The organism is Rhizobium sp. Leaf371 (assembly GCF_001424045.1).
Lineage (GTDB): Bacteria > Pseudomonadota > Alphaproteobacteria > Rhizobiales > Rhizobiaceae > Ferranicluibacter.
Genome location: NZ_LMQB01000025.1, coordinates 113718 through 171388 on the forward strand (window position 1 = coordinate 113718; position 57671 = coordinate 171388).

A 57671-nucleotide genomic window follows, 5' to 3' on the forward strand; every position below is an offset into this window, starting at 1 on the left:
CTGCTGGTCGAGCTTGATACCGGTCTCGGAGAAGGCCTGAACCGATCCGCCGAGCGTGTTCCACACGTTGAGGTCCGTCAGCACATCCGTGCCGGCCACGATGCCGTTGGCGCTCTTGGAGGCGACAACCGTCCAGAGACCGCCGTTTCCGCCGGCGTTCTGGGCGATGACGAGCGTGGTCTCGGCGGTCGGGGAGAAGGCTTCCGGCTTGATCTCGTCGCCCAGAATGGCGCGAAGGGGCGCGATGTTGAGCTTGGAAAGTTCGGAGACCGTCTTCTGACGGATCGCCATCAGCATCTCTGTCGAACGCTGCAGGGGTGCTGCGAGAAAACCGCCGGCCGTCTGCGAGAGATCCACCGCCGTGCCGACGACGCTCGTCGTCATCTGGCGCTGTATGTCGCTCTGGGGACCGAAGTTTTCGAGAGCGGCGAACTCGTAGGGCGAGGCTGCCGATCCCGCCATGTTGCGGATGTTGACGAAGTCGAGGTTCATGCGGCTGACCAGCTCGGAGGGCAGCGTGTCGTAGCCGCCGAACGCGATGAGGTTGGCCGTGTCCATGGTCGGCAGCAGCGAAGTGTACTGCATCGGCTTCACCTGGCCGGAGGAATAGGCCATCTTGGCGACGAAGGTCGCCGCCGCATCCATGCTCTGGACGTTATAGTTCGGCACGAGAAGCGTGGTCGCGGCACCCGTGTCGCCTTCGACCGGGGCGGGAAGACCCGAGGTCAGCGCGGCGATATCGGGATAGCGGCCGACGCGGGCATAGTTCGGGATATCCAGGTAGGAATTGCCGTCGATCGAGAGGCGGATTGTCGATGTCGCCTTGTCGACGGACTCGCAGGCCGCATCGAGCTTCGAGGGCAGCCGGGCTTCGACTTCCAGCGTATTCTGGCCCGGGCGCAGCGCCGTGAACGGGATCGGCAGGCGCTGGTCGCGGATCGCGCCGCCCAGCGGCGAGCTGAGCGGGATGTTGGCCACGACCTTGTCATTTGCCTTCACCGTCAGGACGGCTTCGGGGGACAGGCCGCCGACATAAAGCGCATTGAGGTGGAAGTTCATGCTCGAATAGGCGCCGGGGTAGAAATCCGACGGCATAGTGAAGTTGACCTTCGACTGGACGAACCGGCCGTCGAAGGGCTTTGCCGCAAAGCCGAGATCCGACAGGGTGACCTTCTGTCCGGGAACGAGGAGACGTCCCTTCATGTTGGTCAGGGCCGCAAGGCCCTCGGGCGTGCCGACGGGACGGTCGCGGATCGCCTGCTGCACGAACAGCTGGGTCTTTGCGTCCAGATCGGCGGTATCGAGACCGGCGATGATCAGGCGCTTGCGATCCGGCGTGGCGCCGGCAGCAACGATGGCCGTCTCGCCGGAGGCGAGAACCGGAGCGTCGTTTCCGAGCAGGGCCGTGACGTCCTTGGCCGCGCCGACATAGATGTCGATGCCGGCGCCGGTTCCCGGCGTCGAGCCGAACTCGACCTGGGGATGGTTGAAGTTGCCGGCGATCGTGAGCGCCTGGACCACGTTCAGGGCACGGTCGTAATCCGGCATCTGCGCGCCGCGGGGCAGAATGACGCGCAGGTTGGTCCGGCCTTCCCGCGTTCCGCCGAGCGGCATCAGGTCGATCATCGTGAGGGTGCCGGCCTCGGCCGAGGGGAAGACGAAGCCGCTCTGGGCAGGGTCGATCTTGGTCCACAACTCGTAGGTTGCCTCGACGCTGCAATCGACGCGGTGGCGGTGGCTGGCGGCAAGGGCAACCGCGTTATAGCCCGGCTGGATGACGCCTGCCGGAATGTCGAAGGTGACGCGGCGCGGGTCGCCGGCCACGAGGTTGGTGGTGCCGATTTCGCGGCCGTTGATCTGGATGGCGAGGTTCGACCGCTCCGGCGCAGCCGAGATGGCCGTCTGGAGCGTGAGAACCAGTTGCGAGGCGCTCGAGGCTTCGTCGGGGCGGGCAAAGAAGGAGAGCTTGCGGCTCGCGAACTCGCCGTCGAAGAAGAGATCGTAGGGGCTGGCGGCAATCTTGCGCAGCGAGCCGCCGACATTGGAGAGCTGCGCCGGCGCGGCTGCCGGCGATGCTGTGTTGAAGCGGAACGGCCCGGGGACCGCCGCCTGAGCCAGCGGCTGGGTCTGTGTCAGGGACTGGGCGAGCGCCGTGCTGGAGAGGCCGGCCAGAAGAATGGACGGCAGCAGCGCGAGGGCGAGGGTGGATGACTTGATCATGTTGGTTTCCTCTGGCTTTCCGGTCACGCGGCTTCGACGACGGGTTGCGGCTTTTCGACCGTCGGGCGACGGCGGCGGCTTGTTCGCTCGGCCGTCGATTTGGACGAAAGGCCGGCCGTGATGGCGAGGAACGGGCTGAAGATGGCCCAGCGGATGAGCGTCAGGAGGGCGACCGGGTAGGACCGGCGCTTCTGGCGACCGTCACGCAGAGCGCGGGGAAGGTCGAGATCGGCAAGCATGAGGCTGGCAATCGCCGGGAAGTGGCAGGCCTCGGCATCGAGTTCGACCACGAAGCTGCGGTGATCGCTGCCGGACGGCTTGCCGATGAAGACGGGAACCGAGGGAAGGATGACGTTCGCCGGGGGATCGATGAGAAGCAGACGGCCGTACTCTCCGGCACGCAGCGGTGTGGTTGCGTTCTTCTTCAGTTCGATGGTCGCCTTTTCCGAAGAGATCTGGCGAATGATGACGGGCACGGTCTGGTTGCCCACTTCAAGCTCGGCCGCTCTTGCCGAGGGGAGGCTGATGCCGTCGGCGTCGTTCGGCTGCTCGGTGACGATGCCGAGTGCAGCACCGGCGATGATGAGGTTCAGCAGGTTCCAGGCACCGGTGATGACGATGAGGTCACCCAGGGCCGGCTCCGTCTGGTAGCGGTAGATGGCGTAGGACAGGACCATTCCGAGACCGGCGAAGATGGCGAAGAACGGCCAGGCGAGGTTGGAAAGCTGGCGCTGGGTCAGCGATACGCCCTTGTCGGTGACGTTGAAGGTCGGCTTACGCGGGTTGAGGAAGACGCTGATGATCGCCCGGACCAGAAACACCGACTGCACATATTCGTACAGCTCGGAAATCCAGGGCCAACGCATCTTGCCGTAGAGGTAGTTGCGCAGGATTTCGGACGCGATGAGGTACGTGACGGTATAGGCCAGGAAGTCTTCGGCCGAGGCATTGAAGATCTTCAGGTTGAAGAGAATGAAGAGAATGGGTGCGACGAGGAAGGTGGCGCGAACGAAGGGGAAGAGCCAGAAGAAGCAGCTCGACATGTAGCTCAGGCGCTGGGGAAGCGTCAGGCCCTGCTTGAAGAGCGGGTTCTTCAGGATGAGGATCTGGATCATGCCCCGGCACCAGCGCGAACGCTGACCGATGAAGCTGGCGAAGGTTTCCGGCTGGAGGCCGGTGATGAGGGGCTTGTCGACGTAGACGCTGTTCCAGCCGCGGGAGTGCAGTTCGAGCGCCGTCTCGCAGTCTTCGGTGATCGTGATCCCCGAGAAGCCGCCCACTTCGTCCAGGGCTTCGCGGCGAAGGACCGCTGCAGAGCCGCAGAAGAAGGAGGCATTCCAGCGATCCAGGCCCTTCTGGATCATGGTGTAGAACATCTCGTTCTCGGCGGGCATATGCTTGTAGGTGCCGAGATTGCGCTCGACCGGATCGGGATTGGCGAAGAAGTGCGGCGTCTGGACCAGGAAGAGATCCGGATCGTCGCTGAAGTGACCAACGGTTTCCCGCAGGAAGGCGCGCTCCGGGGCATGGTCGGCGTCGAAGACGGCAATCAGCTCGCCGGACGTGCGTTCCATCCCGGCATTGAGGTTGCCGGCCTTGGCATGAACGTTCTGTGCCCGGGTCAGGTAGTGGACACCGAGATCGAGGCACAGCGTCCGCAGCGTGTTGCCACGGTCGATCGCCGCCTGGGAGGTTTCGAGATCGGTGCTATTACGCTTCTGGTCGGTGCCGCCGTCGTCGAGCAGGTAGACCGTGAACTTGTCGGAGGGGTAGTCCAGGCCGGTTGCTGCAGCCAGAGTCAGCGAAAGGATCTCGGCGCTCTCGTTGTAGGACGGTACGAACACATCGACGGTCGGCAGTTCCTCATCGGAAAGCTGGCGAGCGCGGGGACGCTCGACCGGATCGGCGACCACGAACACGCTGATGAAGAACATGAAAATGCAGAACATTTCGGCGACGTAAAGCAGGATGCCCGGGATGAACGACATCAGATCGTCGATCGGCGGCAGCGTGCTCGTCGTGCGCCAGTAAGCGTAGCGCAGGACAATGATACTTGCAGTCGCAAGAGCAATGTAACGCAATGGTCCTGATCTATTGAAGCGCGTAATCACGAAAAGAAACGCGATCGTAAGAGCGGAAACAAGTAATTGTACGTCAGGCCCGACCGGCTGCAAAACAAATGCAAATATTGCCGCCGCGGACGTGATCCAAATGAAGAGAGATAATATACGCATGACAATAACATCCTCTGGTTTACATATTAGTAAGTAGTTTAAGTAGAAAAACGGGTCAATATTTAAAATTCGACATAAAATATATGTACTGAGTCGATTCGTGAGCAAATAGCTCTTTAAATATGCATTTACCTTATCTCGTCTGCATTTTTGCGATTTTGAACCTATTTCAGGTTGATTAAAGTGAATAGATAATCTCACTGCGAGAAATCGAATGTTAGAGTGAGGTAAATAGTGATGGTTAAAATCCAAGCTTTTGGAGGATGAAATCCGCATTTCAAGGCGTCGGGGACAGGTCGGGTGGAGGCGATGCCGTCCGTGACGCAGCAACGGTCATTCGGCGACGGCGTTCAGACACCGAAAAGGGGGCCTCAATCGTCTGATCGTGCGCAGGCGGAGGGATGGATATTCATCAGAATGACGCGCTCTACATGGCGCGCCGCAGCGACGCCTGTCGCCAGCACGGCGGGTCGTTTGCCTCTTCATCGAGAGAGGAATTGCGCGCCTGCCGTGTCTTGACGCGGACGACGGATCAGCCGCCGACGCTCCGACATCCGGCAACGCAGGATGGAGCTCGACATGCATCGCAAGATCGGAAAGCCCGGCTTGGAAGAACGATCGTCCTCACCGCGCCGCGCTGCCGAGACCTCGCCTTCCCAGCCGCCCGCGTCTGCAGTCTCGATGACGGCACAGGTGCATACGGCGGCGGGATCGGGCGCAATCGGCCGCGCCGGAGGTTGTGCCGGGCGTTTCCGCCCGACAAGATTTTCAGCCTGAATTAATCAAAGCCGTGCAGTTTCCGGTCGTGGCATCAGCCATGGGCGATCATGATGTGGCGCACGGCGGTATAGTCTTCGAGCGCGTAGACCGAGAGGTCCTTGCCATAGCCCGACTGCTTCAGGCCGCCATGTGGCATTTCGTTGACCAGCGCGAAGTGCGTGTTGATCCAGGTGCAGCCATATTGCAGGCGAGCGGCCGCCTGCATCGCCCGCGTAATGTCCTTCGACCACACGGAGGAGGCGAGGCCGTAATCGCTGTCGTTCGCCCAGGTCACGGCTTCTTCGGATTCGGCAAAGCGCGTGACCGAGACGACCGGGCCAAAGACCTCGCGGCGAACGATTTCGTCGTCCTGCCGCGCGCCGGCGATCACGGTCGGCTGGAAAAAGAAGCCGTCGCCCGGCCCGCGCGCGCCGCCCGTCGTCACCTCCATGTGCCGCGCCTCGTTGGTGCGCTCGACGAAGCTTGAAACCCGGTCGCGCTGGCGGGCGGAGATCAGCGGACCGATCTCGTTCTCCGCATCGTTTTCAGAGCCGAAGGTGATGCTGGACACGGCGGAGGTGAGGTCGGCGACCAGCTTCTCGTAGATGCCGTCCTGCGCGTAGATGCGGCAGGCGGCCGTGCAATCCTGCCCTGCATTGTAGAAGCCGAAGGTGCGGATGCCGGCGACCACGGCGTCAAGGTCCGCATCGTCATACACGATGACCGGCGCCTTGCCGCCCAGTTCCAGATGCGTCCGCTTGACGGTCTTGGCCGCCGCAGTCAGCACCTTCTTGCCGGTGGCGATATCGCCGGTGATCGACACCATCGCGATCTTCGGGTGATTGATCAGGGCATTGCCGACGGTGTCGCCGCGCCCGAGGATGATGTTGACGACGCCTTCGGGCAGGATGTCGGCCAGAAGCCGGGCCATCTTCAGCGCGGTCAGCGGCGTCTGTTCGGAGGGCTTGAAGACGACGGTGTTGCCGCCGGCCAGCGCCGGGGCAAGCTTCCAGGCCATCATCATCAGCGGGTAGTTCCAGGGCGCGATGGAGCCGACGACGCCGATGGCGTCCCGCCGGATCATCGAGGTGTGGCCCGGAAGGTACTCACCGGCAACAGGGCCGTTGAGCATGCGGATGGCGCCGGCAAAGAACCGCCAGCAATCGACGATCGCGGGTATCTCGTCGTTGCGCACGGCGTGCAGCGGCTTGCCGCAGTTCAGCGCCTCGAGGCTCGCAAAACCGTCCGCATCGCGTTCGATCGCGTCCGCGATGCGCAGGAGATAGGTCGAGCGCTCGGCGGGTGTCGTGCGCGACCATGTCGTGAAGGCGCGCTCCGCCGCATCGACAGCGGCGTCGATCTGCGCATGCGATGCCTCGGCGAGCGACAGGATCTTCGCCCCGGTCTTCGGGTTCAAGATCTGCTCTTCCACCTCGGTGCCCGGCTCGAAGCGTGCGCCGATCAAAAGGTCCGTATCCATGGTCGATCTCCTGTTCAGGTTCGGGTCATTTGCCCGCGCCGGCGATCTGGTCGCCATCGCGGGTGAGGAAATAGGCGGCGAGGATCGGGAGGAGCGTCACGAGCACGACGACCATGGCGACCACATTGGTGACCGGCCGCTGGCGTGGGCGGATCAGTTCCTCCAGCATCCAGATCGGAAGCGTCGATTGCTGTCCGGCCGTAAACGTCGTGACGATCACCTCGTCGAACGACAAGGCGAAGGCGAGCATGCCCCCGGCCAGAAGCGCCGTCGCGATGTTCGGCAGGACGACATAGCGGAACGTCTGGAAGCCGTCGGCGCCGAGATCCATCGACGCTTCCACGAGCGAGCCCGACAGCCGGCGAAAGCGCGCGACGGCATTGTTGTAGACGACGACGATGCAGAAGGTGGCATGGCCGAGAACGATGGTGAAGAACGAGAACGGGATATCCGCCATCGAGAAAGCCGACCGCAGCGCGATGCCGGTGATGATGCCGGGCAGGGCGATCGGCAGGATAACGAGCAGCGAGACGGCTTCCCGACCGAAGAAGGCGGAACGGGAGACGGCCGCCGCGCAGAGCGTGCCGAGCACGAGCGCGATGGCGGTCGCCAGGCTCGCCACCTTCACCGACAGCGTCAGCGCCGCCCAGACATCCGGTCGGTTCCAGGTGACGGCGAACCATTCGAGCGTCAGCCCCGGCGGCGGAAACCGATAGCTCTTCTCCTCCGTGGTGAAGGCGTAGAGGAAGATCAGCAGGATCGGCAGGTGCAGGAAAAGGAGACCGAGGCAGGCGGAGATCTTGAGCGGCAGCGGCGCCCGGTCGAAACGGTCAGAGCGCATCGAAAGCTCCCATGCGGCGGGCGGCCCAAAGGTAAACGCCCATGATGACGATGGGCACCAGCGTGAAGGCGGCGGCAAGGGGTATGTTGCCGGCGGTGCCCTGCTGCGCATAGACCGCCTGGCCGATGAAGAGGCGCGAGGAGCCGATGATCTGCGGTATGATGTAGTCGCCGAGCGTGAGCGAGAAGGTGAAGATCGAGCCGGCGACGATGCCGGGCAAAGCCAGCGGCAGCAGCACATGGCGAAACGTCTGGCGCGGATGGGCGCCCAGGTCCGCCGAGGCCTCCACGAGGCTTCCGGACACCCGTTCGAGCGCTGCCTGGATCGGCAGGATCATGAAGGGCAGCCAGACATAGACGAAGACGAGGAAGGTGCCGGTATAGCTGACCGACAGCGAGTTGCCGCCGATGACCGGGATGGACAGCCAGGCATCGAGCAGCCAGAGCAGATGCAGCTTGGCGAACAGCCAGGTGAGGATGCCTTCCTTCGCAAGGATCAGCTTCCAGGCATAGATCTTCACGAGGTAGCTCGACCAGAGCGGCAGCATGACGCCGAGATAGAACACGGCTTTCCAGGCGCCTTTCGCGTAGCGCGCGGCGTAGTAGGCGACGGGAAAGGCAATGACGATCGACGCCAGCGTCACGCTCGCTGCCATCGCAACGGTGCGCAGGATGATGTCGAAATTGGCGTCCGAGAAGAGCTGCCGATAGGTGGCCAGCGTCGGCTCGTAGGTGACGAGGCCGGAAAAATCATCGATGGCGAAGAGGCTTTGCGCAAGAAAGATCGCGAGCGAGCCGAGATAGACGACCCCGAGCCAGAGCAGCGGCAGGCAGAGAAGCAGCGCGAGAAAAAGCGTCGGGTGCCGCCACAGCCTATCGGACAGGCGGCCAGGGCCGCGCCTGCCCGACACCGCGGCCGCATGCCTCTCCCCGCCCTGCGACACCAGCGCCATCAGGCATCCTCCATCACATGGAGGTCCCGTCTGTCGAAGGCGAGGCTCACGGGCTCGCCTGCCGCGGGGAGCGGCGTGCCCGCGGCAAGCGAGGCCACGATGCGCTCGCCGCCGCAATCGAGCGTCAGCCGGTTGACCGGGCCGAGAAAGCTGGCAGCGACCGGAACACCGACGAGGCCGAGCTGGCCTGCGGCCGGGGTCCCGATCACGATCGACTCCGGCCGCAGGCTGGCGGCAGGCGCGTCGAGGCCCAGATGCTCGCACTGGGCGCGGGAGAGCACGTTGGAGGAGCCGACGAAATCGGCAACGAAACGCGTCTTCGGCCGGCGGTAGATCTCCTCCGGCGTGCCCACCTGGCGCACCTTGCCCTCGTGGAACACGGCCACCCGGTCGGCCATCGACAGAGCTTCGCTCTGATCGTGGGTGACGAAGATGAAGGTGAGCCCGAGCGTCTTCTGCAGGCTTTTCAGCTCCTCCTGCATCTGCTCGCGCAACTTCAGGTCCAGCGCGCCCAAGGGCTCGTCGAGCAGCAGCACGCGCGGCCGGTTGACCAGCGCGCGAGCCAACGCCACGCGCTGGCGTTGGCCGCCGGAAAGCTGGCCGGGCTTGCGCGCGCCATAGCCGGGCAGCGCGACCATGGCCAGCGCCTCTTCCGCCGCCCGCCGCCGTTCGGTCTTGCCCATCCCCTTCACCATCAGCCCATAGGCGACGTTGTCGAGGATCGAGAGATGCGGAAACAGCGCGTAGTCCTGAAAGACGGTGTTGACGTTGCGCCGGTACGGCGGCACGCCTTCCGCGGTCTCGCCGAAGATCTCGATATGCCCGGAGGTCGGTTGCTCGAAGCCGGCGACCAGCCGCAGGCAGGTCGTCTTGCCGGAGCCGGAAGGGCCGAGCATGGCAAAGAACTCGCCTTCCGCAACCGCAAGATCAACGCCATCGACGGCGCGGACGCTGCCGAAATGGCGCGAGACGTTTTCAAAGAGGATGGCGTTCATAGGAAATCCTGTCGAAGCCAAGAGAGTGGCATGGACGTCAGACGCCGCCGCGACCTTCTCCTCGCAGGCGGGGAGAAGGACAGACGGTGCCGAAGCTTGCCCGGACGAAGCTTGCCTGCCCGAGCAGCTTGGGAAACGAACGACGTTTCAGGGACTGCGAATTACCGCCCGCCGATGACGCCGATATAGTCGGACACCCAGCGGTGATAGGGCACGCACTCGCTTTGGCTCGCGCATTTGGCGACCGGCGTCTTCCAGAATTTCACCTTCTCGAAGTTGTCGTAGCCGTTCGTCTTGCAGCCTTCGTCCGTCAACAGCGCATTGCCCTTGCAGGCTGCGCCGACCGAGGGGTTGGCGCCGAACCAGGCGGAGACGTTGCCCTGGACCTTGGGCGAGAGCGAGTGCTCCATCCACATATAGGCGCAGTTCGGATGGGCGCTTTCGGAGGAGAGCATCGTCGTATCGGCCCAGCCTGTCGTGCCCTCCTCAGGGAAGACGGCGGCGATCGGCTGCTTCTCTGCCGTCAGAAGGTTGACCTGGAACGGCCAGGAGCCGGAGGCGACGACACCTTCGTTCTTGAAATCGTCGATCTGGATCATGGCGTCGTGCCAGTAACGGCCGACCAGCGTGCGCTGGACGCGCAGGATATCGAGCGCGGCCTTGTACTGGTCTTCGTTGAGCTCGTAAGGGTCCTTGATGCCGAGTTCCGGCTTGTGCGCCATCAGATAGTTGGCGGCATCCGCCACATGGATCGGCCCGTCATAGGCCTGCACGCGACCCTTGTTGGACTTGCCGTCGGGCAGGGTCATCTCCTCGAAGACGACCTTCCAGCTCTTCGGCGCTTCGCCCTTGAAGGCGTCCGTATTGTACATGAGGACGTTCGGCCCCCAGACATAGGGCGTGCCGTAATGGACGCCCTTCACCGTATGCCAGGGAGCATCCTGCATCCGGGCGTCGAGCGTCTTCCAGCTGGGAATGAGATCGGTATTAACAGGCTGCACGCGCTTGCCGGCGACCAGCCGCAGCGACGCATCGCCCGATGCGGTCACGAGGTCGAAGCCGCCTTCGTTCAGCAGCGCGACCATCTCGTCGGATGTCGCCGCGGTTTTCACCGACACCTTGCAACCGCTCGATTTCTCGAAGTCGGTCACCCAGTCATAGGCTTTGTCGGTTTCGCCGCGCTCGATATAGCCGGCCCAGGCGACGATCGACAATTCGCCTTCGCCCTTGCCAAGCGTCTTCAAAGGCTCCTGGGCAAGGGCGGATGTGGCAAAGGCCAGCGACACGGCAAGGGTGGTGCAGGACTTCAGAATCTTGATCATCTGTGATCTCCCGGTTCGGCCGATGTTCGGCTCATTTGTTCCCGGTCGAAACGTGCCGCGCTTCTGCCGCATTCGCAAATTCATTAAACAGATAGGCGGTATCGGTTTTTCCGAAACCTAACCGCGACCGCGGCTGCTGCGCAGCGTTTCCACGACGCCGATGAAATCCCGCGCCGACTGCGGCAGGCTGGAGCCTTTCCGCCAGACCATGCCCACCTGCACGACGGGCAAGGCACCGGAGACGTCGCGGCTCTCGATCCTGTCGCCTTCCAGAGACCAGGGGCGGTAGACGAGGTCGGGCAAAAGCGCGATGCCCGCGCCGGTGGCCACCAGACTGCGCACGGCCTCCACCGAGCGCGTGCGGAACGCGACATGCGGACGCGCGCCGAGGGCGGCGAGCAGCTTGCCGGTGTTCTCCTCGATCTCGTCCACCGTCAGCATGATCAGCGGTTCCCGCGCGACATCCGAAATGGAGATGATATCGGCCGAGACCAGCCGATGGCCGAGCGGCAGCCAGAGCCTGTAGGGCGAGGTCTCGATGATCTCCGCCTGAAGCGCCATCCGGTCGCGCAGATTGGAGATGACCATGACGGCGACGTCGAGTTCGCCGCCGATCAGGAGGTGTTCGAGATAGGAGCCATTGTCCTCGATGGCGCTGACATCGACCGAGGGAAAGGCCCGCCGGTAGCGCGCCAGGAGATCCGACAGAACGTAGCCCGCCACCAGCGACGTCACGCCGAGATTGAGCTTGCCGGTCGCCGTTTCCGGGGTCTGGCTGAACGAACGGCGCGCATCCTGAACCCCGGCCAGGATCTTCGTTGCATGCCGCAGGAACTGGTGACCGTTATGAGTGATGTTGAGGCCGCGCGGATGCCGGTCGAAGAGGGCGACGCCGAGGTCGCTTTCAAGCTCCTTGATCGCCTCCGTAATCGAGGATTGCGAAATGGACAGGTTCTGCGCCGCCCGGGTGACGGAGCCCTGTTCGGCAACGGCGACGAAAAACTGAAGCTGGCGGAGCGTGAAGGCCATCTCGTGGTTATCGGGATGTCGCTCTCGAATGGCAAGTCCCGCGACCTTGTGCGGTCTATCGGCCGGGTTTTGTCCTCAAGGCGTGCGGTTTTTCCCGGCCAGCAGGTCCGCCAGCGTCACGGGTCGCAATCCTTGCGCATCGACCCCGACATCGAACTGCCGCGGCATGGGCTTCAGGCGCCCGTGCGAGTGGCCATGCAGATCGATGGACTTCTTGCCCATCTGGTTCCAGGTGCGGAAGGCGTAGTGACAGAGGATGAGATGATGGCCGTCGAGCCGCATCTCTGCATAGGCCTGCACGCTCGACCACCCCTTCGCCTGTATCGTCGTTTCCGGGTCGTTGTTGCCGATGATCAGATGTTTGCGGCCATGCAAGGCGGCGAGCATCTGCACGCAATCGCCGCGCTTCGAGATCACGTCGCCCAGATGCCAGACCTCGTCCTCTTCTCCGACGACCGCGTTCCAGTTGGCGATCAGCGCGGCATCGTGCTCGGCCATGGTCCGGAAAGGGCGGCGATCGATGCGCAGGACGCGCGGATCGCCGAAATGGGTGTCGCCGGTAAAGTAGATCATGGCCGGGAACTGGCGTCGGCGCGGGCGAGATCAAGCCTTGCCGCACCGTTGCCGGTCAGGGCGCGACAACGCCACATGAGCGTCCCGCTTGACGTCGCTCCGTCGTGCCACAGGTTCCGGCCCATGAAGGAACCGCGTTACACCAAATCCAGTCTCCCGCAGAAAGTCTGTGCCGCCTGCGGCCGGCCGTTTTCCTGGAGGAAGAAGTGGGCGCGCGATTGGGACACCGTCAAGACGTGTTCGGAGCGCTGCAAGGGCGATCTGCGGCGGAAGACGCCCCGAGGCGGATGATGTGGGAACCTGTGTTTTTATCGCGGTGCGATAGAAAATCTTAAGGTTGGTCAGGGCCACCGCTTCCGATCCCCGCGTTTTCCTTAGTGCCATCTTTAGGATTTGCAGCCACACTGGCGATCCTGCAACCACCGTCGAGATGAAAACGGATTTCCAGCGTGATTTCTGCCGAGAGCAAGCGGTCTGACAAAGAGGCTCCGGACATGCGGGCCTCGGACATGCAGGCACTCGACCGTGCGTGGCAGATGGGATGCACGGGACGATCGACCCTCGCGCTGGAGATCGCACACGGCGTTCACTCGGCATCGGTCCAGCGTGACGACCCCCACGTGCAGGCGCGCAGCGCTTACGAGATTTCGTGGTACTGCTTCCAGCTCGGCAAGTCCGAGATGGGTCTCGACTATGCCGAGCAGGCCGTCACGATCTGGCGTCATCTCGACCAACCCGCCTTCGAGGCGCAGGCGCTCAGCATTCAAGCCTGGCTGAACATGGAGCTTGGACAGCTGGAAGAGGCCGTCGCGCTGGCGGCGGAGGCACTGGATATCGCCGACCAGAGCGGCGATCTGCGCGCGCGCTCCCTCGCCATCAACGTCACCGGAGTCATCTTCTGGTTGTCCCGGCAGCCGCCTCTGGCAATCGATTACTGCGGCCGCGCGGTCGCGCTGGCGCAGGAAGCCGGCGACCGGAGTTTCGAGTGCTGGTGGCTCATCAATCTCGGCGGCGCGCAGTCGGAGGCGGCCTACATGGCGCTGGAGGCCGGAGACCGTGCGGCCTTCGACGCAGCCATCGGTCCGGCGATCGAGGTGACCCATCGCGCCAACGACCTCGCCCGCTCGCTCGGAGACACCTGGGCGGAGCGTCTCTGCCTCGGAAACCTTGCCGAATACTGCAATGCGGCCGAAGACTTCCTCAGCGCAGAACAATTTCTGGCCCGCTATCGCGATATTGCCAACGAAGACGATTTGCGGGGCGAGGGACACTATCTCGACATTCTCGGTCGGACGCTGATCTCGCTGAGGCGCTATGAAGAGGCACTGGTGCCGCTTCAGCATGCGCATGTGCTCGCCACAGGCAGTGGCAATGTCGAGACGCTGATGTTTGCCTGCCTCTATCTCTCCAGGGCGCACGAACACCTCGGAGCGTTCGAACCGGCGCTCGACTTTCACAAGCGCTATCACAGCCTGCACCAGCAGTTCACCGCCGAGCGGACCCAGCGCAATGCGCGGCTTGCCGACATTCGCTACGAGACGAAGAAGCTGCGAATGCTGCTCGACACGGAGGCTGGGCGGACGGCCGAGATCGCCCGCTCGTTTGCGGCGCTGCAGCAGCAGACCACGATGCTGACGGAGGCGGCGAATACCGACCCCCTGACCGGCCTCGGCAATCGCCGCCGACTGGAAGCGGCGATGGACGCGGTCGAAGCCTCCGGCGAAGGCTACATGCTGGCCGTGCTCGACGTCGATCACTTCAAGGCGATCAATGACAAGCTTTCGCACATCGTCGGTGATCGCGTGCTGATCGCACTCGGCGCGCTGATCAGAGGCGCGTTGCGGGCGCCGGATCTTGCGGTTCGTTTCGGTGGCGAAGAGTTTGTCTTGCTGATGACCGGCGTGACGGTCGGGCAGGCGAAGAAGACCTGCGAGCGCATCCGCCTGACGATCGCCCGCCATGACTGGTCGCCGGTCGCATCCGGTCTGTCCGTGACCGTCAGCATCGGCATTGCGCTTTCGTCGGAAAGCGGTATCCCGCATGAAATTCTCGAAATTGCCGACCGCAATCTCTATCGCGCCAAGCAGGCGGGCCGGAACAGGGTCGTGCTGTCGCCGCGAGCAGGCTCATCCTCAAACAGATGACGGCTCGACGCCCGGCCGGGCTATCTCCGCCGTCGGCGCGTCTATAAAGTCTCCTCGTGAAGGACTCGAAGTTGCCGAGGGCTTCGGCCTTGGAGACAGGCATGGCGAGAGTGGGGATGACGCGATGATGACAATGGACGAAGCTCTGGATCGCGCTGGAACAGGCCGCTTCCAGCGCAGGCTGTTGGGGGTCTTCGGTCTCGTCTGGACGGCCGACGCCATGCAGGTGCTGGCCGTCGGCTTCACCGCGGCCTCCATCGCCGCCACATTTCAACTGACCGTGCCCCAGGCGCTGCAGACGGGCACCCTGTTCTTCCTCGGAATGTTGATCGGTGCGGTCGTCTTCGGTCGGCTTGCGGACCGGTGGGGTCGCCGGCGCGTGCTGCTCCTCACCGTCGCCTGCGATGCCGTCTTCGGGACGCTTTCCATTTTCGCGCCGGATTTCACGAGCCTGCTCGTCTTGCGGTTCCTCACCGGTATCGCCGTCGGCGGAACCCTTCCCGTCGATTATGCCATGATGGCGGAATTCCTGCCGGCGCGAAACCGGGGCCGCTGGCTCGTCATGCTGGAAGGGTTTTGGGCCGTGGGCACGCTGGTGATCGCCCTTGCCGCCTGGGCCGCGAGCATTGCCGGCGTTGCCGATGCCTGGCGCTATATCTTTGCCGTCACCGCGCTGCCGGCGATCATCGGCGTTGGCCTCCGCTTTTTCGTTCCGGAATCGCCGTTCTATCTGCTGCGCGCGGGGCGTGCCGAGGAGGCGAGAGCGATCGTCAATCGCATGCTGGCCCTGCATGGAAAGCCGGTTCTCTCGGAAAACGACCAGCTGGTCGCCGCGCCTGCAACGGCATCCGAAGGCGTATTCTCACCCGCTCTACGCCGCCGCAGTCTGCTCATCCTTGCCGTCTGGTTTCTGGTGTCCGTGTCCTATTACGGCATTTTCACCTGGATGCCGGCGCGCCTCGCCAGCGAGGGCTTCGGCTTCGTGCGCGGCTATGGCTTCCTGGTGTTCGTGGCGCTCGCCCAGATCCCGGGCTATGCGCTGGCCGCGTTCGGCGTGGAGCGCTGGGGTCGGCGCCCGACGCTGATCGGCTTCTGCCTGTTGTCGGCGCTCGGCTGCCTGCTCTTCGTCCTGTCTCCGGACGATCTGCTGATCGGCGCCTCGTTGCTGGTCATGAGCTTTGCGCTGCTGGGAACCTGGGGCGCTCTCTATGCCTTCACGCCGGAGCTCTATCCCACCGCCTCCCGCGCGACGGGCATGGGGGCGGCCGGTGCCATGGCAAGGCTCGGCGGTCTCATCGCTCCGACCCTGATGACGGTCGTCGTCACGTTCGGCGTCGGCGTTGCGGTCGGCCTGTTTGCCGCCCTTCTCGTCTGCGCGGCGCTCGCCGCCCGCCTGATCGATGCGGAAACGCGGCAAGCCTCGCTCGGCTGATATCCGTATCGGACTCGACCAGAAGCCGGAGCGGGCAGGCAAAGTTCTACCCGCTCCGGCAATTTGTATGCAACGATCAGCTTTTCGGCTTCTCGTGGTGACCGCCGAACGCAAAGCGCATGGCCGAGAGCAGCTTGTCGCCGAATTCGGCTTCGCCCTGCGAGGTAAAACGCTGGTAGAGCGCGGACGAGAGCACCGGCACCGGAACGCCCGTGTCGATCGCCGCCTTCACCGTCCACCGGCCCTCGCCGGAATCCGAGACCCGGCCGCTGAAGTTTGCAAGTTCCGGATCGGTCTTCAGCGCGCCCGCCGTGAGATCGAGCAGCCACGAGCTGACGACGCTGCCGTGACGCCAGACTTCGGCGATGGCGGCGAGATCGAGATCGAACTGGTAGTATTTCGGCTGCTGCAACGGGCTCGTTTCCGCGTCGGCCGCGCGGTCGGCCTTGCCGGCATTGGCGGATTTCAGCAGGTTCATGCCCTCGGCATAGGCTGCCATCATGCCGTATTCGATGCCGTTATGAACCATCTTGACGAAGTGGCCGGAGCCGCTCGGTCCGCAATGCAGGTAGCCGCGATCCGCTGTCCTCATGCTCTCGGTGATATCGGCGGGATCGACATCGCCGCCCGGAGCGAGCGTCGCAAAAATCGGATCGAGATGCCGCACGGCATCGTCAGGTCCCCCGATCATCAGGCAATAGCCGCGATCGAGACCCCAGACGCCGCCGCTCGTTCCCACATCGACGTAATTGAGCGACCGGGCCGTCAGGCGTTCGGCGCGATCGACGTCGTCGTGATAGAAGGAGTTGCCGCCGTCAATGAGGATGTCGCCGGGCACCATATGGGCTGCGACGCGTTCGAGGTTCTCATCGGTGATCGCTGCCGGCAGCATCAGCCACACCGCAGCGGGCTTGGCGAGCTTCGACACGAGCTCTTCCACCGAGGCCGCACCCACGGCGCCTTCGGCAACGAGCGCCGCGACGCTGGCCGGGTTAATATCGTAGACGACGCATTCATGGCCCCCGCGCAGCAGGCGGCGCACCATATTGGCGCCCATCCTGCCCAGTCCCATCATTCCGATCTGCATTGGTTTGAAACCTTCTTGCTTCTGTCGCCGGTTGCTGGCGGCAGGCACTATGTAGGCCGCTTCGAGCGCGAGGGAACCTCCCTTCCGACACGGTGCTTTTCAACCCTCAGGGCACCGCGCTGAGGCGGGCTTCCGTCAGGTCGATTTCGCGCACGATCCGGCGGGCCATCTCCTCGGGCAGTTTGCGGGCGCGAACCATTTTCAAAATCTGGTCGCGTTCGGCGCGGGCACCGGCAAGCCGCAGCACGCGCTCGATTTCCTCCACCTTGCGGATCTGGTCGTTCTCGTCGCCGGATCGCGAGCGCCCATCGATGCGCTGGCGATAGACCTCCATCAGGCGCGTGCCGACATCGGCATAGAGGTCGGCATCGTTGCGGCCGGTGCCGAGCCGGTGCTGGGTGACTTCGATGGCCTTTATCGCGGCTTCCGCCGCGGCGATCCGAGCCTCGTCCTCCTCCCGCTGGTGGGACGGCTCGGGCGGAAGCTCGAGATCCTGCAGCAGCGCCGGCAGCGCGACGCTCGCCGCCACGAGCGAAACGATGATGACGCCCGCGGCAAGGAAGATCACCAGATCGCGCGCCGGGAAGGGGGTGCCGTCGTTCATGACCAGCGGCAAGGTGAGAATACCGGCAAGCGTGATCGCGCCACGAACGCCGGCGACCGAGATCGCGACGACGAGCCGCCAGCTCGGAGTGTGGATCACTTCGCCGCGACGCGCCGCCTTGAACAGCGTGAAACGCAGGGACACCCAGACCCAGGCGAGACGCAGCGCGCCGAGCGCCAGCGTGATGGCGACGACGTAGACGCCGAGCCAGATCGGGTGAAGATGACCGGTGTCGCTGACGATCCGCGCGGCCCCGGACACGATGCCCGGAAGCTGCTCGCCAAGCAGCACGAAGATGATGCCGTTCATGGTGAACTGCACCGTGTCCCAGACGGCGGCGCGGCGCACGCGGGTGACGGCGAGCACCCGGCCGCGCTGCTCCTCGTAGCTCATGGCGATGCCGGCCGCGACGGCGGCGAGAATGCCGGAGCAATGAAGGTGTTCCGCCAGCAGATACGCCCCGAAGGGAATGAGGATGCTGATGAGGATCTGCGATCCGGTCTCCTCGCCGAGCTTGCGCGACACGAGATCCTTCGCCCGCGTCACCAGCCATGTCACGCCGAGGCCGACCGCGATGCCGCCGATCGCGAGCCACAGAAACGTCAGCACCGCGCTTCCCGCGGAAAATGTTCCGGTGAGCGTGGCGGCCACGGCAAACCGCATGCAGACGAGGCCCGAGGCGTCGTTGAGGAGCGATTCTCCCTCCAGAATATGCGTGATGCGCCTGGGGATCGGCACACGCGCCGTGATGGCGGACACGGCGATCGGGTCCGTCGGCGACAGGATCGCGGCCAGCGCGAAGGCGACGGACAGGGGAATGGCGGGCACCATCCAGTGGATGAAGAAGCCGATGCCGAGGACCGTGAAGATGACGAGCCCCAGCGCCAGCTCCAGGATGGTGGCCTTGTCGTGAAACAGCCCCTCCTTCGGGATGCGCCACCCGTCGAGGAACAGGAGCGGCGGCAGGAAGAGCAGGAAGAACAGCGTCGGTTCCAGAGTGATCGCGGAACCCGTCAGCGTCGCCAGGAGCGCGCCGAGCCCGATCTGGACGAGCGGCACCGGCACGGCGATCGGAGACAGCCGCGCCAGCATGCCGCTGATCACCACCGCCAGCAGAAGGAACAGCGAAATCGTCACGCCTTCCATGTTCGTCCTCTCTCATCTCGCAAGGTCGTCTTCTCGTCAGGTCAGGCGCCCAGCTCGACCGAGACCGCGGGGTTTGCATCGGAGCGCTCTTCGGCCGGTCCCTTGCGTCGCGACAGGTTAAGCGCTGTATTGATGACGCCGATATGGCTGAAGGCCTGCGGAAAGTTGCCGAGCATGCGCTTGGCCACCGGGTCGTATTCCTCGGAGAGGAGACCGACATCGTTGGAGAGCGCCAGCAGACGCTCGAACAAGGCGCGCGCATCGTCTCTCCGGCCGACGAGATCGAGCGCATCCGCAAGCCAGAAGGAGCAGGCGAGGAAAACGCCCTCGTCGGACGGCAATCCGTCGTCGGTGTCGCCGGTGCGATAGCGGAGCACGAAGCCGTCGCGCGTCAGGTGGCGCTCGATCGCTTCCACCGTTCCGACATAGCGCGGATCGTCCGGCGGCAGGAAGCCGACCATGCCGATCTGCAGCACGCTCGCATCGAGCGCCTGCGAGCCATAGGCCTGCACGAAGCTGTTGAGCGCGGGATCGAACGCCTTGGCGCAGACTTCGGCATGGATCTCGTCCGCCACCTCGCGCCACCGGCGTGCGGTGTCGTCGTCGCCCAGGTCCTGTGCCATCAGCGCCACACGGTCGAAGGCGACCCAGGCCATGACCTTGGAATAGGTGAAATGCTGCCGCGCGCCGCGAACCTCCCAGATGCCCTCGTCCGGATCGCGCCAGACGCGCTCCAGGAAGGGCATCAGGACATCGCCGATCGCCTGGCCGCGAGGATGGCGCGGCAGGCCGCCCTTCGAGGCCTGCATCAGCGCATCCGCGACCTCGCCATAGACGTCGAGCTGGAACTGCTCGGAGGCGGCATTGCCGATCCGCACGGGCTTTGAGCCTTCATAGCCGGGAAGCCAGCTGGCGTCCCACTCCCGCAGATTGCGCTCTCCGGCCACGCCGTACATGATCTGCATCTGCTCGGGTGCGCCGGCCACGGCCCGCAGAAGCCAGTTCCGCCAGGCGCTCGCCTCCTCGTAGTAGCCAAGCTTCATCAAGGCGAGGAGCGTCAGCGTGGCATCGCGAAGCCAGCAATAGCGATAGTCCCAGTTGCGCGTCCCGCCCAGCTTTTCCGGCAGCGACGTGGTCACCGCCGCGACGATGCCGCCGGTCGGCATATAGGTGAGCGCCTTCAGCGTGATCAGCGATCGCTTGACGGGTCCCGCCCAGCCATCGACATCCGGGCAGCGCGCCGTGAACTCGCGCCAGAAGCGCTCGGTCTCCAGGAGTGCGGCTTCCGGATCGACCGGCTTCGGCCGTGGCATATAGGACGAGCAGAAGGTGAGGGCAAAGGTGAGCCTATCGCCTTTGCCGACAGTGAAGCCAGCGATCACGCGGGCGTCGTTGCCGCCAAGCGGAACGTCCGAATGCAGGATCAGCATGTCCGGTCCGGCGATCGCGGTGACGATGCCCTCTTCCTCGAATGCCATCCACGGAACGGTCTGCCCGTAATCGAAACGCGCCATGAACTCGAAATCGAAGGCGACCGTGCCCTGGATCCCCTCGACGATGCGGATGATGTTGCTCGAACCGTCGCGGAGCGGCATGAAATCACGAAGCACGGCGATGCCCGTCGGGGTTTCGAAGGTCGTCTCGAGGATCAGCGTATCGTCGCGGTAGGCCCGCTGCGATTTTGCGGCGTCGTCCGCCGGTGCGATCTTCCACCGGCCATTCGTTTCGTCTCCCAGAAGAGATGCGAGGCAAGCGGGCGAATCGAACCGGGGCAGGCAAAGCCAGTCGATCGAGCCGTCTCTGCCCACCAGCGCGGCGGTCTCGCAATCGCCGATCAGTGCGTAATCCTCGATCCGTGTCGACATTCGGGCGTCCTCCGCCATTCCATGCTCGTCAGGCCAGGCTTGCGGGCGGGCCCGAGCGGGGACAGCGCTAAAGCATCGCTGCGGAATGGTCGAGTGTGCTGCCTGCAGCTTTTACCGGATGGCTTTGCCGATTCCGCCCGCGCGAGCCTCCGTCGCTGTCCTCCCCACACTGCGGCCCTCTGTCTGCCAGAGCCGATGCACCTCGTCCCAATCCGGAAGCGTATCCGTCGCGAAGCCGAGGGTCTTTCCGGTTGCGATCGCCCCGAAAGCGTTCATCGCCTGAAGATGCGCGCCGGCGACCAGATAGCGTCGCATGGCGGCCTCGTCGGTCCAGGCGGTCCGGGTGTGGTGGACACCGTCGATGAGGCGGGCATCGGTCGAAAGATTGCCGGGCGCCTTGCGCGCCTGGATCATCGATCGGATTGCATGCCACCAGAAGCGTGGCTGATGCCGCCGCGCTTTCAACTGGAGACCCGTGATGGATACGTAGACGGACTGCGTGGTCATGCCTCTTCCTCATTGTCTCGGGACGCCGCCGGTCGAGCCACTTTACAAAGACGAGACTATCTTGACGGTGTCTAGATTGATGTCACGCGTCCGACCTCTCGTCAAGCCTCATCTTGTCAGTGTAAGGATTACGGATGACTCAGTCCTATCATCACGGCGCGCTACGCCAGGCGCTGCTCGACGCAGCCGAGACCATCCTCGACCGCGATGGCATCGAGGCGCTCACCTTGCGCGCCGCCGCGCGGGAGGCGGGCGTGTCGCATGGCGCACCGGCCCACCATTTTCGCGATATCACCGGCCTTCTGACGGAGCTAGCGGCGATGGGGTTCCTGCGTCTTCGCGACGCCCTCCAAGAAGCCTCGGACGAGACCGACGATCCCGCGGGCTACGTGCCGGCGCTTGGCCGCGCCTATGTCGGCTTCGCGCGGGCGCATCCGGGGATCTTTCTCCTTATGTTCCGCTCCGAGCGTCTCGACTGGTCGGCGCCGTCCCTCGATCTGGCGGGACCGGCGGCCTTCGCGTTCCTTCTGAAGGAAGAGCGAGGCGATGACGTCGCGGGATATGCGGCGGATATGCCGGACCTCGTTCGCGCCACCACCCGCTGGTCGCTCGTTCATGGGCTCGCGACCCTGGTCGTTGACGGGCGCCTTTCCGCGATGACGCAGATGATCCCGCATGCCGACCTCGATGTCCTGATCGAGACGGTGCTTGCCAAGGGCCTCGCTCCGTAATCCATCGAGCGGAATACCCGGCAGACGGAAGCCATGGTCAAAAGGGCAACGCCGGAATTCGCGGCCTGCGCGGACTTGGCCGTCAGCCGCGATCACATATCAGTAATTGCCGCCATCGCCGCCGTCCGGCTGGTGGGCCGGCAACACCGGTTCGGGATCGATGGTCGGCTGGAGCCGCCGCAGAAGGTCCGCGGCATGACGAAGCTCGCGCTGCAAGGCGTCCGGTGTCAGCCGGTCCACGTCCGAGGCAACGCGCTCCAGCGCGGTCGCAGTGCCGTCGTCGCCGACACCCTGCTGCGCCTGGAGATCCCCGATCTGCCGGATCGCCGCTTCGATCAAGCGGCGGGCATCCTGACGCTCCAAGGTCTCCACATCGTTCGACGCCGTCACCAGCGCCACGATCAGCTCATTCACGATGTCCATCCCGATCCTTTCCGGGGCGGGCCCCGTTTCCTGTGTGACGCGTCCCTGCATGACGCTTGGCTCTTCAGATCTTTCGGCAACGGCACGCGTCGTAGCCGCCGGCAAAGAGGCGCCCGGCCTGCATGCCGATCCGCAGCGGCACGTCCCGGATATGGGCAACCTCGAGCGCATTGGCCATGGCGATCGAGGCTTCGGCGCAAATTGCCGCGTCTTCGGCCGCATTGTGATGTCGGAAGGTGAGGCCGAGATGACCGGCCAGAATGTTCAGGCGATGCGAGCCGAGATGCGGCCATACCTTCTGCGCCATCTTGACCGAGCAGAGATAGGAAAGGTCCGGATAGCTCTGCCGGTAGAGATCGAGGCAGGCGCGCCAGACGCTGAAATCGAAGGACGCGTTGTGCGCGATCATCGTCGCGTTGCGGAACTCGTCGGCAAACTCGTCCATCACCTCGGGAAATTCGCCGGCGTCTTCCACATGCTCCGGCCGGATGCCGTGGATGGCGATATTGAAGGAGGAGAACCGCATGTCGCGCGGACGGATAAGCCGCTCCTCGACCCGCACGACGCGTCCGTCGTCGATCCAGGCGAGCCCGACCGAGCAAGCGCTGCCACGCTGCTCGTTGGCGGTTTCGAAATCGATGGCGATGGTCTTCACATCCGGTATCCGTCTGCCGTTTCCCGTCCGGCATACTGTCTGCGCAGCGATTTGGCAAAGGGGAGACGATCTGCCGCCAGCCGGCCAAGCCAGCCGGCGCAGGCGAGCGGCGACGCCTCGGCTCTTCCGCGCGCTCGATCGGACCCTATCTACCGGTCAGAGATTTACGGAAAGGACCGCGGCGCCATGAAACCCCATGTTATCTGCCTGATGATCACCTCGCCGGACGGCAGTCTTCACCCCAGTCGCTGGACGAAGAGCCCGGATGGCGAGCGGTCCGACTGGACGGCGCTCTACGAGAAGATCCACGCCCAGCATGCGGGCAATGCCTGGATGGTCGGACGGGTGACGATGGCGGAGATGTCGAAGGCGGAGGCGCATCCGCCAGCCGGTGCCGTCGAGGTGCAGCGTCCGCACCATTTCGCCAGACCCGGCGCGTCGTCCTTCGCCATCGCGCTTGATCCGGGCGGCAAACTCCATTTCCAGGGTGACGAACTGTTCGGCGATCATATCGTCGTGCTGCTCGGTCCCGACGTTCCGGACCGTCATCTTGCAGAGCTGGCCGACGATGGCGTTTCCTACATTGTCTCGGACACGAAGGAGATGGACCTCGGTGCGATGCTGGCGCTCGTTGCGCAGGAACTCGGCATTACCCGCATTCTGCTCGAAGGCGGCGCAAGCGTGAACGGATCGATGCTCGCTGCCGGATTGGTGGACGAGATCAGTCTCGTCATCGCGCCGGCGCTCGAAGGCCGCGTCAACAGCGACAGGGTCATCGCATTCGGGGAGGAGGGCCTTGCCGGCAAGGTCGAGCTGTCCTTGACGTCCTGCGACGTGCTCGATCATGGCGCGATCCATGTCCGCTATGCCGTGAAAGCTCCGCGCTGAGCTTGCTGAGGACGAACGGAAAATCCATGGCAGACGAGCCGCAGACAATCAGGGCAGGGGTCAGCGAGGCGCCTCCGGAACCGGCCGACGACGAAACGTCCGGAGGCATGGTGTCGTTTCCCTACGACCGGATGACGGTGGACCAGTTCCGGCATCGCTTTCCGCGCGCCCGCTGGCGCGATGACATCAAGGCGTGGTGGGTGCCGGGGAAGACTGCGTCTCGACGGATCGGCCGGTGGCTCGCGGAACAGGAGGCGGAAGCGGATGCGCATGCCGACGCCCGCGGGCGCGACGCGTTCGACTTCGACCCGATCGTCAGCCCCTATCTCGACATCGGGCGCGCCGGCTTCCAGATCCGCACGCCCTATTCCAGAACCGTTGTCGAGGAGCTGCGCGAAATCCGGTTCGCGCGGTGGGACGGCGATTTGCGCCTCTGGCACGTTCCGTTTCGCTCCTTCGAAGAGCTTCGCAGCCACTGGCCCGCGATCGAGGTCGCCGCGCGCCGGAACGAGCCGGCCGAGCGGGCTCGACGCGCCGAAGAGCGCAAGGGCACCGAAGACGAGGTGAAATCGAAAGCGCGCTCGTCGGAGCGTCGCAAACGCCGCTATCCGCTGCCGTCCGACGCTCTGCCGCCGCTCGGCGTGCCCGTGGCGATTTCCTATGGGATCGTGGTTTTCACAGAGATCACCGGCGAAGTGGTCGATCCGGATCCGGTCTCGGAATTTTATCCCGGCGCGGGCGAAGACGATGTCTGGGGTCTCTGGCGCGCACCGGCATTGGACGAGCTGCTGTCGGCATGGCCGGTGAAGGCGATACCGGAGCCGCGGGGGCTTTGGTGGATGCCGACGATCGAGGAGCTGAGGCCGGCGCGCCGTGCCGCACGCGTGCGCGAGAGCACGGAGCCGGTGCGCAGGCGATGAGGGAAGATGGCGCCTCCGCCGCGTTCGCAAACGGGTTCGATGAGGCTCTGGCACGATTGCCGACCGGCTATGTCGAGGGCTCGTTCGAGGAGCACCCCTGGGGCGCCACCCTTCGCCGATCGGCGGATGGTCGTCGTGTCTGGCTGTTTGCGAGAGCCTTGGGACGAAACGACATCGTCAGCTTCAACCTGTATCGCACCAGCCGCGGCGGCAGCCTGCTCAAGCCCTGCGAGATGTCATCGGCAAAAGTCGCTGCTTTCGTGATGGGTTTCAAACCCGCTGTAAAATGAACGTCTGCCCATGGGAACAACATAGTAAGCAAAGGGTTATGCTCTCACAACAAACATACTAACAATGAAAAGGAGGACTACCCCATGGACCATACCAATCACGTTCGCCTCTCCCCGACCGAACTGACCCCGGCCATTCTGGAAGGCGCGACCATCTACGGCGCCGACGACCATAAGGTCGGCAAGCTCGACCATATTCATGGCAGCGGAATGGGCGGCAAGGCCATCATCGATGTCGGTGGCTTCCTCGGCATCGGTGCAAAGCCGGTCGGCGTGCCGCTGAGCGACCTGCAGTTCATGCGTGACGAAGACGGCGACGTCCATGCCGTAACGTCCTGGACCAAGGATCAGCTCAAGGACATGCCTGAGCACCGCGACTGATCACGTCAATCATCTGACGGCAAAAGCCTGGCCACCGCGCCAGGCTTTTCTGCGTCTGCAAAGGGGTTCAGACGTCGAGGACGTCGACGAAGGCGTCGGGGAAATTTTTGCGGGCTAGCGGTTCGTTGAGCTTCAGAAGGGCCTGATAAGATGCGGGGTCGAAATCCCGTTCGGCCGGAAGAATTTCGCGTCCGAAGAGGCGGGAGAGGCGTTCGCCGTCGAGATTGCCGCGCTCGAACGGCTCGGTCCCGAAATAATGCCAGAGCGAATGCACGAAGGCGGTATCGGCAAGACCGACGGATTTGTCGAGCGTCGGGTGCCGGCGCCATTGCCCAAGGACAGTCACCTTCGAATTCGCCCGGCGCAGCGTGAACTGCCACTGCGTACCCGACAATCCGGCCGGAAAGCCGCGGTGCTTGGTCATTTCCGGAATTTTGGCCATGCGCTTCTTCGCCCGGCACAAAGCCGGCCCTTCTTCGGTTTCAACGATATGCCGAGAACGATCGGGCCAGATATCCGGCCGCAGCATCCCGTGCATTTCGCCGGTCCATAGCACGGCAACGCGCGCGGGAAAACGCGTTCCTCGCAATGCCCGCCGGCCTTTCCCGTCTCGTAACGGCCACGCTGCTCGCGAGAGTGCGGGGGCGAGGGCGGGAAMAAGCCGATGGCGATCGCGTTCGAGGTTTTTCGACACGAGGAGTATACGATGCCTGCCAAATCCCAAGCCCAGCAGAAAGCCGCCGGTGCGGCCTTGGCCGCCAAGCGCGGCGATGCCAAGAAGAGCGACCTCAAAGGCGCTTCGAAGAGCATGGAACGGTCCATGAGCGAGAAAGAACTTGAGGACATGGCTTCGACCAAGCAAAAGGGCAAGCCAAAGCACGTTTCGCCCTGACATCGGCCCGTTCGCATGATGCCGGCACGCCAAATGGGCCATGTCGCGATGACGAGGGAGGATCGATCAGGTGTATGGGCCGGAAGACCAGGGACAGGACGAGCAGGAGGAAACCCCGTCCTCTCCCGTTCCCACACCGCGCATGCTGTCCTGGGCCCGTAACTCGGCGGCGTACCGCTTGGGGAAACGGATGCACACGGAGAAGCAACTGTCCCAGGCCATTGCCCGCAAAGCCCGCGAGAAATTCGAGGCGATCAGCGACGAGCAGGTTGCCGCCCTCTCCGCTTTCGCCGTCGCCTTCGGCTACGACAACAAGGCCCTCGATGATGTTGCCTATGCGGATGTCGCTACCCGCTCCGGCCAGCAGAGCGGCCGGTCGAAACGGGCCATATCGCAAAGGCTCGTGACGAAGGGGATTGACCGAGACACGGCGACGGCCGCTGTGGCCGAAGTCGATGACCTCAAGGCCGCCGTCATTCTCGCCCGCAAGCGCGCCTTCGGCCCGTTCCGCAGGGAGCCGCCGGAGGAGAAACGCAAGATGAAGGAACTCTCCGCCTTTGCCCGCGGCGGATTCAGTCTCGAAATCGGCCGCAAGGTCTATGACATGAGCCGGGATGAAGCAGAGGAGATTTTGACCGGAGGCGCACTGTTCTAGCCAGAGGCTCCCGCCGAGTCGCAACGCTCAAGAAAAACCATGCGCGGCGCTGAACCAATCGCTATCCGGTCATATGCCGGGGAAGTCCATGTCAGCGCCGCGTCTATGGTCTGATCAGATAATGCGCGGCGCCGCTCTCTGTTCCCATGTTTGGACAGGAGACTGTTCGGTCGAGCACCAGATCCGGATCCTCAGATATCCGACATGGACGGCAGGTGAAGTTCTACCTCGCGGCGTTCTTCGTCGCTCATCGGCTCGACCTTTTCTTTCCAGAAGGCCGCCGCCTCCGGCGCATCGTCTTCCCAGGCACGGGTGCTGACGATGTTGTCATCGACCTTTGCCTTGCGGCGGCCCCCGAGCGCCAGATACTCCTCCGCGATCTTCTTGGATGGTGTCGTGGTCTTGTCGTCCATGATGCGATCCTCTCAACCTTCAATGCCTGCCGAACCCCCTGTGTCCTTGTCACGAGACGATCCACAAGATCGTATGCAAGAGGCCGGGAACGGGCGTGGCTGTCGTGATAACAGACGGCCTGTGGATTCGTTCCGGATGAGGGACATGGTCGAGCGAAAGGTCGGATGGCGATGGAGATCAGCAGCGAGGTGGACGGTCGATATGCCCGGATCGAGGGCGAACTCATTCCACTCGTCTCGAATGTCTGGCTCTGCGACAGCCGCTACACCAATCCGTTCGCCCCGCTCTTGCACGATGTGGCGAACCCGAAGGACCGTGAATTCCTGGTCGTCCTCCTGCAGAAACGGCGGGTGGTGCTGACCGACGACGAAGCGCACCACGACGAAGCCGGCACGCTTTGCAGGCTGACCCGAAAAGACATCCTCGGCCTCTACGCGATCGACAATGCGGCCTACGCTCCGGATGCCGGTCTGTCCTTCACGCTCGGCCCCATGATCGCGCCTCTGAAGACGGCGTCCTGACCCTTCGAACGGCTGCAGATACATGTCCGCGAACGGGAGCGAACGCCGGCGCCGCCGTCTCCTGATGACGGGCCGGCGCGCGGACGGAAGTTCCGGACGATGGTCTCAGGCTTTGGAAAACAGCTGTGCAACGGGGAGAGAGTTGATGACGCGGCGCGTTGTGCTGCGATAGTCTGGAATGATACAGCGCGTTGCGCGACAACCTCGCCACAACCCGTCGCTGGACGCCGCCGCAGCCACCTTATGCCGAGAACCCGATGACAGATAGCCAGCAGCCCGGAACATCGAGCCTCAAGCTCGGTCTCGATCCCGTCGTCGCCTTCAGCCTTGCCGGGGCCTTGGTCTTCTTCCTGATCAGCGGCGCCATCGCCTATCTCAACCTGCATACGCTGCGCGTCAACAATGACAGGATCGTCCATACCCACGAGGTCATCGTGGCACTGGGCAAGCTTCTGTCGAGCACGCAGGATGCGGAAACCGGACAGCGTGGCTTCCTGCTGACGGACAATGCCCGCTATCTCGATCCCTACAATGTCGCGGTTCTCGCGGTTCCCAGGCATCTGAACGATATCGCCCGATTGGTGCGGGACAACCCGACGCAGGAGCGACGCATCGAGGCGATCCGGCTGAGCGTCGAAGCCAAGTTCTCCGAACTCAAGGACACGATCGGCCTTCGCCGCACGCAAGGGCTGGAGGCCGCGTTGACCGTGGTCAATTCGGACCGCGGCAAGGCGGCGATGGACGCCATCCGCTCTCAGCTTTCCGAAATGGGGCAGGAGGAGACGCGTCAGCGCCAGCAATGGCTGAGCGAGATGGAGGAGGCTTACGGCACCGCCCTCGTCAGCAGCATCCTTTCCGTCATTCTCGGCGTCCTGCTTACGATCGCCATCGGCGTGCTCATTCGCCGGGCCACCCTCGCGCGCCGCCGGCAGGAATGGCTGCAGGCAGGGCAGGTCGGACTGAGCGCCGCGGTCATGGGCGACCAACGCACCGAGCAGCTGGGCGACAGCATTCTCACCTTTCTCGCCGACTATGCCGGCGCCGTGGCAGGCGCGATCTATGTCGGCGACAAGGGCACGTTTCAGCGGTCTTCGACCTATGGCGTTCCCGAGGGCGCGAACATTCCGCGTCAGTTCAAGGCGCGCGAAGGCCTGCTCGGTCAGGCCGCGGCCGGAGAGAAGGCCCTGCTGGTCTCCGACGTTCCCGACGGCTACCTGTCCTTCGGCTCGGCGCTCGGACGGGACAAGCCGCGCCATCTCGTCATCTCGCCCGCCATCATCGACGGCGAGGTCAACGCCGTGATCGAACTCGGCTTTCTCCGCGAGATCGACGAGCGCGTGCTTGCGCTTCTCGAACAGGCGGCTGCCTCGGTTGCAACGGCCGTCCGTTCGGCAAACTATCGCACCAACCTGCAAAATTTGCTCGGCGAAACGCAGCGCCAGTCCGAGGAGCTGCAGGTCCAGAGCGAGGAACTCCGGGTCTCCAACGAGGAGCTGGAAGAGCAGGGTCGCGCGCTGAAGGAGTCCCAGGCGCGGCTCGAGCAGCAGCAGGTGGAGCTCGAACAGACCAATTCGCAGCTCGAGGAGCAAACGAGGCAACTCGAATTTCAGCGCGACGATCTGGAGCGCGTCAATTCTGCCGTGCAGTTGAAGGCCCGCGAGCTGGAGCAGGCGAGCCGCTACAAGTCCGACTTCCTCGCCAACATGTCGCACGAGCTGCGCACGCCGCTGAACTCGCTGCTCATTCTCGCCAAGCTGCTCGCCGACAATTCCGAGGACAATCTGACGGGCGAACAGGTGAAATATGCCCAGACGATCGAATCCTCCGGCAACGACCTGCTGACACTCATCAACGACATCCTCGACCTGTCGAAGATCGAGGCCGGCCATATCGACATTCGCCCGGAGGCCGTGTCGGTCGAGCGGCTGGCCAACAACCTGCGACAGGTCTTCGATCCCGTTGCCAAAAACAAGCAGCTGGCGTTCGCGGTGGAGATCGCGCCGGAATGCCCGCCCGTGATCGAGACCGACCTTCAGAGGCTCGAACAGGTGGTGAAGAACCTCCTGTCCAATGCCTTCAAGTTCACCTCCGCGGGCGGTGTCACGGTCGCCATTCGGCGGGCTCAATCGAGCAACGCCGCGGGGCAGATCACGCTGGCCGTCACCGACAGCGGGATCGGCATTGCCGAAGATCAGCAGCGCCACATCTTCGAGGCGTTTCACCAGGCCGACGGCACGATCAGCCGCCGCTATGGCGGGACGGGGCTCGGCCTGTCGATCTCCCGCGAGCTCGTCCGCCTGCTCGGGGGCGCGATCCATCTGGAGAGCCAGCCGGGCAAGGGCAGCACCTTCACGATCACCCTTCCGGAAACCTACGATCCCGCACGGGTCGCCACGCGGCAGCCGCGCGATGCCGTTGCACCGGCGTCCGCGTCGACCGCGAGCGTGCCGGCTCCCGCTGCCGCACCCGTGGCGGAGGTCCGCGAAATGGCGGCGATCGCCAAAGCACGCCTCGTGGCAGACGACCGGATGGCGCCCTCCGACAACAAGCGCGTTCTCCTGATCATCGAGGACGACGTGACCTTTGCCGCGATCCTGCGGGATCTGTCGCGCGAGATGGGCTTCCGCACGCTCGTCGCCGGCACGGCCCAGGAGGCGCTGGAGCTTGCCCGCCAGTTCATGCCGAGCGCCATCGTGCTCGATGTCGGATTGCCGGATCAGTCCGGGCTTTCGGTTCTCGACCGGCTGAAGCGCGACGTGCAGACGCGGCACATTCCCATTCACATGGTGTCCGGCGACGATCATACGGAGACGGCACTGTCGCTCGGCGCCGTGGGCTACATGCTGAAGCCGGTGAAGCGGGAACAGCTAGTCGAAGTGCTGCAGAAGCTCGAAGCGAAGCTTTCCCAGCGCGTGCACCGCGTGCTGATCGTGGAGGACAACGACGTGCAGCGCGAGGCCGTGGCGCGGCTTCTGACCTCGCACGATGTCGAGACGGTGACGGCGGGCACGGCGGCGGACTGCCTGAGGCTGCTGCAGGAACAGACCTTCGATTGCGTCGTCCTCGACCTCTCGCTGCCGGATGCCTCGGGATATTCGCTGCTGGAAACGCTGAGCCAGGACAGCGAGAGGGCGTTTCCGCCCGTCATCGTCTATACCGGCCGCGTGCTGTCGGCCGATGACGAGCTGCAGCTCCGCCGCTATTCCAAATCCATCATCATCAAGGGCGCAAAGTCGCCGGAGCGGCTTCTGGACGAGGTCAGTCTGTTCCTGCATCAGGTCGTGTCCGACCTGCCCGCCGAGCAGCAGAAGATGATCCGCAAGGCGCGCAGCCGGGATGCGCTTCTGGAGGGGCGCCGCATCCTCGTCGTCGAGGACGATGTCCGCAATGTCTATGCGTTGACCAACATTCTGGAGCCGCGCGGCGCGGTCATCCAGATTGCCCGGAACGGACAGGAAGCGCTCGATGCTTTGGCGAAATCGACGGCCGCTCCCGATGCCGCCATCGATCTCGTGCTGATGGACGTGATGATGCCCGTCATGGACGGCCTGACCGCGACGCGGGAGATCCGCAAGACCGCGGCGTGGAAGAAGCTGCCGATCATCACATTGACGGCCAAGGCCATGCCCGACGACCAGCAGCGCTGCATCGAAGCCGGCGCCAACGACTACATGGCAAAACCGCTCGACGTGGAAAAACTGCTGTCGCTCGTCCGCGTCTGGATGCCGCGATGAGGGAACCGTCGATGGTGGAGAAAGTCGAGGACATCGAGATCCGCTTGCTGCTGGAAGCGCTTTATGCGCGCTACCACTACGATTTCCGCGGCTATGCCATGGCCTCGGTCAAGCGGCGGCTGCGTCAGGCGCTGGAACAGCTCGCCATTCCCACGATCTCCAGCCTGCAGGAGCGCTTGCTGCACGATCGGGACATGCTGCCGCAGCTGCTCGGCTATCTCACGGTCCAGGTCAGCGAAATGTTTCGCGATCCCGACTATTTCCGCGCGATTCGCGAGCAGGTCATCCCGCATCTTCGGACCTACCCGTCGCTGAAAGTCTGGGTGGCGGGGTGCAGCCATGGCGAAGAGCTCTATTCCCTCGTCATCCTCTTTCGGGAGGAAGGGCTGGAAGAGCGAACCCTGTTCTATGCCACCGATATCAGCCAGGAAGCCCTGCAGATCGCGGAAGCCGGCGTCTACCCGCTCGATCGCATGCAGCTCTTCACGGAAAACCATCGCAGGTCTGGCGGAAAATCGTCTCTCTCCGACTATTATCAGGCGGCGTATGGTCGCGTGTCCTTCGACCGGACGCTGCGGCGCAACGTCGTGTTCTCCGATCACAGCCTCGTCACGGATGCGGTGTTCGGCGAGATGAACCTGATCTCCTGCCGCAATGTGTTGATCTATTTCGATCGCACCCTGCAGGATCGCGCACTCGGCCTGTTCAAGGATTCTCTGCCGCGAAAGGGTTTCCTCGGCCTCGGCGCCAAGGAAAGCATCCGGTTTTCCGAGCATGCCGGCGCGTTTCGCGATTTCGTGCGCGAGGAAAAGATCTACCAGAGGATCGGCGCATGAGCGACGTCAGCCCGCAGGCCGTCGTCATCGGTGCGTCGGCCGGTGCCCTGGAGGCTCTGACGACCATCCTGCCGGCTCTGCCGGAGGATTTCCCTGTCCCCATTCTGCTCGTCGTTCACATTCCGGGCGACAAGCGCAGCGTGCTGGCGGAACTTTTCCGCGCAAAATGCCGAATCAAGGTCTTGGAGGTCGAGGACAAGGAGCCGCTGGCGGCCGGCACCGCCTATTTTGCGCCGCCCAACTATCATCTTCTCGTCGAAGCCAATAAAACCCTGTCACTCTCCAGCGACGAACCCGTCATGTTCTCTCGACCGTCCATCGATGTCCTGTTCGAAAGCGCTGCCGATGCCTTCGGCCCGGCTTTGGTCGGCATCGTGCTGACGGGCGCCAATCATGACGGGGCACGGGGCTTGCGTGCGATCACGGATGCGGGTGGTCAGGCCATCGTTCAGGACCCGAAAACGGCGTTTGCAGCGGCCATGCCCGAAGGTGCAATCGCACGCTGTCCCGGCGCGCGGGTCATGTCGCTTGACGCGATCGCGGCATCTCTTCAGAAGGTCGTATGCGCATGAGTCCCGTGACCTTTCTGCTGGTGGATGACCTCGAGGAAAACCTTCTCTCGCTGGAAGCCTTGCTGCGCCGCGACGGACTGACGCTTCTCAAGGCACGATCGGGCGATCAGGCGCTGGAACTGCTGCTGCAGCACGATGTGGCGCTGGCTCTGATCGACGTGCAGATGCCCGGCCTCAACGGCTTCGAGCTTGCCGAACTGATGCGCGGCAACGAGCGCACGCGCCGCGTGCCCATCATCTTCGTCACCGCCGGCAGCACGGATGGCCAGCGCCGTTTCCGCGGCTACGAGGCCGGCGCCGTCGATTTCATCCAGAAGCCGATCGAGACCGATATCCTCCGCAGCAAGGCGGAGGTCTTCTTCGAACTCTACCGCCAGCGCCAGCAGATCGCCGAGCAGCGCGACGCGCTCGAAGCCCAGGCAAAGGCGCTGCGCGAGGCCGACCGCCGCAAGGACGAGTTCCTGGCGACCTTGGCGCATGAACTGCGCAACCCGCTGGCGCCATTGCGCCACGGCCTCGATGTCCTGCGCCGCAACCCGACGGGCACTTCCGCAGAAAGCATCCGCGAGATGATGGACCGGCAGATGGTGCATCTGGTCCGTCTGATCGACGACCTCCTCGATGTTTCCCGCGTCAGCCAGGGAAAGATCGGTCTGCGCAAGGAGCGCGTCGCGATCGGAACCGTCATCCAATCCGCCATCGAAGCGAGCCGCCCGCTGATCGACGCTTCCGGTCACCGGCTGACGGTCGATGTGCCGGGCGAGCCGCTCTGGCTGGAAGCCGATCCGACCCGGATGGCGCAGGTCATCGCCAACCTCCTCAACAATGCCGCGAAATACACGCCGGCCGGCGGCCGTATCGGCATCGCGGCGCGGGCGCTCGACGGCTTGGCGATCATCGACGTTTCCGACAATGGCATCGGCATACCGGAGACGCTGCAATCCGACGTGTTCCAGCTCTTCGCCCAGGTGGACGGCCATCTGGAGCATGCGCAGGGCGGGCTCGGAATTGGTCTCGCCCTCGTCCGCCAGCTCGTCGTACTGCACGGCGGCACGGTCGAGGTGACGAGCGCCGGCACAGGCAAGGGGAGCCTTTTCACGGTTCGCATTCCGCTGGCTCCACATGCCGCCACCGAACCGGTGCCGGCGCCCGTCGTCCATCCTTCGGCACAGCAAACGCAGAGCGACGGGGCTTCCGGCCATCGCCCGCTGAAGGTCTTGATCGTCGACGACAACGTCATCGTGGCGGATGCGCTCGGATGGATGCTGGAGGATATCGGGCATCAGTGCGAAGCCATTCACGACGGGCGCGAGGCGCTCGATGCGGCCCGGCGCTTCCGCCCGGACGCCATCCTCCTCGATATCGGCCTGCCGGGCATGGACGGCTACGAGGTCTGCCGTGCCTTCCGACGCGAGGAGGCCTTCAAGGCGACGACCATCATCGCCCAGACCGGCTGGGGACAGGACAAGGACAAGGCAAAAGCGCTCGAGGCCGGCTTTACGCACCATCTGACGAAGCCGGTGCTGATCGAGGAACTGGAGCGGTTGCTGGAAGGCGTCACGGCCGCCTGACATTTGCTTTCAAGGCGGTCTCAGGCTCCGCTCCAGCACGGCACGTTCCTCCGTTTCGAAGGTCTGCGCATCCGATGGTGTCATCCCGAAGCGGGCGGCCAGATCCGGTGCGTAGCGCAGGAGATCGGGGCGGAGCCGAAGCAGGGCAAGGTCTTTCGCTTTGGCTTCCAACATCACAACAAAATCGAGCGCCTCCGGCGCCGCTGAACACGTCCTTCGGTCCGCTCGCCGTCGTCAGCAGGTGAAGGCTGGTATCGCATCGCCGCTTGCGGAGCGCCAAGGCTGATTGACCAGCGACTCGACCTTGCGCAGCATTTCGATGACGCCGTGTCGGGTATCGGTGCCGCAACTCACTCGGGATGGTTGGATCCGCTTCCTTGGAAACGCGCTGTCGTGACACAGGACGACGGAACATCCAAAAGCCATACCTCAAAATAATTCATGAGAAAACGTTTTCTCATTTGACCATTCGCTTGAGAAAAGGTTTTCTCGTTTTCAAGAGAGACGCGGGAGGCTGCTTTGGACATGCGTGGTAAGGGAGGACGGCAGACGATCCGCGACCTTGCGGCCCTGGCAGGGGTGAGCATTTCCACGGCCTCCAAGGCGCTGAACGATACCGGCCGGATGGGCGAGGAAACGCGCCAGCGGGTCAAGCGCGTGGCACGCGAGATCGGTTTTCGGCCGAACGCGCTGGCGCAGGGCCTGTTGTCGAAGCGGAGTTTCACCATCGGCCTGCTGACCAACGATACCTATGGTCGCTTCACCCTGCCGGTCATGGCCGGCGTTTCGGAAGCCTTGGTCGATCGGGGCGTCTCCGTCTTCCTGTGCGCCATCGAAGACGATCCGGCGCTGGGGCAGGTGCATGTGGATGCCATGCTCGACAAGCAGGTGGACGGCATCATCGCGACCGGAAAACGCGTCGATCGCCGCCTGCCGATCGACCTGTCGGATGTGCCGGTTCCCGTGGTCTACGCGTTTACCGAGGGTGGACCGCAGAGCGTTTCCTTTCGCTCGGACGATGCGCATGGCGCGACGCTCGCGGTTGAATGGCTGAAGGCGAGCGGCCGGCAGCGGATCCTGCACGTCACCGGCCCCGAAGATTTCTTCTCGGTTCGCGAGCGCAGCGACGCCTTCCGGGCTGTGGCCGGGGCGGCGGCAACCGTTCTTTTCGGGGAATGGTCGGAAACCTGGGGGCGGGATGCCGTCGACAAGATCTGGTCAGCGGCCGGCGACAAGCCGGATGCGCTGTTCTGCGGCAACGACCAGATCGCCCGCGGTGCCGTGGACGCTCTTCGCGAGCGCGGCATTCGCGTGCCCGAGGACGTTGCGATCGTCGGCTTCGACAATTGGGAGATTGTCGCGGCCCAGATGCGTCCACCCCTGACATCGGTGGATATGGACCTGAAGGAACTCGGGCGTCAGGCGGGCCTGACCATCCTCGCCTTGGCGGAAGGTCAGGCGGTGGAGCCGGGTGTGAGAACATTGCCGTGCCGACTGGTGGTTCGGCAATCATGCGGGGCCGGCGGCTCCGTCGGGGCGGGGAGCCCCGGAGATGAAAAACAACGGCGCTGAGGAGCGCCACAAGGGAGGAATGACCATGATGAAACAGCTTTTTGCTGCGACGAGCCTGCTCGCGCTGTCCTTGAGCCCCGGACTGGCTTCGGCCGAGACCATCAACATGTGGGTGCGCACCGGCGTCGGCGACGCCTTCAAGAATGTGGTTGCCGCCTATAATGCGGGCCACGAAGACAAGGTCGAGCTGACCGAAGTGCCGTTCTCGGAGCTCGTGCAGAAATATGCGACGTCGATCGCCGGCGGCCAGGCGCCCGACGCGCTGTCGATGGACCTGATCTATACTCCGGCCTTCGCCGCGGCGGGGCAGCTCGAAGACCTGACCGACTGGGCGAAAAGTCTGCCCTACTTCAACTCCCTGTCGCCGTCGCATGTGCGCCTCGGCACGTATGGCGACAAGATCTATGGGCTGCCGCTGTCGGTGGAAACGTCGGTCTTCGCCTGGAACAAGGACCTCTACCGCAAGGCCGGCCTCGATCCGGAAAAGGCGCCTGCGACCTGGGAGGAGATCACCGCCAATGCCGAGAAGATCCGCGCACTGGGCGACGATACCTACGGCTTCTATTTCTCGGGCGGTGGCTGCGGCGGTTGCATGATCTTCACTTTCACACCGCTCGTCTGGGGTGCCGGTGTGGATATCCTCTCGGCCGACGGAAAGACAGCGACGCTCGATACGCCGGAAATGCGCAAGGCGGTGGATATCTATCGCACCATGGTCAAGAAGGATCTGGTGCCCGCGGGCGCTGCCAGCGACAACGGCACCAATTTCCTCTCTTTTACCAATGGCAAGATCGGCCAGCAGAGCCTCGGCGCCTTCGCCATCGGCACGCTCGTGACCGAACATCCGACGATCGACTTCGGCGTCACGCTCATACCCGGCGTCAACGGATCGCCCTCGTCCTTTGCCGGCGGCGACAATGTGGTGGTGACCAAAGGCACGACCAAGCTTGAGCCGGTCAAGGCCTTCATCCAGTACATCTATTCGGAAGAAGGCCAGAAGATCATGGCGAAGTACGGCAGCCTGCCGACCCGCGGCGATATCGCCGAGCAGGTGCTGAAGGGGCTCGATCCCCGCATGGAAGTGGGCATGAAGGCGATCGCGGTCGCAAAGACGCCCTACACCCTGCAGTTCAACGATCTGATCAACAGCGCGAACGGACCCTGGGCGACCTTCCTCAACGCCGCGATCTTCAGCGACGACGTCGATGGCGCATTCTCCTCGGCACAGTCCGAAATGCAATCGATCATCGACAGCGGCCAGTGATCCTCCCCCTGGACGCCTGAGGGCGGAGGGGGAGAAGCGCCCCCTCCGCCCGCTCCTTCAGCGACCGCGGCCCATGACGAAGCGTCGTCGGGTGTCCGTGAACTGCGAGATCTGCACATGACTGTCGTTTCCACCCTGTCGCGCGCCCCCGGGCGTCCAAGGCCGAGATCGTCGGCCTGGCGTGGCCTTCTCTATATCGCGCCCGCCATGGCGCTCGTCATCCTGTTCTTCGTCATTCCGGTCATCGTGACCGCGTGGATGAGCCTGCATGCCTGGCCTCTGATGGGTGCGCAGCGCTGGATCGGCATCAACAACTACATCCGCATGATCCACGACGCGCGGTTCCTGTCGGCCCTCCGATTCACGGCGCTCTATACCGTCGTCGCCACCATCGCGATCTTCGCCGTGGCCTTCCCGCTGGCCTTGTTCGTCGAAAAGCAGCGGCGCTTTGTCGGCGCCTATCGCACAGTCATCTTCCTGCCCGTCGTCGTCGGCCTTGCAACCGCGTCTCTGCTCTGGGTGTGGCTTGCCAATGTGGACAGCGGCTTCATCGGGCCGCTCCTGAAGGCGCTCGGCATCGTGGAGCGGAGCCCCAACCTGCTTGCGACCTTCGACAGCGCCTTTCTCACCATCATCGTCATGGTCGTCTGGAAGATCGCCGGCTTCACCATGATCATCCTGCTCACCGGCCTTCAGGCCATCCCGTCCGATATCGTCGAGGCCGCGCGCATCGATGGCGCCAAGCGCTGGCAGCGCTTTCGCTACCTGACGCTGCCGCTGATGCGCCGCACGATCGCGCTGGCACTGATCATCTCCGTCACCGGCTCGATCCTCGCCTTCGATCAGTTCTACATCATGACCGCGGGTGGGCCGCAGAACCGGATGATCTCTGTCGTCTACTACATCTTCAACCAGTCCTTCGTGTCCTTCAATCTCGGCTACGGCGCTTCGCTCTCCATCGTGCTGCTCGCCATTCTCGTTGCCATCAGCATCGTGCAGCTCTGGCTGCTGAAGGTCGGAGACGACAAGGCATGACCATGACGCAACCCGCTCTCGCCCGGGGCTCGACCCCGACGGACAAAGTGTCGACGAGTACCGCCAACGAGGCCGCGAAAGCCGCCCGCGCACGCCGCAAGCGCAACAGCGCGGTGGCCTACCACACGGCTGGCGCGGCCATTGTTCTCTTCTTTCTCGCGCCGTTCGCGATTGCGTTCCTCGCCTCGTTCCGCAGCGGCACGGAAGGCATGACCCCGCCGCTGCCGCCCTGGCCGACGACCGGGTTCAGCCTCGATTCCTATCGCTCGCTCGATACGTTCGGCGCGGGCATCTGGCAGCACACGCTGAACTCGTTGATCGTGTCGCTCGCGACTGTCGTCCTGACCGTCGCCATCAGCCTGCTCGCGGGTTACGGCTTCTCGCGCTATCGTTTCCCGCTGAAGAACACGCTGTTCGTGCTCATCATCGCCACGCTGATGATCCCGTTCCAGTCGATCCTGACGCCGCTGTTCATCATCCTTGCCAAGCTCGGGCTTAACAATTCGCTCTTCGGACTGGTGCTGGTCTATGTCACGCTGCAGCTGCCTTTCTCGGTGTTCATGATGCGCAACGCCTTCGACGCCGTGCCGAAGGAGATCGAGGAGGCCGCGCGGATCGATGGGGCACGCGATCTGAAGCTGCTGGTGCGGGTGCTGCTGCCGCTCGTTCTGCCTGGAGCCGCGACCGTTGCGATCTTTGCCTTTCTCAATGCCTGGAACGAGTTTCTCGCAGCGCTCGTGCTTCTCTCCAGCAACGACAACTATACCATGCCGGTCCTGATGATGGCGGTGCGTGCGGGCCGGCTCGGCGCCATCAACTGGGGCGCGGTCCAGGCCGGCGTCGTCGTCATGACGATCCCCTGCCTCATCATCTTCCTTCTCCTCCAACGCTACTACATGCGCGGCCTCATGGCCGGCGCCGTCAAGTGATGCCGATAGTTTACGAAAGTGAAAGCCATGGATAGCAAAGCGCACGCCGAGAACCAAAATCAGAAACAGAGCCGCAAGGATCGCAAGTTCCGGCCGCTGCCGGTCCCGAGCGTCACGCTCGGCGGCCTGTTCGGAGAGCGGCAGGATGCCATCTGCGCAAAAACAGCGAAGACCCTGCTCGACCGCTGCGTGGAAGCCGGCATGCTGAAAGCCATCGACGTCAGCCTCCCGAGCCCCGGCGTCGTTCTGCCGATCCAGCCATGGGACGGTTCGACCCAGATGTTCTGGGACAGCGATCTCGGCAAGTCGATCGAGACGGTCGCCTATTCCCTGTTCCGCTCGCCCAATCCCGAACTCGAGGCCCGCGTCGATCAGATCGCCGATCTCTACGAAAAACTTCAGGACGAGGACGGCTACCTGAACGCCTGGTTCCAGCGCGTGCAGCCCGGCCGTCGCTGGACGAATCTGCGGGATTTTCACGAACTCTACTGCGCCGGCCATCTGATCGAAGGCGCCGTCGCTTATTTTCAGGCGACCGGCAAGCGCAAGCTGCTCGACGTCATGGCGCGCTTTGCAGACTATATGATCACCGTTTTCGGCCATGGCGAGGGCCAGATCCCGGGCTATGACGGCCATGAGGAAATCGAGCTGGCGCTCGTCCGGCTTGCGCGCGTCACCGGCGAGCAGAAATACCTCGACCTCTCCAAATACTTCATCGACGAGCGCGGCACCGAGCCGCATTTCTTTCTCGAGGAAGCCAGACGCGATGGTCGCGAGGGCCGGAAATTCGTCTTCCACAGCTTCGAGTACAACCAGTCCCATCAGCCGGTGCGCGAGCAGACCCGGGTGGTCGGACATGCCGTACGCGCCATGTACCTCTATTCCGGCATGGCCGACATCGCGACCGAATATAGCGACGACAGCCTGACACGGGCGCTGGAAACGTTGTGGAGCGATCTCGTCACCCGGCAGATGTATGTCACCGGCGGCATCGGTCCGTCCGCAGCCAACGAGGGCTTCACGGACCCTTACGACATGCCGAACGAGAGTGCCTACAACGAGACCTGCGCCTCGGTCGGCATCGTGTTCTGGGCCGCGCGCATGCTCGGCCGCGGGCCGGATCGCCGTTATGCCGATATCATGGAGCAGGCGCTCTACAACGGCGCGATGGTTGGCCTGTCGCTCGATGGCACGCGCTTCTTCTACGACAACCCGCTCGAAAGCGCCGGCAAGCATCATCGCTGGACCTGGCATCCATGCCCCTGCTGCCCGCCGAACATCGCGCGGCTGCTCGCCTCGATCGGCTCCTATATGTACGCCGTATCGGACGACGAGATTGCGGTTCATCTCTACGGCGAGGGCAAGGCGCGGTTCGAGATTGCCGGTGCCGAGGTGACGCTCGCCCAGGAGACGCGCTATCCGTGGAACGGCGCGATCCGCTTCGAGGTGGGTGTCGCGACGCCGTCCCGCTTTACGGTGTCGTTGCGGATCCCGGCATGGTGCAATGGCGCGATGCTCTCGGTGAACGGCACGCCGGTCGATCTCGATAAGGCTATGGTCGATGGCTATGCGCGGATCGAGAAGGAGTGGTCAGACAAGGACGAGATCGCCCTCGATCTGCCGCTGGCGCCGCGGCTGCTGCGGGCCAACCCGCTGATCCGCCAGGATGCCGGCCGGGTCGCGCTCGTCCGCGGGCCGCTGGTCTATTGCGTGGAAGAAACGGACAATGGACACGGCCTGCAGCGTCTGAAAATCACCGGCGAACCGTCCTCCGCACGCGAAGAAACGATGCCCGGACTCAACCATGCCGTCGCGCTCGAGATCGCAGCCGAACGGGATGAGGCCGACTGGGGCGAAACGCTGTATCGCGAGGCCCCGCCGGAAGCGAAGCCCGTGACCGCGCGCTTCGTGCCCTACCATCTCTGGGACAATCGGGAGCCCGGCGAAATGCTCGTCTGGATGCGCGATGGCGTGGGAGAGGCGAAATGAGCCTCGCTCAGGATCGCCGGGAGGGCAGGGCCGTTGCGCCGGACGACGGGGACGGCACTGCGACAGGCGGCGTCCGCCTGTCGGGGGTTCGAAAGTCGTTCGGCAGTCTCGACATCATCCATGGTATCGATCTGACAATCCCGGAGGGAGCCTTCACCGTCTTCGTCGGACCCTCCGGCTGCGGCAAATCCACCCTGTTGCGCATGATTGCCGGGCTCGAGGAGGTCACGGACGGGCTGATCGCCATCAAGGGACGCGATGTGACGGATCTCGATCCTTCGGATCGCGGCATCGCCATGGTCTTCCAGTCCTATGCGCTCTATCCGCATATGAGCGTGCGCGACAATCTCGCCTTCGGCCTCAAGATGGCCAACACCCCGAAGGAGGAGATCGATCGTCGCGTCGCCGCGGCCTCCGCTATCCTGAAGACCGATCACCTCCTGGATCGCCGCCCCGGGCAGCTTTCGGGCGGCCAGCGCCAGCGCGTCGCCATTGGTCGGGCGATCGTCCGCAAACCCGATGTCTTCCTGTTCGACGAGCCGCTCTCGAACCTCGACGCCGAGCTTCGCGTCTCCATGCGCATCGAGATCGCAAGGCTCCATCGCGAGCTTGGCAACACGATGATCTATGTGACGCACGACCAGACGGAAGCGATGACGCTGGCGGACGTGATCGTCGTGCTGCGCGACGGCCGCATCGAGCAGGTCGGCAGCCCGCGCGAGATCTACGAGAACCCGGCCAACAGCTTCGTCGCGGGCTTCATCGGCTCGCCCCGCATGAACTTGTTGAAGGGCCAGCGCGTGGGCCGGCAAAGCCTGAGGCTTGCGGATGCGGTGCTGGCTGCACCGTTTCCGGGATCCACAGGGGAAGCCGAGCCCGATGTCACCTTCGGCATTCGCCCGGAGCATCTCGGCGTCGGTCACGAGATGATCGAGGGGCGGTCCCTTTCGGCGATTGTCGATTTTTCCGAGTATCTCGGGGGAACGCAATATCTCTATTGCCAGCTCTCGGACGGTCAGGCCGTGACGGTCGAATACCGGTCTCCGGTCCCTGTGAAGCCGGGCGACCGCATCGTCCTCTCATGGACGCCGGAGGCGATCCGCCTGTTTGATCCCGCAGGCATGCGCCTGCGCGCCGAGGATGCCTGATCAGACGTCTTACCGGCGCGGCGGCTGGAAACGATCCAGCCGCTTGACGACCTGGGTTTCCAGCTGTGTGAATTCCCCTGCAATGGCCTGGGACTCGTCGCTCGCCGTCACCGGCAGATGCACGATGCCTTCCAGTTTCTGGAGCAGCCGGCCGGCGAGGTGCCGTTCCTTGTAGCTGAAGACGTCGCCGCCCTGGACGAGCAGGCAGAGGCTGTAGATGCGCCGGAGAGAATGAGGCTCCGATGCGAGGTTGAGCCATTGTGCTCTCGTAATATGCATTTGACCTCCAGACCGAATGGAGGAAGACGAAAGCCCAGCGCAAAGAGTTTCAGGTTCGCGCTCTTCTCGATGTCGGCAAGGTCGAAAATTCGGCCGCCGAAGCGGCCGAACGAACGCGGTTCCGCCATGGCGCTTACTGCGGCATGTGGATCGTTCCGTAGATGATGTTGCGGTTGGCGCCGAAGAAGACGCGCTTTTCCGCCCGCTGTCCGTCGAGGCTCGCTTCGATGATCGACCACATCTCCGACTGCGATCGCAGGAGAAGCGTCCAGTTCATCATCGTTTCCATGTAGCCATCGTCGGGAACTTCGGTCGAGAAGTTGGCGAACAGGAACATGCCGCCCGGCTTCAGCATCGAGAGGCATGTCTGCGTCAGCTTCACCGCCACCTTGTCGGCAAGATAGTCGTAGAGGCCGGCCGCATAGATCAGGTCGAACTGGCCGAGGCTGTAGTCGTTCTTCAAGAGCCCCCGGACGGAACCGTCCATCGCGTCGATCGGCGTCCCGCGAAAATCGCGCATCGTGCGCCCGACGCTCAAGGGGTCCTGATCGAGCGCGACCCAGCGTTTGATGCGGCCCTCCCGTACGGCGCCGGACGCTTCGGCTTCGCGCAGATGTCCCGCGGCCACCGCAAGCACTTCCGTCCCCGGGCCGCGTCTGGCAGCCGTTTCATCGACCGTGCGGGTCAGGAGATCGCGGCGCTCCCGCACCGCAACGGCGGAGGGGGCATTGCGGGTGTACTCATAGAGCGTGCGGCCGAGCGGCGAGGCGTTCTTGACATCGGCGGCACTATCCGGGTGCCCGTAAATGAAGTCGATCAGGCTCGCATCCCCGGAATAGCCACGCGGTTTTTCGAACGACCAGCGGGTAAAGGGATCATTGTGGAAATAGTCAGCCACCGGGTGATCTTGGACCAGTGGGATCAGCTGCGGCCAGACGGCGAAGTATTTTTCGCGGGCCTCGTGAAGGGATCGGATCAGGCGGGCGATGATCTGGGCTGGGCTCTGGTCCCGCTGGATCTGCTGGGAGGCGACCTGCAGGATCAGGGCAATCTCGTCTCTGGCGATCCGCAGCAGGCGGTCGCTGACGGCGGCGCCCGAGGGGAAAACCTCCCTGTTGACAGCGATAGGCGTGATCAGGCTCTGCCCGTCAAATGCGTCGATTGGCTTTTTCACGCTACATCCTTTGGTTAGCAGAAAGTTAACAGAGAGCGTAAGAGATGACTCAAATTGTAGGGATTTGCATCGATCTTTAGGAAAGGTGGTTAACGGCGCAGGAGTACCCTTACGCAAGAAGGGTTCGGCGCTGTGGAAATGAACCGTTAAGCTACTTCCGCTAATGTTTTCTGGAGCGTTGGTAAGTCTGATAAGACATTGGAACGGAGTGCCCGGATCCTGCTTAAGGGATGGGCTGCCGAACGGCCGGTGAGGACATCGGTAAGGCAACGAAAACGGTGGAGGGTGCATGATGCACAGGTCGACCGACACCATCGAGTTCGGCGCGTCGCAAGATCCGATGAGACAACCGGAGGTTACGCTTCGCGATCTTTATCGGCATCATGCCGAGAGCGCGCACAAGCAATCGACCCGCCGCGGTCTGTGGGCCGCCGTGTTCGTCTATCTCGTCTTTTCGATCAGCGACATTTGGCTGATCGGCGACGTCGCGCCCTATACCGTCACGGCCCGGTTCACGATCTCGATCATCATGCTGTTTGCGCTGGAATTTCAGGTGCGCAGGCCCTCATCGGCCGATGCGATCGACAGCACGGCGGCGATCGCGCTGATCTGTGCTTATGTCGGCTGGCTCATTCCCAGCATGATGAGCGAACACTCGGTCGTCATGTCCTATTACATGGTGTTCGGCGCCATTTTCATGATGAGCGTCAACCTGTTCTTCAACTTCCCGTTCCGGATATCCGTGGTCGCCTCGGGCATCATCCTGGTGATCTTCCTGTCCGGCCTCGTCTGGTTTCCGAATGTCGGCTACAGCTACAAGTTTACGTTCGGCCTGTTCTGTATCTCCTGCTTCATCTTCACGTCGTATGTGAACTGGAAGCTGAACCAGGAGCGCTTCAACGTCTTTCTGAATGCGCTGGAGGCCAAGGCGCAACATCGGCAGGCTGCCGAACGCGGCGAGGCGTTGCTCCGCCTGTCGCACACCGACCCTCTGACCGGCCTTGCGAACCGCCGCGCGATCGACAATCGTTTGCGCGATGTCTGGCGCGAATGGCAGCAAGCCGGCCGGACCTTCGCGATCATCCTGGTCGATGTCGATTTCTTCAAACGATACAACGACTATTACGGCCATCTGGACGGCGACAAGTGTCTCGTGCTGGTCGCGGAGGCTCTGCGCACACTGGCTGAAAAGCATAAGGCGTCTGTCGGCCGCTTCGGGGGCGAGGAATTTATCCTGCTCGCCCATGTCGAGTCCGAACAGCAGACCGCCGAGGTTTGCGAAGCGCTGCGCCGCGCCGTAGAGGACCTCGGGCTCCTGCACGAGCAGCGACGCGATGGCACGTCGAAAGTCACGGTCAGTGTGGGCGCTGCCTTTACCGCGGATCACACGCTGTCGAAAGTGGAGAAGCTGATCCATCAGGCCGACCGCGCGCTCTACAGCGCCAAGGCGTCGGGACGCAATTGCGTCAAGCTCTTCCATATCAACGATCCGAACAATCGGGACGACGGCGAAAACATTGCTGCCCTGCTGAAGATCGCGGTGCCGCAGGGCCTCGTGTCCATGGTCTACCAGCCGCTGCAGGACGTGACGACCGGCAAGACCTGCGGATATGAAGCCCTGATGCGGTTGAAGATGTCGGATGGGGCCTTTCTCTCGCCGGCGCTGTTTATCCCCGCGGCGGAGCGGTCGGGTGCGATCGTCGGCCTCGGGCAGTGGGCTCTGCGGCGTGTCTGCGAGGAGTTGCTCGTCACCAATCTCGCCCCCGTCGCCAGCGTCAACGTTTCCCCGCTCCAGTTGAAGACACCCGGCTTCGTCGCCTTCGTGGCAGAGACGCTGGACGAGTTCGGGATCTCGGGCGATCGTCTGGCCTTCGAGATCACCGAGGGGCAAGACATGGAGATCCATTCGAGCCTTTTGCGCTGCATCAGCGACCTGCGCGCCCTCGGGATCAAGATCTGGCTCGATGATTTCGGCACCGGCTTTGCCGGCCTCTCCTGGCTGCGGCTGATCGATTTCGACTGCATCAAGATCGACAAGTCCTTCCTGCACGATTGCGACACGCGGCGCGGCTGTGCCATGCTCGACGATATCCTGCGCCTGGCCCGCAACCGCGGGGCGACGATCCTGGTCGAGGGCGTCGAAACCGAGGAGCAGTTCGAGCTCATGCACCGGCTGAAGATCGACCTGATGCAGGGCTATTATGTCGGTCGCCCCGCGCCGGCCACGAGCCTCCGTCCGATCAGGCCGGTGCGCAAGCTGGTCGTGGTCTCCGGATAGGTCGACACGTCAACGCCCGGCCCTCCACCGCCTGTTTTTGCCGGTGCCCACTGCGAGGAAACAGGCCCGCGACCGCACATCGCCCGTCCGACGAACACGCGTCTCGCTGCAGGTCGGAATGCCGGCACCTTGCCGTTGCCGTCAATACTCAGAGTCGGAACCAAGCACCTCCGGGGAGTGGATGCGATGCGGGTCTGGTGCCAGTCCACCTGACCGGCGCTCTTCCTCTCATCCCTGAACGCCGCTCTCCAGAAGATCACGTCGCGTGATGTCGTCGAGCGAAGCTTCTTCGAGCTGAGAACCGGCGCGCTTTTCCACCTTCGTCGCCGACCAAGGTAACGTGGTCCTCGTCGGCGGCACAGGGACAGGAAAGAGCCACCTGGCTATTGCGATTGCCCGTTCTCTCATTCGCAACGGAACACGCGACCGCTTCTTCAATGTCGTTGATCTGGTCAACCGCATGGAAACGGAAACACGCAGCGGAAAGCAAGGACGAACGGCGGATTATCTCAATCGCCTCGACTTCATCATTCTTGATGAACTCGGCTATGCGCACCATGTCGTTGCCGACATGACCTATCGCTTGGGAGATCGCCCGGGCAGGCAAACAAAGGACCGCGTTCTCAATGCCCCAACCAGTTGCTGCGGGCCAAGCAGTACCCACCTTTGCCGCAATCCACACTGACCGCATTGAGAACCGGCGCAATCAGAGGCGCCAATGCAAGACCTTGAAAGCGAGACCAGCATGATCGAATTTACCCGCGCCTGCGCCCGGTCCGCCAACGTACTGGTCATTGCGGCGGCTCTGGCCGGTTCGGATACCTATCATCCGGAAACGCGGCTCTTCCGCTTCGAGCATGACGGCCAGGCGGGGGAACAGTGGTATTTCGACGACTTCAATTTTCACGTGCAGGACGTGACCTTGTTCCGCAATCCGGAGATCGATGCGACGACGGATTACCTCACCTATCTTTCGTCGGAGGGTGACGTGTTCCATGCCTGGTGGAAGGGGAACTTCCGCGAGAAAATCCCTGCCGCTGGAACCTGGGCGGACGATGCGAAAGGCCATGGCAGGATGTCGGCGATCGCGCAGATCGGCGACAGGCTTTACGCGTGCGGGCAGGGCGGCCAGATCTATCGGCGGCAGGGCCAGGACGATTGGCAGCTTCTCACGGACGCCTTGCTTTTCGATAGAACAGCCTACCAAAAGAAGAAGGAAGGCCGCCCCAAGACGACGGATCCGGCCTATCTGGATTGGCTTCGGGACTATCAGAAGCAGGCGCCCAGAAACATTTCGTTCAATGCGATAGCAGGGCTCTCGGAAGATGCAATCTATCTATGCGGAGAGGAGGCAACGAGGCCGATCCTGTATTACTGGGACGGAACGGCGCTGCACGAGCAGAAGGTGCATCTGGAAGAAGCGGCGCTGACCAACATCTGGATCGAGCATGCCGACAGCATCTGGGTCTGCGGGAGCGAGGGTGTGCTTCTTCACGGCAGCTTTGCGCGGGGCTTCACCCCCGTCAATCTGCGCGAACAGCTTAACCTCTTCCATATGATCACGCCTTACCGCGGCCAGCTGGTGATGGCCTCGAGCGTCCGCCCCGGCGGGCTCTTCGAGCTTGATCCAGCGACATCGGAACTCAGTCGTTTTTCGCCTAGCATGCCGAAGCTGCGCGGCGACTATATCTTCTACGCCTGCGCCATAGGCGATGTTCTATGGGTGGTAGGTCAGAAGGACATTCTTTGCTTCGATGGCCGCGAATGGGAAAGAATCGAACATCCAGATCTGCCGTGATCGCGTCCGGCCGTAGAACCTGAACAATCTTAGTTTCTGTGGAATAACGCCATGGTCGATACCTGGTGAAGCTCTGAAAGCCAGAATGTTTCGCTTTCGGGGCTCGAAGCGGTCAGTAGGTTGCTCAGATTCCCGCTACCGGGAACAGCCCGGATGGAGGCTATCCTCATGGGAAAGCATCAAGGTCATCAACGACATCCCGGATCTGCCGCCGGAATGCAAAAACTTGCAGCGACGATGGCGACCGGGCAAGTGTCCGCTAAAACCAGTGCCGCCGCGCCCGGTCGTATAAAGGAACGGCCGCTACCAACCGGCGAGGCCGAGAAGGGGACAATACTGATGTATGTCAACGAATGGGCTGCAACAATGCAGGCAGCCGTCGCGCTGGACGCCGACCGCTTCACCATCTGCCTCGGCGAACTCGAATACGACGATCCCTTCACGGCGATCATCTCCTATGATGGCCAGTTCCCGCAGCCCTGGAGCCGGACGGACGTTCGTCGCGAGATCGTCGATGTCGCCTATCTTGACATTGGTGGCTCCGAAGGCTTCGTTCCCGTTTCTCTTAGTAACGAGGGTGACGTGTATGTCGTTAAGGAGGATCGGGCCGAGTGGTCAAAGATACCGGGAGCCGGGGTGTTAAGCGAGGATGCGGAAGGTTTCGGCGCGGTACATGCTCTCGTTGTGGATGGCGCGCGCCAGTATGTCGTTGGCAACAGCCGGCAGCTTTATCAACGCGACGGACTGGGCGACTGGCAGCGCATCTCGGCGGATGTGTCTCATGCAGAAGGGTATGAGGCTGAACATTTCGGCGGGGCTATTGCGGTGGATGGTGCCCTGTTGATCGAAGCATTCCAAAGGCCGGCTTCGGAAACGACGGTTGCGGATCTCGATCCGAAACGCTGGGAAAACATGACACAGGAGCAGTTCCTGGCAATGATGGATGAAGATGAGGGGGAGCGCAGCACGCGGTCGCGCCAGCAGCGGCTATACACATATCGCGACGGCAGCTTTACGGAACGTTCCGTGCCGCAGGACATCGTGATCAGTGGTCTTTATCGCGACGAGGATGGCAGCGTCTGGCTGCTCGGTGTCAACGGGCTGATCATGAGGAGTCGAAGCGATGGCAGTTTTGAAACACTCGGCTTCCATGGCGACACGGAGACCCTATTCAGTGCAGCCCGACGCGCTTCAACTCTCTACTTCGCAACCGATGACGGGCTTCGCAGCTTCGACGGGCACAAGCTGAAGGTGGTGAAGCCCGTTATGAATTCGCCGTCCATCAATCAAAACGTCCCGGTTCCCCTGAAGATCCAAGCCTTTGGAAACATGCTGGTATATTTCGACCGCAAGCACGGCGTCGCACGTTGGGACGGAACCGATTGGAAATGGGTGGAGATTCCGCCCGAGCTGCTGGAACGAGACTTTAAGCGACCCTTGCTGCAAACACGGTAGTGCTAAAATACGAGACAAATGGCCAGCCAACTTCGTTTTTAAACGCCACAAACTCAAAGGAAGCGGCCGTGTCCGGCTAAGGTCACAATCAAAGCGCAGCCCGAGTTCGCGGTTCTGCGTTCTTCTGCTGGCAAGCAGTTTGCCCAACTGCTCGAGTTGCTCAGGCAAGGCTCTAGCTGAACCACTTAGCGCTTCCTCAAGCGCCTCAAATCTCGACGGCGCATCCGGACGTCACGGGGTCGTGGTGATCGCCGCAACCAACAGGCCGGACGACATCGATACGGCACTGCGAAGGCCGGGAAGGCTTGATAGACACATCCAGGTCGAGATGCCTCACATGGAAGCACAAGAGCAGATCCTGTCGGCGCATATCGGTCATGCCCTCCCGTCGGACGAGCTGCGAAACATCGGTCTTGCGACAAGCGGCTACTCCGGAGCAGGCTTTTGGCAGCTTGTCAGGGATGCCCGCCGTGTCGCACGCAAGAAGCGCAGACCCGTCTGCGGCGACGATTTCCTTTCCATCGTGCCGCCCCTCGAGGCCCTAGCGGAGGCGGAGAGTTGCCCCATCTGCGTCCATGTGGCCGGGCACGCCGTCCGTAAGTTTTTCAATTTCATGTATTTGTGCCTACAAAATTTAACCACAGTAGGAATCAGATAAAAATCTGAGATGATACAAAAACGGGAGAGAGCAGGTCGTTTTACAGCACGTCGCCGCGTTCAGGAAATATGTCCTTGCACTAACTTGGGACACAAACTTGAGTTCTGGACATTTTGGTTGAATACCAAAACTTTGCAGAAACAAGACATTCTAACTTTGCGGCTACACCTCTGGATCAGATAATCAACATTATGGAACTGGGCAGCCCCACAATTGCTCTCAACGTTCACCCCGTCGATATGGCTGCATCAAAGCCTGCGGCACGCGGGCGCGGCGGGCGGTGATGGCGAGGGCGGCGATGGAGAGGATGTAGGGAATCATCAGGAAGAGCTGGTATGGAACGACGCCGCCCAGTGCCGTCTGCAGGCGCAATTGGAAGCCGTCGAAGAAGGCGAAGAGAAGCGCGCCGATGAGGGCCCGGCCCGGGTGCCATGACGCGAAGACGACGAGCGCGATGCAGATCCAGCCGCGACCTTGCACCATCGTCGGGAAGAAGCTGTTGAACGCCGAGAGCGTCAGGAAGGCGCCGGCCATGCCCATCAGGGCGCTGCCGGCCATGACGGCGCCGTAGCGGATCGCCATCGGATCGACCCCTTGCGCGTCGGCCGCATGCGGATTTTCACCGGTCATACGGATCGCAAGCCCCAGCGGGGTTCGAAACAGGACATAGGCCATGACGACGGCGATCAGGATCGCGAGATAGGTCGGCGGCGTCTGCGCGAACAGCGCCGGCCCAAGGAACGGGAGATCGCTGAGGCCGGGAATGGCGATCGGCTGGAACGGCTCGATCGTCGGCGGGTTTCCGGCGACCGGCACCAGCAGGCGGAAGAGAAAATAGCTGAGGCTCGAGGCAAACAGGGTGACGCCGAGACCGGAGACGTGCTGGGACAGGCCGAGCGTGACCGTGAGCAGCGCATGCAGGGCACCGAAGACGGCGCCGGCGATGGCGGCAACGATCAGGCCCGTCCAGAGGTCGGCGCCATTGTAGACCGAAAGCCAACCAATCATCGCCCCGAAGGTCATGATGCCTTCGATGCCGAGATTGAGGACGCCTGCCCGCTCGCAGAGCAAGGCGCCGAGCGTACCGAGGATCAGCGGCGTGGCGATGCGCAGCACGGCGGCCCAGAGCCCGGCGGACGCGAGGATGTCGAACACCGCGGTCATCGGCGGATCCTGTACTGGGTGAAGAAGACGGCCACCAGCATGGTGAGCAGCGACAGCGACACGGTGAGGTCCGCGATGTAGCTCGGAATGCCCATGCTGCGGCTCATGCCATCCGCACCGACGAACATCGTCGCGGTGAACAGAGCGGCGAGCACCACGCCGAGCGGATGCAGATTGGCGAGCATGGCGACGACGATGCCGGAATAGCCATAGCCGGGCGAGAGATCGGTCGTCACATAGCCCTTGACGCCCATGACCTCGACCGCGCCGGCGAGCCCCGCAAGACCGCCGGAGATGCAGGCGACGATGACGAGCGTGCGGGCGAGCGGCACGCCGGCAAAGACCGCCGCCTGCGGATTGAGGCCGGCTGCGCGCGACTGCAGGCCGAAGACCGTGCGCGACTGCACGAGGTGCAAGAGAACGGCGAAGACGAGAGCGAGGACGAGCCCGAGATGCAGCCGGGAGCGCGACAGCAGTTTTGGCAGCACGGCGCCGTCCGCGACCGATTGCGACTGCGGCCAACCGAAGGCGGCGGGATCTTTCAGCACCGTATCGATCAGCATGGAGACGAAGAGCACCGCGACGAAATTGAGGAGCAGCGTCGTCACCACTTCATCGACGGAAAAGCGCAGGCGGAGCCAGAGCGGCACGAGCAGCAGAACCATGCCGGCGAGAGCGCCGAGGACGAGCAGTGCCGGGATCTGAAGAATGGCGGGAAGTCCGCCGAGGAGATGGGAACTTGCCGCCGCCACGACGATGCCGCCGAGATAGAGCTGGCCTTCCGCGCCGATATTCCAAAGCCGCGCCCGGAAGGCGACGGCGGCGGCAAGGCCGGTGAGCATCAGCGGCGTGGCCCGCGTCAGCGTTTCCGTGGCGGACAGGCGCGACCCGAAGGCACCCTTCAGAATGCGCCAGTAGGCTTCCCAGACCGGTGCGCCGGCCAGGGCGATCAGCACGCCCGAGATGGCGAGCGCTGCGGCGATCGCGATGATCGGCGTCGCAATCACCAGAGCGACAGGCCGGTGTTCGCGCCGCTCAAACCGCATCTCGTGTCTCCGTCTGCCATTCGCCGGCCATCATCAGACCCAGCCTTCGCCTGTCGGCATCCTCGCTGCGGATCGGCGGCGAAAGCCGACCACCGACGATCGCCTGTATCCGGTCGGCCAGCGCCATCACCTCGTCCAGATCCTCGGACATCAGAAGGACGGCCGTGCCGGCCGCGCGCGCTTCGAGGATCCGTGCATGAACGGCGGCGATGGCCCCTTCGTCCAGCCCTCGCGCGGGCTGTGCGGCGAGGAGAATGCGCGGCCTGTCGATGAGATTGCGGCCGAGGATCAGTTTCTGCATGTTGCCGCCCGAGAGCAGCCGGGTGCGTGTCGTGGGCGTGCCCCCGCGCACGTCGAACTGCTCGATGATATCGCCGGCGAATGTCAGGCCGCCGGAGCGGTCCACGAGGCCGTATTTTGCAAAGCGCGGGAGCCGTTCGAGAACGGCGTTTTCCCAGATGGCCATCTCGCCGATCGCACCGTCTTTGTTTCGATCTTCCGGAATGCGCCCGATGCCGGCTGCGACGACATCCGCGACCGTGAGATGATCGACGGCCTTGCCGAAGAGCAAAAGCTCGCCCGAGGTTCGGGCCAGCGTGCCGGACAGAAACTGCGCCAGCGTCCCCTGCCCGTTACCGGAGACGCCGATGATGCCGAGAACCTCGCCGGCGCGCAGATGGAAATCGACGGCCTTCAGCCGATCGACGCCACCGCTTCGCACGGTCACGCGAACGGCCTCGAGAACCGTTGCGCCCGGCGCCGATGCCTCGCGAACCGGCCGCGCCACGCTGCGCCCGACCATGAGTTCGGCCAGTTCCGATTTGCTGGTTTCCGAGGTCTTTCGATCTGCGACATGCCGGCCGCCGCGCAGGACGACGACGCGGTCGGCCGTCGCCATCACCTCGTCCAGCTTGTGGGAGATGAAGATCAGCGAAAGGCCCTGGCGCGCCATGTCCTTCAGGGTCGAGAACAGCGTCTCGGCCTCCGGCTGCGTTAGCACCGCGGTCGGCTCGTCCAGCACCAGGATGCGGGCATCATTGTAGAGCGCTTTCAGGATCTCCACGCGCTGCTGCTCGCCCACGGAGAGATCCCCGAGCCGTGCATCGGGATCGACGGCGAGACCGAAGCGCTGCGCGATATCGACCAGTTTGGCCCGCGCCTGCCCGCGGCGCGAGCGCGGCGACCACAGGCTTTCCGTTCCCGTGGTCACGTTTTCCAGAACGGTGAGGTTCGGCGCGAGCGAGAAATGCTGGTGCACCATGCCGATTCCGGCGCGGATGGCGGCCCGTGGCTTGCCGGGCGGCAGCGGCGTCCCATCGACCAGCACCTTGCCGCTGTCGGGGACGTAATGTCCGAAGAGAATGCTCATCAGCGTGGTCTTGCCCGCGCCATTCTCGCCGAGAAGTGCCACGATCTCGCCCTTTGCCAGCGAGAGCGAGATGCCGTCATTGGCGAGGTTGGTGCCGAAGCGCTTGCTGACGTCGACGATGTCGAGAACGGGCGCCGTCATGCCGGCAATCCTGCGATGGGAAAGCGATGTGCATAGCGCTGTTCCCGTTCGAGCGACGCGGCCAGTTGCAGGAGGCGCGCCTCCCCGCCCATCGGCGCCATCAGCTGGACCGGAAGAGGCAGGCCGACAGCGTCCGACCCGAACGGCAGCGTGATGGCCGGACATCCCGAGGCATTGGCGAGGGCGGCGAGCGGCGCGAACGCTGCCATGCGCCGGAAATGCAGGTCGATATCGCCATGATCGCTCGGAAAGGACCCAAGGGCCGGCGGCGGGCCTGACAGCATCGGGCAGAGCAGAACGTCGATGTCGTCGAACAGGCGCCAGAGATCGCGGCTGACGAGAACCATGGCATTCAGGCTCTTCCACAGATCGGCCGCCGGGAGGGACAGGCCGCGCGTGATGACGGCCTGCGTCAACGGCTCGGTCCGCCCGGCATCCAGGCCGAAGGCCGTTATTGCCTCGGCAAGGTTTACGCAGACGATGTCGAGAAAAGCCTGCCGGCTTGCGGCGCCGGCCTCGTCCACCGCCGAGAAGGGAACGGTGACGAGCCGGTGCCCCTGCGTTTCGAGCGCCCTGCCCGCCGTCTCCACGATCGCCATGTGCTCGGCATGGGTCGGGTAGAGTGTGCCGGTGTCTGTGAGAACGCCGACCCGCAGCGGTCCCTCGATATGCGGCACAGGTTCGACGGGCGGGAACGGCCCGCGCGCCCGTCCGCTGACGGCGGCGAAAATGCTCGATGCGTCGCGCACCGACCGGCAGACGGCAAGTTCCGTCGCGATGCCGCCGAGATGGTTGCCGAAGCTTGGACCGGCCGGCATCGCGCCGCGGCTGGGCTTGAGGCCGACGAGGCCGCAGCAGGCGGCGGGCACGCGGATGGAACCGCCCGCATCCGTCGCATGGGCGATGGAGACGATGCCGGCGGCCACCGCTGCCGCTGCCCCGCCGGAAGAGCCGCCCGCCGTCCGCGTCGTGTCGAGCGGATTGCGGCAGATCGGGCCGATGGCGGGTTCGCTGGCTAGCGACAGTCCGAATTCCGGGCTCGTGGTCAGGCCGAAGAGGCAGAGGCCGGAGGCGCGAAACCGTTCGGCGAGATCGGAATCCGGGGTGGGCTGGTCCGTATCGCCACGGGCAAGCTGCCTTGATCCTGCAGCGACGGGGAAGCCTGCAAACGGGCCGCCGAGATCCTTGGCGAGCGTCGGCACGCCGGCAAATGGCATGCGCCCACGCACAAGCGAGCTTCCCGGCAAAGCGTCGATCGCTGCTGCCGCGGTGAGACCCCTCTCCGCATTCAAGGACGTGATGGCGCCGAGGCCGGCAAAGGTCTCGGCAGCCGACAGCGACGCCTGCATGGCCTCGCGCGCGGTCAGGCGACCACGGGCGATTGCCTCGGCCAGCGCCGTCGCATCGGCGATGGGGGACACCTATTTCGGCTCGTCGGCAACCTTAGGAACCTCGAAGGTGCCGGCCTTGATCTCGGCGCGCTTGGCCTCCATCGCGGCTTCGGCATCGGCCGGGGCGACGCCCTTCACGAAGACGATATCGCTGCCGCCTTCCTTCATCAAACCGTAGGCGGTGTAGTCGCGGCCGGTGGGCTTGCCGGCGGCGACGTCCGCCAGCGCGGCGTTCAGGATCGGGCGGAAGTTCCACAGCGCATTGGCAAAGACCGTGTCGGGATAGCGCGGCGTGTAGTCCACGAGCGATCCCACGGACTTGATGCCGCGTTCCTTGGCGGCGTCCGCCGTGCCGATGCGCTCGCCGAAGAGAATGTCCGCACCGGCATCGATCTGCGCCAGACCGGCCTCGCGCGCCTTCGGCGGATCGAAGAAGGTGCCGATGAAGGTGACCAGGTGCTTGGCATCCGGATTCACCGCCTTCACGCCGGCGGCAAAGGCGTTGATCAGCATGTTGACCTCGGGGATCGGCATCGCGCCGACCGAGCCGACCACGTTCGATTTCGTCATCTTGCCGGCAAGCATGCCGGCGAGATAGGCGCCGTCAAAATTCCAGGTGCCGAACACGCCAAAATTGTCACCGGCTTCCTTGCCGCTGGAGCCCATGACGAAGGCCGTATCCGGATAGTCGGCCGCGACTTCACGGGCCTGTTTTTCGACCGGAAAGGTTTCGCCAATGATGAGTTTTGCCCCCTGTTCCGCATATTCCCGCATGGCGCGGGGATAGTCCGTGCCGGAGACCCCTTCCGAGAAGACATATTCGATGATGCCGTCCTTGGCGGCGTCCTGCATCGCCTTGTGCAGCACGGAGTTCCACGCATTTTCGACCGGAGACCCGTGGATGCCGGCGACCTTTACCGGCGTGGCCGCACGCAGGGCGGGGGCGAAGGCGCTTGCGCCCAAGGCCATTCCCGATGCCAGAACGGCGCGGCGCGACATCAAGAACTGTTTGGTCATCTGAGATCCCCGTTTTTTTGATCGATTGGTTCAATTTCTATGAGCGGCCTAAAAATGTGTCAAGCGGATAGCAAGGTCAGAAAATAAGCATGCACAGGTCTTCGTAAGGTGCATGCGACGGCGAAAAATGCCATGCTCACGTCTGACATTCAACCGCTGTCACCATCGATCAGCGCCATCGGCCAGAGCTGGCGATGGGCGGCGTTCGGATAGAGGGCGGCATAGGCGGGCATGCTGGCAAGGAGCGTTTCGGCGAGCGAGATGCCGAGATCGCGAAGCGACAGGTCGAAGCAGGTCAGGCGTGGCGAGAGATAGCGAGCCTGCGGGCTGTGGAGGCCGATGACGGCGATATCCTTGCCGGGCGTGAGACCGGCGGCTTCCAAACCATGGAACAGGCCGGTGACGCTGCCATCGTTCAGCACGACGATGGCCGAGGGGCGGTTGGGATGGCGTGCGAGGTCCTGCCCGACGCGATAGCCGCCAGCTTCGTTGGGCGATGCGGTGAAGATCAGGCCTTCCTCCAAGGCCAGCCCGTGTTCGGCCAGCACCGTGCGGCAACGCTCCAGAAAGACATGGCCGAGATTGAGGTCGTCATGCGGGCGGAGCACCGCGATGCGACGGTGGCCGCGCTGCGCCAGCCGCGTCATCACCGTCGTCGCCATGCCTTCGAAATCGAGATCGATGAAGGGCTGCCCGACATCGGTAAGGCTGCGGCCGAGGGAGACGAAGGGGATCTTGCGTCGGTCGAGCAGGGCGAAGCGCTCGTCGATCCGCCGCGTCGCCGACAGCATGATGCCATCGGCAAAGCCGCGCGCCACCACCCGCTCGAGATAGGCATCCGGATCCTCCTCCGAGGAGCAGAGCAGCGCGACCAGATCCAGCCCGTGTCGGGCAAACACCGTCTGCACGCCATCGAATACGCTCATGAAGAAGGTATCGCCCTCCCCCGTGATCTCATGGCCGGTCTGCATCATGAAGCCGATGACGCCGGTCGAGCCTTTGCGCAGCGCCCGGCCGGACTGATTGGCGACGTAGCCGAGCCGCTCGGCCGCTTCGAGAACCCGCCGCCGCGTCTCTTCGTTGACGTCCTTCTTCCCGTTCAGCGCACGCGAAACCGTACCGATCGAGATCTCCAGATGTTCGGCCAACTGCCGTATGCCCTTCACCACCACCGTCATCAATCCTTCGCTTTCGACAAATCCTATTGACACGAACCCTCTTCTGTCCATAGTCTCGTAAACGTTTACGGCGATCGAAAGAGGAGTTTCGATCCCGTTCGGGAGGACTTCAG

At 63.5% G+C, this 57671-nt stretch carries 52 protein-coding genes and 1 pseudogene (2 of these 53 cut by a window edge); 27 read left to right on the plus strand and 26 right to left on the minus strand.

The annotated features are described in order from the left end of the window. The 9 genes from ASG39_RS16695 to ASG39_RS16735 all read right to left on the minus strand — a co-directional run. Positions 1-2220, minus strand: partial view of a cellulose biosynthesis cyclic di-GMP-binding regulatory protein BcsB gene (locus ASG39_RS16695; RefSeq protein ID WP_062596110.1) — the 5' portion only. 183 nt of this gene lie to the left of the window's left edge; the window shows 2220 of its 2403 coding nt (coding positions 1-2220); its start codon is at positions 2218-2220; the stop codon falls past the left edge of the window. Between the two features lie 23 nt (positions 2221-2243). Next, complete coding sequence (bcsA, locus tag ASG39_RS16700; RefSeq protein WP_347360164.1) at positions 2244-4730, minus strand: UDP-forming cellulose synthase catalytic subunit; 2487 nt, start codon at positions 4728-4730, stop codon at positions 2244-2246. A gap of 535 nt (positions 4731-5265) precedes the next feature. Then, positions 5266-6693: a gamma-aminobutyraldehyde dehydrogenase gene (locus ASG39_RS16705; RefSeq protein WP_062596112.1), complete on the minus strand. Its 1428-nt coding sequence runs from the start codon at positions 6691-6693 to the stop codon at positions 5266-5268. A gap of 25 nt (positions 6694-6718) precedes the next feature. Then, positions 6719-7534 (minus strand): ABC transporter permease, encoded by an 816-nt coding sequence (locus tag ASG39_RS16710; protein WP_062596113.1) that lies wholly within the window; start codon positions 7532-7534, stop codon positions 6719-6721. Continuing rightward, on the minus strand, positions 7524-8486 hold the full coding sequence (locus ASG39_RS16715) for an ABC transporter permease (RefSeq protein ID WP_062596114.1): 963 nt from the start codon (positions 8484-8486) through the stop codon (positions 7524-7526). Before ASG39_RS16715 ends, ASG39_RS16710 begins: the two co-directional genes overlap by 11 nt. Next, positions 8486-9481 (minus strand): ABC transporter ATP-binding protein, encoded by a 996-nt coding sequence (locus tag ASG39_RS16720; RefSeq protein ID WP_062596115.1) that lies wholly within the window; start codon positions 9479-9481, stop codon positions 8486-8488. Before ASG39_RS16720 ends, ASG39_RS16715 begins: the two co-directional genes overlap by 1 nt. A gap of 161 nt (positions 9482-9642) precedes the next feature. Then, entirely contained in the window at positions 9643-10803 is a 1161-nt protein-coding gene (locus ASG39_RS16725; RefSeq protein ID WP_062596116.1) for an ABC transporter substrate-binding protein, read from the minus strand. A gap of 117 nt (positions 10804-10920) precedes the next feature. Next, entirely contained in the window at positions 10921-11832 is a 912-nt protein-coding gene (locus ASG39_RS16730) for a LysR substrate-binding domain-containing protein (RefSeq protein ID WP_062596117.1), read from the minus strand. A gap of 75 nt (positions 11833-11907) precedes the next feature. Further along, complete coding sequence (locus ASG39_RS16735) at positions 11908-12405, minus strand: metallophosphoesterase family protein (RefSeq protein WP_062596118.1); 498 nt, start codon at positions 12403-12405, stop codon at positions 11908-11910. 123 nt (positions 12406-12528) lie between these two features. On the opposite strand from ASG39_RS16735, the gene ASG39_RS23435 reads away from it, so the two are divergent. The 3 genes from ASG39_RS23435 to ASG39_RS16745 all read left to right on the plus strand — a co-directional run bounded on the left by ASG39_RS23435 (position 12529) and on the right by ASG39_RS16745 (position 15981). Beyond that, positions 12529-12696, plus strand: coding sequence for a DUF2256 domain-containing protein (locus tag ASG39_RS23435; RefSeq protein ID WP_082477331.1), 168 nt, complete (start codon positions 12529-12531; stop codon positions 12694-12696). Between the two features lie 203 nt (positions 12697-12899). Further along, positions 12900-14549, plus strand: coding sequence for a GGDEF domain-containing protein (locus ASG39_RS16740; protein ID WP_062596119.1), 1650 nt, complete (start codon positions 12900-12902; stop codon positions 14547-14549). 124 nt (positions 14550-14673) lie between these two features. Beyond that, a complete protein-coding gene (locus ASG39_RS16745) occupies positions 14674-15981 on the plus strand; it encodes an MFS transporter (protein ID WP_062596120.1) in 1308 nt (435 codons plus the stop codon). A gap of 76 nt (positions 15982-16057) precedes the next feature. Here ASG39_RS16745 and gnd read toward each other — a convergent pair whose 3' ends face one another. From gnd to ASG39_RS16765, 4 genes are all read right to left on the minus strand, one after another. Beyond that, a complete protein-coding gene (gene gnd, locus ASG39_RS16750) occupies positions 16058-17068 on the minus strand; it encodes a phosphogluconate dehydrogenase (NAD(+)-dependent, decarboxylating) (RefSeq protein WP_062596121.1) in 1011 nt (336 codons plus the stop codon). A 106-nt stretch (positions 17069-17174) separates the two neighbouring features. Then, on the minus strand, positions 17175-18818 hold the full coding sequence (locus tag ASG39_RS16755) for a Na+/H+ antiporter (protein WP_062596122.1): 1644 nt from the start codon (positions 18816-18818) through the stop codon (positions 17175-17177). A gap of 41 nt (positions 18819-18859) precedes the next feature. Further along, complete coding sequence (locus ASG39_RS16760; RefSeq protein ID WP_062596123.1) at positions 18860-20683, minus strand: glycoside hydrolase family 15 protein; 1824 nt, start codon at positions 20681-20683, stop codon at positions 18860-18862. A 111-nt stretch (positions 20684-20794) separates the two neighbouring features. Continuing rightward, entirely contained in the window at positions 20795-21190 is a 396-nt protein-coding gene (locus ASG39_RS16765) for a hypothetical protein (RefSeq protein WP_062596124.1), read from the minus strand. Positions 21191-21324: 134 nt separating this feature from the next. Between ASG39_RS16765 and ASG39_RS16770 the strand changes: the two genes are divergently transcribed. Further along, complete coding sequence (locus ASG39_RS16770; RefSeq protein ID WP_062596125.1) at positions 21325-21921, plus strand: TetR/AcrR family transcriptional regulator; 597 nt, start codon at positions 21325-21327, stop codon at positions 21919-21921. Positions 21922-22020: 99 nt separating this feature from the next. Here ASG39_RS16770 and ASG39_RS16775 read toward each other — a convergent pair whose 3' ends face one another. Together ASG39_RS16775 and ASG39_RS16780 are read right to left on the minus strand one after the other, a co-directional pair. Further along, the gene (locus tag ASG39_RS16775) at positions 22021-22344 is read right to left on the minus strand and encodes a hypothetical protein (protein WP_062596126.1); all 324 of its coding nucleotides are present in this window, start codon (positions 22342-22344) and stop codon (positions 22021-22023) included. A 64-nt stretch (positions 22345-22408) separates the two neighbouring features. Beyond that, positions 22409-22999, minus strand: a complete 591-nt coding sequence (locus ASG39_RS16780) for a 3'-5' exonuclease (RefSeq protein WP_062596127.1) — start codon at positions 22997-22999, stop codon at positions 22409-22411. Between the two features lie 186 nt (positions 23000-23185). Between ASG39_RS16780 and ASG39_RS16785 the strand changes: the two genes are divergently transcribed. The 4 genes from ASG39_RS16785 (at position 23186) to ASG39_RS16800 (ending at position 25478) form a co-directional block, all read left to right on the plus strand. Then, entirely contained in the window at positions 23186-23887 is a 702-nt protein-coding gene (locus ASG39_RS16785) for a dihydrofolate reductase family protein (protein ID WP_062596128.1), read from the plus strand. 26 nt (positions 23888-23913) lie between these two features. Beyond that, entirely contained in the window at positions 23914-24807 is an 894-nt protein-coding gene (locus tag ASG39_RS16790) for a hypothetical protein (RefSeq protein WP_062596129.1), read from the plus strand. A 56-nt stretch (positions 24808-24863) separates the two neighbouring features. Beyond that, positions 24864-25097 (plus strand): hypothetical protein, encoded by a 234-nt coding sequence (locus tag ASG39_RS16795; RefSeq protein WP_347360165.1) that lies wholly within the window; start codon positions 24864-24866, stop codon positions 25095-25097. An 84-nt stretch (positions 25098-25181) separates the two neighbouring features. Continuing rightward, the gene (locus ASG39_RS16800; protein ID WP_062596131.1) at positions 25182-25478 is read left to right on the plus strand and encodes a PRC-barrel domain-containing protein; all 297 of its coding nucleotides are present in this window, start codon (positions 25182-25184) and stop codon (positions 25476-25478) included. 67 nt (positions 25479-25545) lie between these two features. Here ASG39_RS16800 and ASG39_RS16805 read toward each other — a convergent pair whose 3' ends face one another. Beyond that, positions 25546-25920: a hypothetical protein gene (locus ASG39_RS16805; protein WP_062596226.1), complete on the minus strand. Its 375-nt coding sequence runs from the start codon at positions 25918-25920 to the stop codon at positions 25546-25548. A 264-nt stretch (positions 25921-26184) separates the two neighbouring features. Between ASG39_RS16805 and ASG39_RS16810 the strand changes: the two genes are divergently transcribed. Both ASG39_RS16810 and recX read left to right on the plus strand, forming a co-directional pair. Beyond that, on the plus strand, positions 26185-26370 hold the full coding sequence (locus ASG39_RS16810; RefSeq protein ID WP_062596227.1) for a DUF3008 family protein: 186 nt from the start codon (positions 26185-26187) through the stop codon (positions 26368-26370). Between the two features lie 70 nt (positions 26371-26440). Beyond that, positions 26441-27025 carry a recombination regulator RecX gene (recX, locus tag ASG39_RS16815; RefSeq protein WP_277995972.1) on the plus strand — a complete coding sequence of 195 codons (585 nt, stop codon included), beginning with the start codon at positions 26441-26443 and terminating at the stop codon, positions 27023-27025. Positions 27026-27216: 191 nt separating this feature from the next. Here recX and ASG39_RS16820 read toward each other — a convergent pair whose 3' ends face one another. Beyond that, a complete protein-coding gene (locus ASG39_RS16820) occupies positions 27217-27438 on the minus strand; it encodes a hypothetical protein (RefSeq protein WP_062596133.1) in 222 nt (73 codons plus the stop codon). A gap of 165 nt (positions 27439-27603) precedes the next feature. Here ASG39_RS16820 and ASG39_RS16825 point away from each other — a divergent pair, with 165 nt between their 5' ends. The 5 genes from ASG39_RS16825 to ASG39_RS16845 all read left to right on the plus strand — a co-directional run bounded on the left by ASG39_RS16825 (position 27604) and on the right by ASG39_RS16845 (position 34673). Next, a complete protein-coding gene (locus ASG39_RS16825) occupies positions 27604-27960 on the plus strand; it encodes a hypothetical protein (RefSeq protein WP_062596134.1) in 357 nt (118 codons plus the stop codon). A 257-nt stretch (positions 27961-28217) separates the two neighbouring features. Then, the gene (locus ASG39_RS16830) at positions 28218-31694 is read left to right on the plus strand and encodes a response regulator (protein ID WP_062596228.1); all 3477 of its coding nucleotides are present in this window, start codon (positions 28218-28220) and stop codon (positions 31692-31694) included. A gap of 11 nt (positions 31695-31705) precedes the next feature. Next, entirely contained in the window at positions 31706-32530 is an 825-nt protein-coding gene (locus tag ASG39_RS16835) for a CheR family methyltransferase (protein ID WP_062596135.1), read from the plus strand. Next, positions 32527-33102: a chemotaxis protein CheB gene (locus ASG39_RS16840; RefSeq protein WP_062596136.1), complete on the plus strand. Its 576-nt coding sequence runs from the start codon at positions 32527-32529 to the stop codon at positions 33100-33102. Before ASG39_RS16835 ends, ASG39_RS16840 begins: the two co-directional genes overlap by 4 nt. After that, on the plus strand, positions 33099-34673 hold the full coding sequence (locus tag ASG39_RS16845) for a response regulator (RefSeq protein ID WP_244481257.1): 1575 nt from the start codon (positions 33099-33101) through the stop codon (positions 34671-34673). Before ASG39_RS16840 ends, ASG39_RS16845 begins: the two co-directional genes overlap by 4 nt. A 9-nt stretch (positions 34674-34682) precedes the next feature. On the opposite strand, the gene ASG39_RS23440 is transcribed toward ASG39_RS16845, so the two are convergent. After that, a complete protein-coding gene (locus ASG39_RS23440) occupies positions 34683-34847 on the minus strand; it encodes a hypothetical protein (protein WP_200943898.1) in 165 nt (54 codons plus the stop codon). 345 nt (positions 34848-35192) lie between these two features. On the opposite strand from ASG39_RS23440, the gene ASG39_RS16850 reads away from it, so the two are divergent. The 6 genes from ASG39_RS16850 (at position 35193) to ASG39_RS16875 (ending at position 42610) form a co-directional block, all read left to right on the plus strand. Continuing rightward, positions 35193-36245, plus strand: a complete 1053-nt coding sequence (locus ASG39_RS16850; RefSeq protein ID WP_062596138.1) for a LacI family DNA-binding transcriptional regulator — start codon at positions 35193-35195, stop codon at positions 36243-36245. A gap of 25 nt (positions 36246-36270) precedes the next feature. After that, positions 36271-37509 (plus strand): sugar ABC transporter substrate-binding protein, encoded by a 1239-nt coding sequence (locus ASG39_RS16855; RefSeq protein ID WP_062596229.1) that lies wholly within the window; start codon positions 36271-36273, stop codon positions 37507-37509. Positions 37510-37626: 117 nt separating this feature from the next. Beyond that, the gene (locus tag ASG39_RS16860) at positions 37627-38544 is read left to right on the plus strand and encodes a sugar ABC transporter permease (protein WP_062596139.1); all 918 of its coding nucleotides are present in this window, start codon (positions 37627-37629) and stop codon (positions 38542-38544) included. Continuing rightward, a complete protein-coding gene (locus tag ASG39_RS16865) occupies positions 38541-39473 on the plus strand; it encodes a carbohydrate ABC transporter permease (RefSeq protein ID WP_244481258.1) in 933 nt (310 codons plus the stop codon). The genes ASG39_RS16860 and ASG39_RS16865 overlap by 4 nt, the downstream gene beginning before the upstream one ends. Before the next feature lie 27 nt (positions 39474-39500). After that, complete coding sequence (locus ASG39_RS16870; protein ID WP_062596140.1) at positions 39501-41462, plus strand: beta-L-arabinofuranosidase domain-containing protein; 1962 nt, start codon at positions 39501-39503, stop codon at positions 41460-41462. Beyond that, positions 41459-42610, plus strand: a complete 1152-nt coding sequence (locus ASG39_RS16875) for an ABC transporter ATP-binding protein (protein ID WP_082477320.1) — start codon at positions 41459-41461, stop codon at positions 42608-42610. Before ASG39_RS16870 ends, ASG39_RS16875 begins: the two co-directional genes overlap by 4 nt. A 9-nt stretch (positions 42611-42619) precedes the next feature. Here ASG39_RS16875 and ASG39_RS16880 read toward each other — a convergent pair whose 3' ends face one another. Together ASG39_RS16880 and ASG39_RS16885 are read right to left on the minus strand one after the other, a co-directional pair. Further along, positions 42620-42889 (minus strand): hypothetical protein, encoded by a 270-nt coding sequence (locus ASG39_RS16880; RefSeq protein WP_062596141.1) that lies wholly within the window; start codon positions 42887-42889, stop codon positions 42620-42622. A 133-nt stretch (positions 42890-43022) separates the two neighbouring features. Then, entirely contained in the window at positions 43023-44063 is a 1041-nt protein-coding gene (locus ASG39_RS16885) for a class I SAM-dependent methyltransferase (protein WP_062596142.1), read from the minus strand. A gap of 340 nt (positions 44064-44403) precedes the next feature. Here ASG39_RS16885 and ASG39_RS16890 point away from each other — a divergent pair, with 340 nt between their 5' ends. From ASG39_RS16890 to ASG39_RS24260, 5 genes and pseudogenes are all read left to right on the plus strand, one after another. Then, the gene (locus ASG39_RS16890) at positions 44404-46341 is read left to right on the plus strand and encodes a GGDEF and EAL domain-containing protein (protein ID WP_062596232.1); all 1938 of its coding nucleotides are present in this window, start codon (positions 44404-44406) and stop codon (positions 46339-46341) included. 319 nt (positions 46342-46660) lie between these two features. Further along, positions 46661-46891: pseudogene (locus tag ASG39_RS23445) on the plus strand (ATP-binding protein); the annotation flags it as partial. A gap of 195 nt (positions 46892-47086) precedes the next feature. After that, a complete protein-coding gene (locus ASG39_RS16895) occupies positions 47087-48139 on the plus strand; it encodes a hypothetical protein (RefSeq protein WP_156468177.1) in 1053 nt (350 codons plus the stop codon). A gap of 168 nt (positions 48140-48307) precedes the next feature. Further along, entirely contained in the window at positions 48308-49594 is a 1287-nt protein-coding gene (locus ASG39_RS16900) for a hypothetical protein (protein ID WP_244481259.1), read from the plus strand. 241 nt (positions 49595-49835) lie between these two features. Then, positions 49836-50252, plus strand: a complete 417-nt coding sequence (locus ASG39_RS24260; protein ID WP_062596144.1) for an AAA family ATPase — start codon at positions 49836-49838, stop codon at positions 50250-50252. Between the two features lie 219 nt (positions 50253-50471). Here the strand turns inward: ASG39_RS24260 and ASG39_RS16910 are convergent, their stop codons facing one another. From ASG39_RS16910 to ASG39_RS16935, 6 genes are all read right to left on the minus strand, one after another. After that, positions 50472-51416, minus strand: a complete 945-nt coding sequence (locus ASG39_RS16910; protein ID WP_062596145.1) for an ABC transporter permease — start codon at positions 51414-51416, stop codon at positions 50472-50474. Further along, a complete protein-coding gene (locus ASG39_RS16915; protein WP_062596146.1) occupies positions 51413-52462 on the minus strand; it encodes an ABC transporter permease in 1050 nt (349 codons plus the stop codon). The genes ASG39_RS16910 and ASG39_RS16915 overlap by 4 nt, the downstream gene beginning before the upstream one ends. Then, positions 52452-53972, minus strand: a complete 1521-nt coding sequence (locus tag ASG39_RS16920) for an ABC transporter ATP-binding protein (RefSeq protein WP_062596147.1) — start codon at positions 53970-53972, stop codon at positions 52452-52454. The genes ASG39_RS16915 and ASG39_RS16920 overlap by 11 nt, the downstream gene beginning before the upstream one ends. Beyond that, positions 53969-55393 carry an amidase gene (locus ASG39_RS16925; protein WP_062596148.1) on the minus strand — a complete coding sequence of 475 codons (1425 nt, stop codon included), beginning with the start codon at positions 55391-55393 and terminating at the stop codon, positions 53969-53971. The genes ASG39_RS16920 and ASG39_RS16925 overlap by 4 nt, the downstream gene beginning before the upstream one ends. Further along, on the minus strand, positions 55394-56380 hold the full coding sequence (locus ASG39_RS16930; RefSeq protein WP_062596149.1) for a BMP family protein: 987 nt from the start codon (positions 56378-56380) through the stop codon (positions 55394-55396). A 149-nt stretch (positions 56381-56529) separates the two neighbouring features. Continuing rightward, positions 56530-57546, minus strand: a complete 1017-nt coding sequence (locus ASG39_RS16935; protein ID WP_062596234.1) for a LacI family DNA-binding transcriptional regulator — start codon at positions 57544-57546, stop codon at positions 56530-56532. 124 nt (positions 57547-57670) lie between these two features. Between ASG39_RS16935 and ASG39_RS16940 the strand changes: the two genes are divergently transcribed. Next, on the plus strand, position 57671 holds a 1-nt sliver of the coding sequence (locus tag ASG39_RS16940) for a Gfo/Idh/MocA family oxidoreductase (RefSeq protein ID WP_277995973.1). It continues 1052 nt past the right edge of the window; just 1 of its 1053 coding nucleotides falls inside the window; only part of the start codon is in view: it crosses the right edge, with 1 base visible at position 57671; its stop codon lies off the right edge, out of view.

Excerpts from the sequence above, each read along its gene's own strand:
- ASG39_RS23435 (WP_082477331.1), top strand. The coding sequence starts at position 12,529 with ATGAAGGAACCGCGTTACACCAAATCCAGTCTCCCGCAGAAAGTCTGT.
- ASG39_RS16730 (WP_062596117.1), bottom strand. The coding sequence starts at position 11,832 with ATGGCCTTCACGCTCCGCCAGCTTCAGTTTTTCGTCGCCGTTGCCGAA.
- ASG39_RS16785 (WP_062596128.1), top strand. The coding sequence starts at position 23,186 with ATGAAACCCCATGTTATCTGCCTGATGATCACCTCGCCGGACGGCAGT.
- gnd (WP_062596121.1), bottom strand. The coding sequence starts at position 17,068 with ATGCAGATCGGAATGATGGGACTGGGCAGGATGGGCGCCAATATGGTG.
- ASG39_RS16875 (WP_082477320.1), top strand. The coding sequence starts at position 41,459 with ATGAGCCTCGCTCAGGATCGCCGGGAGGGCAGGGCCGTTGCGCCGGAC.
- ASG39_RS16710 (WP_062596113.1), bottom strand. The coding sequence starts at position 7,534 with ATGCGCTCTGACCGTTTCGACCGGGCGCCGCTGCCGCTCAAGATCTCC.
- ASG39_RS16870 (WP_062596140.1), top strand. The coding sequence starts at position 39,501 with ATGGATAGCAAAGCGCACGCCGAGAACCAAAATCAGAAACAGAGCCGC.
- ASG39_RS23440 (WP_200943898.1), bottom strand. The coding sequence starts at position 34,847 with ATGTTGGAAGCCAAAGCGAAAGACCTTGCCCTGCTTCGGCTCCGCCCC.
- ASG39_RS16830 (WP_062596228.1), top strand. The coding sequence starts at position 28,218 with ATGACAGATAGCCAGCAGCCCGGAACATCGAGCCTCAAGCTCGGTCTC.
- ASG39_RS16775 (WP_062596126.1), bottom strand. The coding sequence starts at position 22,344 with ATGGACATCGTGAATGAGCTGATCGTGGCGCTGGTGACGGCGTCGAAC.
- ASG39_RS16770 (WP_062596125.1), top strand. The coding sequence starts at position 21,325 with ATGACTCAGTCCTATCATCACGGCGCGCTACGCCAGGCGCTGCTCGAC.
- ASG39_RS16840 (WP_062596136.1), top strand. The coding sequence starts at position 32,527 with ATGAGCGACGTCAGCCCGCAGGCCGTCGTCATCGGTGCGTCGGCCGGT.
- ASG39_RS16865 (WP_244481258.1), top strand. The coding sequence starts at position 38,541 with ATGACCATGACGCAACCCGCTCTCGCCCGGGGCTCGACCCCGACGGAC.
- ASG39_RS16715 (WP_062596114.1), bottom strand. The coding sequence starts at position 8,486 with ATGGCGCTGGTGTCGCAGGGCGGGGAGAGGCATGCGGCCGCGGTGTCG.
- ASG39_RS16760 (WP_062596123.1), bottom strand. The coding sequence starts at position 20,683 with ATGTCGACACGGATCGAGGATTACGCACTGATCGGCGATTGCGAGACC.
- ASG39_RS16890 (WP_062596232.1), top strand. The coding sequence starts at position 44,404 with ATGAGACAACCGGAGGTTACGCTTCGCGATCTTTATCGGCATCATGCC.
- ASG39_RS16915 (WP_062596146.1), bottom strand. The coding sequence starts at position 52,462 with ATGCGGTTTGAGCGGCGCGAACACCGGCCTGTCGCTCTGGTGATTGCG.
- ASG39_RS16820 (WP_062596133.1), bottom strand. The coding sequence starts at position 27,438 with ATGGACGACAAGACCACGACACCATCCAAGAAGATCGCGGAGGAGTAT.
- ASG39_RS16765 (WP_062596124.1), bottom strand. The coding sequence starts at position 21,190 with ATGACCACGCAGTCCGTCTACGTATCCATCACGGGTCTCCAGTTGAAA.
- ASG39_RS16910 (WP_062596145.1), bottom strand. The coding sequence starts at position 51,416 with ATGACCGCGGTGTTCGACATCCTCGCGTCCGCCGGGCTCTGGGCCGCC.
- bcsA (WP_347360164.1), bottom strand. The coding sequence starts at position 4,730 with ATGCGGATTTCATCCTCCAAAAGCTTGGATTTTAACCATCACTATTTA.
- ASG39_RS16895 (WP_156468177.1), top strand. The coding sequence starts at position 47,087 with ATGATCGAATTTACCCGCGCCTGCGCCCGGTCCGCCAACGTACTGGTC.
- ASG39_RS16920 (WP_062596147.1), bottom strand. The coding sequence starts at position 53,972 with ATGACGGCGCCCGTTCTCGACATCGTCGACGTCAGCAAGCGCTTCGGC.
- ASG39_RS16810 (WP_062596227.1), top strand. The coding sequence starts at position 26,185 with ATGCCTGCCAAATCCCAAGCCCAGCAGAAAGCCGCCGGTGCGGCCTTG.
- ASG39_RS16725 (WP_062596116.1), bottom strand. The coding sequence starts at position 10,803 with ATGATCAAGATTCTGAAGTCCTGCACCACCCTTGCCGTGTCGCTGGCC.
- ASG39_RS16755 (WP_062596122.1), bottom strand. The coding sequence starts at position 18,818 with ATGGAAGGCGTGACGATTTCGCTGTTCCTTCTGCTGGCGGTGGTGATC.
- ASG39_RS16835 (WP_062596135.1), top strand. The coding sequence starts at position 31,706 with ATGGTGGAGAAAGTCGAGGACATCGAGATCCGCTTGCTGCTGGAAGCG.
- ASG39_RS16825 (WP_062596134.1), top strand. The coding sequence starts at position 27,604 with ATGGCGATGGAGATCAGCAGCGAGGTGGACGGTCGATATGCCCGGATC.
- ASG39_RS16720 (WP_062596115.1), bottom strand. The coding sequence starts at position 9,481 with ATGAACGCCATCCTCTTTGAAAACGTCTCGCGCCATTTCGGCAGCGTC.
- ASG39_RS16805 (WP_062596226.1), bottom strand. The coding sequence starts at position 25,920 with ATGGCCAAAATTCCGGAAATGACCAAGCACCGCGGCTTTCCGGCCGGA.
- ASG39_RS16855 (WP_062596229.1), top strand. The coding sequence starts at position 36,271 with ATGATGAAACAGCTTTTTGCTGCGACGAGCCTGCTCGCGCTGTCCTTG.
- ASG39_RS16735 (WP_062596118.1), bottom strand. The coding sequence starts at position 12,405 with ATGATCTACTTTACCGGCGACACCCATTTCGGCGATCCGCGCGTCCTG.
- ASG39_RS16860 (WP_062596139.1), top strand. The coding sequence starts at position 37,627 with ATGACTGTCGTTTCCACCCTGTCGCGCGCCCCCGGGCGTCCAAGGCCG.
- ASG39_RS16745 (WP_062596120.1), top strand. The coding sequence starts at position 14,674 with ATGATGACAATGGACGAAGCTCTGGATCGCGCTGGAACAGGCCGCTTC.
- ASG39_RS16740 (WP_062596119.1), top strand. The coding sequence starts at position 12,900 with ATGCGGGCCTCGGACATGCAGGCACTCGACCGTGCGTGGCAGATGGGA.
- ASG39_RS16790 (WP_062596129.1), top strand. The coding sequence starts at position 23,914 with ATGGCAGACGAGCCGCAGACAATCAGGGCAGGGGTCAGCGAGGCGCCT.
- ASG39_RS16880 (WP_062596141.1), bottom strand. The coding sequence starts at position 42,889 with ATGCATATTACGAGAGCACAATGGCTCAACCTCGCATCGGAGCCTCAT.
- ASG39_RS16800 (WP_062596131.1), top strand. The coding sequence starts at position 25,182 with ATGGACCATACCAATCACGTTCGCCTCTCCCCGACCGAACTGACCCCG.
- ASG39_RS16900 (WP_244481259.1), top strand. The coding sequence starts at position 48,308 with ATGGGAAAGCATCAAGGTCATCAACGACATCCCGGATCTGCCGCCGGA.
- ASG39_RS16705 (WP_062596112.1), bottom strand. The coding sequence starts at position 6,693 with ATGGATACGGACCTTTTGATCGGCGCACGCTTCGAGCCGGGCACCGAG.
- ASG39_RS16930 (WP_062596149.1), bottom strand. The coding sequence starts at position 56,380 with ATGACCAAACAGTTCTTGATGTCGCGCCGCGCCGTTCTGGCATCGGGA.
- ASG39_RS16845 (WP_244481257.1), top strand. The coding sequence starts at position 33,099 with ATGAGTCCCGTGACCTTTCTGCTGGTGGATGACCTCGAGGAAAACCTT.